Origin of the sequence: Sphaerotilus natans (assembly GCF_900156335.1) — a bacterium.
GTDB lineage: Bacteria > Pseudomonadota > Gammaproteobacteria > Burkholderiales > Burkholderiaceae_C > Sphaerotilus > Sphaerotilus natans.
Map to the genome: position 1 here is coordinate 1 of NZ_FTMZ01000016.1, position 56,546 is coordinate 56,546.

General features: G+C 70.5%; 54 protein-coding genes and 1 tRNA gene (1 of these 55 running past the window's edge). 31 read left to right on the forward strand and 24 right to left on the reverse strand.

Features of this window, described 5'->3' with window-relative positions; all coding sequences use genetic code 11:
* On the forward strand, positions 1–631 hold a 631-nt coding region (gene sucD / locus BW996_RS14040; protein WP_076458962.1), incomplete at its 5' end, for a succinate--CoA ligase subunit alpha.
* A 135-nt stretch (positions 632–766) separates the two neighbouring features.
* On the opposite strand, the gene BW996_RS14045 is transcribed toward sucD, so the two are convergent.
* Positions 767–1,729, reverse strand: a complete 963-nt coding sequence (locus tag BW996_RS14045; RefSeq protein WP_037481980.1) for a TerC family protein — start codon at positions 1,727–1,729, stop codon at positions 767–769.
* Between the two features lie 340 nt (positions 1,730–2,069).
* On the opposite strand from BW996_RS14045, the gene BW996_RS14050 reads away from it, so the two are divergent.
* Positions 2,070–2,429 (forward strand): phage holin family protein, encoded by a 360-nt coding sequence (locus tag BW996_RS14050; RefSeq protein ID WP_037481973.1) that lies wholly within the window; start codon positions 2,070–2,072, stop codon positions 2,427–2,429.
* Positions 2,430–2,450: 21 nt separating this feature from the next.
* Here BW996_RS14050 and BW996_RS14055 read toward each other — a convergent pair whose 3' ends face one another.
* Positions 2,451–4,028 carry a M48 family metalloprotease gene (locus BW996_RS14055; RefSeq protein ID WP_241461964.1) on the reverse strand — a complete coding sequence of 526 codons (1,578 nt, stop codon included), beginning with the start codon at positions 4,026–4,028 and terminating at the stop codon, positions 2,451–2,453.
* A 121-nt stretch (positions 4,029–4,149) separates the two neighbouring features.
* On the opposite strand from BW996_RS14055, the gene moaC reads away from it, so the two are divergent.
* Entirely contained in the window at positions 4,150–4,635 is a 486-nt protein-coding gene (moaC, locus tag BW996_RS14060) for a cyclic pyranopterin monophosphate synthase MoaC (RefSeq protein WP_037481968.1), read from the forward strand.
* Between the two features lie 128 nt (positions 4,636–4,763).
* Here moaC and BW996_RS14065 read toward each other — a convergent pair whose 3' ends face one another.
* The 5 genes from BW996_RS14065 to BW996_RS14085 all read right to left on the reverse strand — a co-directional run bounded on the left by BW996_RS14065 (position 4,764) and on the right by BW996_RS14085 (position 10,012).
* The gene (locus tag BW996_RS14065; RefSeq protein WP_051631922.1) at positions 4,764–6,536 is read right to left on the reverse strand and encodes a PglL family O-oligosaccharyltransferase; all 1,773 of its coding nucleotides are present in this window, start codon (positions 6,534–6,536) and stop codon (positions 4,764–4,766) included.
* Between the two features lie 53 nt (positions 6,537–6,589).
* Positions 6,590–6,994: a pilin gene (locus BW996_RS22275; protein WP_037481965.1), complete on the reverse strand. Its 405-nt coding sequence runs from the start codon at positions 6,992–6,994 to the stop codon at positions 6,590–6,592.
* 199 nt (positions 6,995–7,193) lie between these two features.
* Positions 7,194–7,676 (reverse strand): pilin, encoded by a 483-nt coding sequence (locus BW996_RS14075; RefSeq protein WP_037481963.1) that lies wholly within the window; start codon positions 7,674–7,676, stop codon positions 7,194–7,196.
* A gap of 330 nt (positions 7,677–8,006) precedes the next feature.
* A complete protein-coding gene (groL, locus tag BW996_RS14080; protein WP_037481960.1) occupies positions 8,007–9,653 on the reverse strand; it encodes a chaperonin GroEL in 1,647 nt (548 codons plus the stop codon).
* 68 nt (positions 9,654–9,721) lie between these two features.
* Positions 9,722–10,012 (reverse strand): co-chaperone GroES, encoded by a 291-nt coding sequence (locus BW996_RS14085; RefSeq protein WP_037481959.1) that lies wholly within the window; start codon positions 10,010–10,012, stop codon positions 9,722–9,724.
* A gap of 241 nt (positions 10,013–10,253) precedes the next feature.
* On the opposite strand from BW996_RS14085, the gene BW996_RS14090 reads away from it, so the two are divergent.
* Both BW996_RS14090 and BW996_RS14095 read left to right on the forward strand, forming a co-directional pair.
* Complete coding sequence (locus BW996_RS14090; RefSeq protein ID WP_051631920.1) at positions 10,254–11,600, forward strand: DUF3422 family protein; 1,347 nt, start codon at positions 10,254–10,256, stop codon at positions 11,598–11,600.
* 87 nt (positions 11,601–11,687) lie between these two features.
* Positions 11,688–12,962, forward strand: coding sequence for an O-acetylhomoserine aminocarboxypropyltransferase/cysteine synthase family protein (locus BW996_RS14095; RefSeq protein WP_037481976.1), 1,275 nt, complete (start codon positions 11,688–11,690; stop codon positions 12,960–12,962).
* A gap of 33 nt (positions 12,963–12,995) precedes the next feature.
* Here BW996_RS14095 and BW996_RS14100 read toward each other — a convergent pair whose 3' ends face one another.
* On the reverse strand, positions 12,996–13,484 hold the full coding sequence (locus tag BW996_RS14100; protein ID WP_037481956.1) for an outer membrane lipoprotein: 489 nt from the start codon (positions 13,482–13,484) through the stop codon (positions 12,996–12,998).
* Positions 13,485–13,510: 26 nt separating this feature from the next.
* Positions 13,511–14,077, reverse strand: coding sequence for an HNH endonuclease (locus BW996_RS14105; RefSeq protein ID WP_037481954.1), 567 nt, complete (start codon positions 14,075–14,077; stop codon positions 13,511–13,513).
* 229 nt (positions 14,078–14,306) lie between these two features.
* Between BW996_RS14105 and BW996_RS14110 the strand changes: the two genes are divergently transcribed.
* The 7 genes from BW996_RS14110 (at position 14,307) to BW996_RS14140 (ending at position 22,756) form a co-directional block, all read left to right on the forward strand.
* A complete protein-coding gene (locus BW996_RS14110; RefSeq protein WP_037481953.1) occupies positions 14,307–14,957 on the forward strand; it encodes a TetR/AcrR family transcriptional regulator in 651 nt (216 codons plus the stop codon).
* Between the two features lie 90 nt (positions 14,958–15,047).
* Positions 15,048–16,850 carry an acyl-CoA dehydrogenase C-terminal domain-containing protein gene (locus tag BW996_RS14115; RefSeq protein WP_037481950.1) on the forward strand — a complete coding sequence of 601 codons (1,803 nt, stop codon included), beginning with the start codon at positions 15,048–15,050 and terminating at the stop codon, positions 16,848–16,850.
* A 14-nt stretch (positions 16,851–16,864) separates the two neighbouring features.
* Complete coding sequence (locus tag BW996_RS14120) at positions 16,865–17,317, forward strand: DUF2147 domain-containing protein (RefSeq protein WP_076458963.1); 453 nt, start codon at positions 16,865–16,867, stop codon at positions 17,315–17,317.
* Positions 17,318–17,362: 45 nt separating this feature from the next.
* The gene (locus BW996_RS14125; protein WP_076458964.1) at positions 17,363–19,765 is read left to right on the forward strand and encodes a 3-hydroxyacyl-CoA dehydrogenase/enoyl-CoA hydratase family protein; all 2,403 of its coding nucleotides are present in this window, start codon (positions 17,363–17,365) and stop codon (positions 19,763–19,765) included.
* 23 nt (positions 19,766–19,788) lie between these two features.
* On the forward strand, positions 19,789–20,988 hold the full coding sequence (locus BW996_RS14130; RefSeq protein WP_076458965.1) for an acetyl-CoA C-acyltransferase: 1,200 nt from the start codon (positions 19,789–19,791) through the stop codon (positions 20,986–20,988).
* Between the two features lie 116 nt (positions 20,989–21,104).
* Complete coding sequence (locus tag BW996_RS14135) at positions 21,105–21,878, forward strand: enoyl-CoA hydratase (protein WP_037480536.1); 774 nt, start codon at positions 21,105–21,107, stop codon at positions 21,876–21,878.
* A gap of 14 nt (positions 21,879–21,892) precedes the next feature.
* A complete protein-coding gene (locus BW996_RS14140; protein ID WP_051631792.1) occupies positions 21,893–22,756 on the forward strand; it encodes an SGNH/GDSL hydrolase family protein in 864 nt (287 codons plus the stop codon).
* Here BW996_RS14140 and BW996_RS14145 read toward each other — a convergent pair.
* Positions 22,669–23,049, reverse strand: coding sequence for an acyl-CoA thioesterase (locus tag BW996_RS14145; RefSeq protein WP_241461925.1), 381 nt, complete (start codon positions 23,047–23,049; stop codon positions 22,669–22,671). The two genes, BW996_RS14140 and BW996_RS14145, sit on opposite strands and share 88 nt — an antisense overlap.
* A 159-nt stretch (positions 23,050–23,208) precedes the next feature.
* On the opposite strand from BW996_RS14145, the gene BW996_RS14150 reads away from it, so the two are divergent.
* From BW996_RS14150 to htpX, 4 genes are all read left to right on the forward strand, one after another.
* Positions 23,209–25,029, forward strand: a complete 1,821-nt coding sequence (locus tag BW996_RS14150) for an ABCB family ABC transporter ATP-binding protein/permease (protein ID WP_037480539.1) — start codon at positions 23,209–23,211, stop codon at positions 25,027–25,029.
* Positions 25,030–25,110: 81 nt separating this feature from the next.
* Positions 25,111–26,064, forward strand: a complete 954-nt coding sequence (locus BW996_RS14155) for a LysR substrate-binding domain-containing protein (protein WP_037480572.1) — start codon at positions 25,111–25,113, stop codon at positions 26,062–26,064.
* An 89-nt stretch (positions 26,065–26,153) separates the two neighbouring features.
* Positions 26,154–27,215, forward strand: coding sequence for a dihydroorotase (gene pyrC / locus BW996_RS14160; protein ID WP_051631793.1), 1,062 nt, complete (start codon positions 26,154–26,156; stop codon positions 27,213–27,215).
* 84 nt (positions 27,216–27,299) lie between these two features.
* Positions 27,300–28,184 (forward strand): protease HtpX, encoded by an 885-nt coding sequence (gene htpX / locus BW996_RS14165; protein ID WP_037480542.1) that lies wholly within the window; start codon positions 27,300–27,302, stop codon positions 28,182–28,184.
* Between the two features lie 19 nt (positions 28,185–28,203).
* Here the strand turns inward: htpX and clsB are convergent, their stop codons facing one another.
* The 11 genes from clsB to BW996_RS21930 all read right to left on the reverse strand — a co-directional run bounded on the left by clsB (position 28,204) and on the right by BW996_RS21930 (position 38,423).
* On the reverse strand, positions 28,204–29,484 hold the full coding sequence (gene clsB, locus BW996_RS14170; RefSeq protein WP_051631794.1) for a cardiolipin synthase ClsB: 1,281 nt from the start codon (positions 29,482–29,484) through the stop codon (positions 28,204–28,206).
* A gap of 2 nt (positions 29,485–29,486) precedes the next feature.
* Positions 29,487–30,299, reverse strand: coding sequence for an endonuclease/exonuclease/phosphatase family protein (locus BW996_RS14175; protein ID WP_051631795.1), 813 nt, complete (start codon positions 30,297–30,299; stop codon positions 29,487–29,489).
* Positions 30,299–30,805: a dihydroneopterin triphosphate diphosphatase gene (nudB, locus tag BW996_RS14180; RefSeq protein WP_241461924.1), complete on the reverse strand. Its 507-nt coding sequence runs from the start codon at positions 30,803–30,805 to the stop codon at positions 30,299–30,301. The genes BW996_RS14175 and nudB overlap by 1 nt, the downstream gene beginning before the upstream one ends.
* Positions 30,806–30,860: 55 nt before the next feature.
* On the reverse strand, positions 30,861–31,784 hold the full coding sequence (locus tag BW996_RS14185; protein ID WP_051631799.1) for a prenyltransferase: 924 nt from the start codon (positions 31,782–31,784) through the stop codon (positions 30,861–30,863).
* An 80-nt stretch (positions 31,785–31,864) separates the two neighbouring features.
* Complete coding sequence (locus BW996_RS14190) at positions 31,865–32,494, reverse strand: LPD3 domain-containing protein (protein WP_037480549.1); 630 nt, start codon at positions 32,492–32,494, stop codon at positions 31,865–31,867.
* 187 nt (positions 32,495–32,681) lie between these two features.
* A complete protein-coding gene (gene aspS, locus BW996_RS14195; RefSeq protein WP_037480554.1) occupies positions 32,682–34,484 on the reverse strand; it encodes an aspartate--tRNA ligase in 1,803 nt (600 codons plus the stop codon).
* A 35-nt stretch (positions 34,485–34,519) separates the two neighbouring features.
* A complete protein-coding gene (locus BW996_RS14200; protein ID WP_081838049.1) occupies positions 34,520–35,161 on the reverse strand; it encodes a DUF502 domain-containing protein in 642 nt (213 codons plus the stop codon).
* Positions 35,162–35,182: 21 nt separating this feature from the next.
* A complete protein-coding gene (locus BW996_RS14205) occupies positions 35,183–35,536 on the reverse strand; it encodes an FmdB family zinc ribbon protein (RefSeq protein ID WP_037480558.1) in 354 nt (117 codons plus the stop codon).
* An 88-nt stretch (positions 35,537–35,624) separates the two neighbouring features.
* Positions 35,625–37,199, reverse strand: coding sequence for a ubiquinone biosynthesis regulatory protein kinase UbiB (gene ubiB / locus BW996_RS14210; RefSeq protein ID WP_037480561.1), 1,575 nt, complete (start codon positions 37,197–37,199; stop codon positions 35,625–35,627).
* Between the two features lie 23 nt (positions 37,200–37,222).
* Complete coding sequence (locus BW996_RS14215) at positions 37,223–37,744, reverse strand: hypothetical protein (RefSeq protein ID WP_076458967.1); 522 nt, start codon at positions 37,742–37,744, stop codon at positions 37,223–37,225.
* A gap of 37 nt (positions 37,745–37,781) precedes the next feature.
* Positions 37,782–38,423, reverse strand: a complete 642-nt coding sequence (locus tag BW996_RS21930) for a class I SAM-dependent methyltransferase (RefSeq protein ID WP_051632328.1) — start codon at positions 38,421–38,423, stop codon at positions 37,782–37,784.
* A 239-nt stretch (positions 38,424–38,662) separates the two neighbouring features.
* Here BW996_RS21930 and galE point away from each other — a divergent pair, with 239 nt between their 5' ends.
* The 14 genes from galE (at position 38,663) to BW996_RS14290 (ending at position 53,499) form a co-directional block, all read left to right on the forward strand.
* A complete protein-coding gene (gene galE / locus BW996_RS14225) occupies positions 38,663–39,679 on the forward strand; it encodes a UDP-glucose 4-epimerase GalE (protein WP_037486090.1) in 1,017 nt (338 codons plus the stop codon).
* 77 nt (positions 39,680–39,756) lie between these two features.
* Positions 39,757–41,670: a pyruvate kinase gene (locus tag BW996_RS14230; RefSeq protein ID WP_051632329.1), complete on the forward strand. Its 1,914-nt coding sequence runs from the start codon at positions 39,757–39,759 to the stop codon at positions 41,668–41,670.
* A gap of 3 nt (positions 41,671–41,673) precedes the next feature.
* Positions 41,674–42,333, forward strand: a complete 660-nt coding sequence (locus BW996_RS14235) for a DsbA family oxidoreductase (protein ID WP_037486091.1) — start codon at positions 41,674–41,676, stop codon at positions 42,331–42,333.
* Positions 42,334–42,417: 84 nt separating this feature from the next.
* Entirely contained in the window at positions 42,418–43,671 is a 1,254-nt protein-coding gene (locus BW996_RS14240) for a glutamate-5-semialdehyde dehydrogenase (protein WP_375132256.1), read from the forward strand.
* Positions 43,668–44,393: a 7-cyano-7-deazaguanine synthase QueC gene (queC, locus tag BW996_RS14245; RefSeq protein ID WP_037486095.1), complete on the forward strand. Its 726-nt coding sequence runs from the start codon at positions 43,668–43,670 to the stop codon at positions 44,391–44,393. Before BW996_RS14240 ends, queC begins: the two co-directional genes overlap by 4 nt.
* A gap of 23 nt (positions 44,394–44,416) precedes the next feature.
* Entirely contained in the window at positions 44,417–45,016 is a 600-nt protein-coding gene (locus BW996_RS14250) for a LemA family protein (RefSeq protein WP_037486097.1), read from the forward strand.
* A 149-nt stretch (positions 45,017–45,165) separates the two neighbouring features.
* Positions 45,166–46,011 (forward strand): hypothetical protein, encoded by an 846-nt coding sequence (locus tag BW996_RS14255; protein WP_037486099.1) that lies wholly within the window; start codon positions 45,166–45,168, stop codon positions 46,009–46,011.
* A gap of 43 nt (positions 46,012–46,054) precedes the next feature.
* Positions 46,055–47,443: a 16S rRNA (cytosine(967)-C(5))-methyltransferase RsmB gene (gene rsmB, locus BW996_RS14260; RefSeq protein ID WP_245801918.1), complete on the forward strand. Its 1,389-nt coding sequence runs from the start codon at positions 46,055–46,057 to the stop codon at positions 47,441–47,443.
* 15 nt (positions 47,444–47,458) lie between these two features.
* The gene (locus BW996_RS14265) at positions 47,459–48,058 is read left to right on the forward strand and encodes a DUF4390 domain-containing protein (protein WP_051632292.1); all 600 of its coding nucleotides are present in this window, start codon (positions 47,459–47,461) and stop codon (positions 48,056–48,058) included.
* Complete coding sequence (locus BW996_RS14270; RefSeq protein WP_037485684.1) at positions 48,055–50,400, forward strand: sensor histidine kinase; 2,346 nt, start codon at positions 48,055–48,057, stop codon at positions 50,398–50,400. Before BW996_RS14265 ends, BW996_RS14270 begins: the two co-directional genes overlap by 4 nt.
* 6 nt (positions 50,401–50,406) lie before the next feature.
* Positions 50,407–51,174 carry a response regulator gene (locus tag BW996_RS14275; protein WP_037485681.1) on the forward strand — a complete coding sequence of 256 codons (768 nt, stop codon included), beginning with the start codon at positions 50,407–50,409 and terminating at the stop codon, positions 51,172–51,174.
* A gap of 73 nt (positions 51,175–51,247) precedes the next feature.
* A tRNA-Phe gene (locus BW996_RS14280) sits at positions 51,248–51,323 on the forward strand.
* Positions 51,324–51,405: 82 nt separating this feature from the next.
* Positions 51,406–51,834, forward strand: a complete 429-nt coding sequence (locus BW996_RS14285) for a YkgJ family cysteine cluster protein (protein WP_037485680.1) — start codon at positions 51,406–51,408, stop codon at positions 51,832–51,834.
* A gap of 126 nt (positions 51,835–51,960) precedes the next feature.
* Positions 51,961–53,499, forward strand: coding sequence for a methyl-accepting chemotaxis protein (locus BW996_RS14290; RefSeq protein WP_076458968.1), 1,539 nt, complete (start codon positions 51,961–51,963; stop codon positions 53,497–53,499).
* 17 nt (positions 53,500–53,516) lie between these two features.
* On the opposite strand, the gene BW996_RS14295 is transcribed toward BW996_RS14290, so the two are convergent.
* Together BW996_RS14295 and BW996_RS14300 are read right to left on the reverse strand one after the other, a co-directional pair.
* Positions 53,517–54,128: a class I SAM-dependent methyltransferase gene (locus BW996_RS14295; RefSeq protein ID WP_037481158.1), complete on the reverse strand. Its 612-nt coding sequence runs from the start codon at positions 54,126–54,128 to the stop codon at positions 53,517–53,519.
* Positions 54,125–54,574, reverse strand: a complete 450-nt coding sequence (locus BW996_RS14300) for a rhodanese-like domain-containing protein (protein ID WP_037481155.1) — start codon at positions 54,572–54,574, stop codon at positions 54,125–54,127. Before BW996_RS14300 ends, BW996_RS14295 begins: the two co-directional genes overlap by 4 nt.
* 96 nt (positions 54,575–54,670) lie before the next feature.
* On the opposite strand from BW996_RS14300, the gene BW996_RS14305 reads away from it, so the two are divergent.
* On the forward strand, positions 54,671–55,672 hold the full coding sequence (locus BW996_RS14305; RefSeq protein WP_037481153.1) for an SLAC1 anion channel family protein: 1,002 nt from the start codon (positions 54,671–54,673) through the stop codon (positions 55,670–55,672).
* On the opposite strand, the gene katG is transcribed toward BW996_RS14305, so the two are convergent.
* Positions 55,664–56,546, reverse strand: the 3' portion of a protein-coding gene (gene katG, locus BW996_RS14310) for a catalase/peroxidase HPI (RefSeq protein WP_051631856.1). Its footprint extends 1,367 nt past the window's final position; only the last 883 of its 2,250 coding nucleotides appear in the window; its start codon lies beyond the right edge, outside the window — the gene reads right to left on this strand; it ends in the stop codon at positions 55,664–55,666. The two genes, BW996_RS14305 and katG, sit on opposite strands and share 9 nt — an antisense overlap.

Sequence of the window (56,546 nt, forward strand, 5' to 3'; positions counted from 1 at the left end):
CGTCGAGGCCGACCTGGACCTGGCGATCTGCATCACCGAAGGCATCCCCGTGCGGGACATGCTGGAAGTGCGCAACAAGATGAAGGCCAAGGAAGCCGCCGGCGGCAAGAAGACGCTGCTGCTGGGCCCCAACTGCCCCGGCCTGATCACGCCCGACGAGATCAAGATCGGCATCATGCCCGGCCACATCCACCGCAAGGGCCGCGTCGGCGTCGTCTCGCGTTCGGGCACGCTGACCTATGAAGCCGTGGCGCAGCTGACCGAGCTGGGCATCGGCCAGTCGTCGGCCGTGGGCATCGGCGGCGATCCGATCAACGGCCTGAAGCACATCGACGTGATGCGCGCCTTCAACGACGATCCGGACACCGACGCCGTCATCATGATCGGCGAGATCGGCGGCCCGGACGAGGCCGAGGCCGCCCGCTGGGTCAAGGACCACATGAAGAAGCCGGTCGTCGGCTTCATCGCCGGCGTCACCGCGCCTGCGGGCAAGCGCATGGGCCACGCCGGCGCGCTGATCTCCGGCGGCGCCGACACCGCCGACGCCAAGCTCGCCATCATGGAAGAGTGCGGCTTCAAGGTCACCCGCAACCCGTCGGAAATGGGCCGCATCCTGAAGTCGCTGCTGTAATCAGCCGCCGCTTTCAGCGCATGCGAGAAGGCCGCCCCGAGGGGCGGCCTTTTTCATGGGGCTGGCGATTCTCGTGGGCACCCGCTTTCGCGGGTGTGACGAGGAGAGGCGGGGTGGCGGGAGATGACTCCGGCGTCAGCCTTGCTTGACCGGCAGCTTCGGTGCGGTGCGCACGCTCAGCCACATCGTGAAGGCCAGGATGCCGATCACCGCGCCGAGCGAGGCAAACACCGGGATCTTGACGATGTCGATCAGCAGCATCTTGGTGCCGATGAAGGCCAGGATCACGGCCAGACCGTAGCTCAGCAGGTGGAACTTCGAAGCCATGGCCGCCAGCAGGAAGTACATCGCACGCAGACCCAGGATCGCGAAGATGTTCGAGGTCAGCACGATGAACGGATCGCTGGTGATCGCGAAGATCGCCGGAATGGAGTCGACCGCGAAGATCACGTCGGTGATGCCCACCAGCGCGATGACTAGCAGCAGCGGCGTGGCGATGCGCTTGCCGTTCTCGACGGTGAAGAACTTCTCGCCGTCGAAGTTCTTGCTGACCGGCATCACACGGCGCAGCAGCTTCAGCGCCGGGTTGCTCTCCAGGTCAGGCTCCTGGCCGGCCGCCCACCACATCTTGATGCCGGTGATCAGCAGGAAGGCACCGAAGACATACAGGATCCAGTGGAACTTGGCGATCAGCCAGGCCCCCACCAGGATCAGCACCGTGCGCAGCACCATCGCGCCGATGATGCCGATCATCAGCACCCGCTTCTGGTACGACGGCGGCACCGCGAAGTAGGTGAAGATCATCAGGAAGACGAAGATGTTGTCGACGGCCAGCGACTTCTCGATCAGGTAGCCGGTCAGGAATTCGAGCGCGCGCGTGTTGGCGATCTCGGTACCATGCTCGCGCCAGGTCGCCCACCACAGCAGGCCGTTGAAGGCCAGACTGAGGGCCACCCAGACGATCGACCAGTTCAACGCCTCCTTGACGCCGACTTCATGCGCGCCCTGCTTGCGCAGAACGACAAAGTCCACGAACAGGGCCAGCAGCACCACCGCCACGAAGAAAAGCCAGAGCCAGTCTGGCGCCATCGAGTTCATCAGCATGAAGAGCACTCCACAGGTTGCGATCCAAGTATCAGTGAAGACATGACTCGGAGCGGCCTTCGGCACGGTCTGCGCAGCCCTGAAGGGCGCTCCGTACCGAAAGGTCTTGCGACGCACCGCACGGCAGTTGCCGAGCAACGGTTCGTCCGCGAACCCGGGTGGTCGGCTGTCGGGCCGATCACCGTACTGACGGGATGTCGCGAGGGTCGGGCGACCCTCTGCTACTCCCCTTTCGATGCCGCGGATTCTGCATGAACTCTTCTTTTCCCTCGACATCACAGGGTTGAACAGTCGGGTACCAAGACCGCCCGATGCGTGTATCCTTTCACGCATCATGCTGAAGCTGTTCGCTCGCTGGTTCCTGCTTGCTGCCGCGCTGCTGCTGGTGGCGACCCTCTATCCCGGTCTCGAGGTGCGGGGCTTCGGCGCCGCGCTGATGGCGGCGCTGATGCTCGGCCTGCTCAATGCGGTCGTGCGCCCGCTGCTGGTGGTGCTGACGCTGCCGGTCACCGTGGTGACGCTGGGACTGTTCCTGTTCGTCATCAATGCCGCGGTGTTCCAGTTCGCGGCCTGGATGCTCGACGGGCTGCAGGTGGCTGGGTTCGGCGCGGCCCTGATCACCTCGCTGCTGTACAGCCTGTGCGGCATGGTGATCGACAGCGCGCTGCAGCGGCTGTTCCGGGAAGAAGACTGACGAGCCGCGCCACGGCGCGCGTCAGTCCTCCTCGCCGCGGCGCTCGCGCTCCAGCTCGGCGCGGCGCTGCTGCTCGAGCGCCTTCAGCCGCGACTCGATGACCACACCCTCCATCGACTCGACCGCACCGCTGCTGCGCGAGAGCCGCTGACCGGCGCGCAACCGGTCGACCGCGCCGGCCAGATCGCCCTGAGCGGCCTGCGCCTCGGCTTGGGCGCGCAATGCAGCCAGCGGCTGACCGAGCCGCTCCATCACCCGTGCCAGCGCCTGCCACGCGCCGACATCGCCAGGCCGCACGGTGACCCAGGTCTGCAGATCCTCGCGGACCCGACTGGCCTGCGCCGCATCGGCCTGCGGCAGCGCAGCCAGCCGGGCCGACAGCATCAGACCGGCGCGGCTGCCGTCGAGCAGACCGCCCGAGAGAAGCCGCGCCGCCTCGGTCGCCTGACCGCGGTCGAGCATCGACTCGATCTGGATGACCTGCACGGCCCGCTGCACCGGTGCGCCCTGCCCCGCTGCCAGCGTGCGTGCGCGGGCCAGCGCAGCATCGGCCGCACGCCAGTCCTTCAGGCGTGTGGCGGCCAGCGCGGCGGCACAGGCGGTCGACAGCGCCTCCGGCGTGCTGGCCACCGCTGCAACACCGGGTACGCCACCACCGGCCAGCCGGCTGAGCGTCTCGCCGCGTCCGTCCATCAGCGCGCGGGCGCGGCCCTGCATCGCCGCATGCAGCCAGCGTGCCGCGTCCGGCGCCGCGCTCGACCCGCCCGGATTCACGCCCAGACGCGAGCGCGCCTCGGCGATGCGCTCGCCGGTCAGCGGGTGCGAGCGCAGGTAGGGGAACTGGCCGCTGTCGTTGAGCCGCGAGGCGCTCTGCAGCCGATCGAACATGCCGGCCATGCCCTCGGGCGCGAAGCCCGCCGCCTCCAGCACGCCGAAGCCGATGCGGTCGGCCTCGCGCTCCATGTCGCGCGAGAAGTTGAGCTGGCCCTGCGCGGCGACCGCCTGTCCGCCGACGATCATCGCGTTGGCCGCGTCTCCGCTGCGCGAGGCAGCTAGGATGCCGGCGATCATCGTCGCCGCACCGATCAGCGACTGGCGCCGGCTGGTCGCGATCGAGCGCGCGATGTGGCGCTGCGTCACATGCGAGAGCTCGTGCGCCAGCACCGCGGCCAGCTCGTCGCGGGTGGAGGTGATCGCGATCAGGCCCAGATGCACGCCGACATGGCCGCCCGGCAGCGCGAAGGCGTTGACGCTGCGGTCGCGCACCAGGAAGGTCGCCCAGGCGAACTGCTCGCGCTGCTCGTCGGGCAGATCGCCGCGGGCACGGGCGGCGGCCAGCAGCGGCTGCCATAGCGCGTCGACATAGTCCTGCAGCAGCGGATCGTCGAGCAGGTCCGGATCGCGGCGCAGCTCCTTCATGATGCGCTCGCCCAGCCGGCGCTCGGCGCCGATGCCCAGCTCGTCGGCACCGGCGTCACCCAGCGCAGGCAGCGTCGGCGCGTTGGCGGGCGTGGCCGCCTGCGCCGGTGAGGCCGGTGCCAGGGCCAGCGGCATCGTCAGGCCCAGCAATGCGGCCAGCAGCAGCGGAGTGGTCTTCATCATCTTCCTGGAACGAGGCTGCGTATCATGCCGCCACCCTGGCGCCGGCGTGTATCTCCCTGCTGAGGCCCGGATGCCAGCCTTGCGCCCTCCCGCTCCAACCGACTGCCGCCCTCCTGCGATGAACTCACCGCTGACCCATTTCGATGCCCACGGCCAGGCCCACATGGTCGACGTGTCCGGCAAGACGCCGACGCACCGCGTGGCCACCGCCACCGGCACGATCCGCATGCAACCGGAAACCCTGGCGCTGATCGCCCGCGGCGAGGCGAAGAAGGGCGACGTGATCGGCATCGCGCGCATCGCAGCGATCCAGGGCGCCAAGCGCACCGCCGATCTGGTGCCGCTGTGCCATCCGCTGCCGATCACCCGGGTGGCGGTCGACTTCCACCTCGACGAGGCCGCCTCGTCGGTGCACTGCGAGGCCACCGTCGAGACGCTGGGCCGCACCGGCGTCGAGATGGAGGCGCTGACCGCCGTCCAGGTCGGCCTGCTGACCATCTACGACATGTGCAAGGCGGCCGAGAAGGGCATGGTCATGACCGACATCCGCCTGCTCGAGAAGCGCGGCGGCAAGTCCGGCGACTGGCTCGCTCAGGACCAATAATCCGTCCTGCCCCGTCCCGTCACCGTCATCCTCGCGAAGGCGAGGACCCACCCCCACCACAGAAGCAAGCCCATCGTGGCCGCCCACCTTCGCGGGCATGACGGGGACGTTCGGGCGCAGGCTCCGGCTCAGGGCCGCATCAGCGCGGCCGGCAGCTCCGGATCAGGCAGACACTGGAAGGGCGTGGGCCGGCGGTCCGAGCCCGGCGCATCGCAGACCGAGAAGAATTCGGCCGAGGCCGGATTGCGGAACTCGCGCAGTCGCGCCGCCACATGCGCGGCGCGGGCCGTCTCGCCGCGGCCCTCGAGCGCCCGGGCGTAGGCGATCATCAGCCGGGTGTCGGCCAGATGGTGCAGCGGCCGGTCGAAGGCGTCGAAGACCTCCTCGGGCGCCTTGGCCATCGTCGCGCGGGCATAGTCGGCATGATGCCCCCACAGCACGCTGCGCCGGCCGCGCTCGATGCGCGCCGACAGCGGCTCGGCCTCGCCGAAGGACAGCTCAGGCTCGAAGATCACCGACACCGTCCAGTACTCGACCGTCGACCAGACCGAGGCGACCAGCGCCAGGGCGCCGGTCACGCTCCACAGCCACGGCCCCAGGCGCAGGCGCCAGCCCGGCGCGGCCGCCGGCGGCCGTGCCGGCTCGACCGAGGCCGGCACGCTGCCGGTCAGCCACCCGGCCAGCATCATCGCCGGCAGCAGGAAGTAGACGTACCACAGCGGATACTCGAGCAGGCTGTGCACGCCGACCATCACCAGCATGAACAGCGCGGTCCGGGCGTCGCGCGCGCGGTCCTCGTCGGCATCGACCAGCGCCCGGCGCGCACGCCAGCCGGCCCAGGCCACGCCGGCCAGCACCGCGCCGGCCAGCGGCAGGCCGGACTCCACCGCCAGCTGCAGCGGCAGGTTGTGGCTGTGATCGAAGAAGGCGACCGGCCGGCCGGGAAACGGCGTCATCGACCAGACGAAGTTGAAGGCGCCGACGCCGACGCCCGTCCACGGATGCGCCTGCACCAGCGCCCAGGTGTTGGCCCAGATGCGCCCGCGCGAGCTGCTGGCGTCGCCATGCAGCGTCTTCTTGAGCTGGTCGTCGCCATAGAACATCACGCCGTGCGAGGCCAGCCACTGCTCCAGCCCGACCCAGCACAGCGCATAGAACGGCACCATCGCCAGCAGCAGGCCGCGCACCGGTGCCGGCAGGCGGCGGTCCAGCAGCCCCCACAGCGCCAGCAGCACCACGCCGACCAGGCCGGTGCGCGAGGCGGTCATCGCCACGCCGAAGACCAGTGCGGCCAGCACCAGCGCCAGCTGCACGATCGAGCGACGCTCGCGCAGCGACAGCCAGACCGCGGCAGCCGCCGCCCACAGCAGCAGCGTCGAGAGCTGGTTGGGCTGGCGCATGTTGCCGATGGCGCGCCCGGGTGTGGTCGCGAAGGCGACCCAGCGGCCGTCGGCCAGCTCGGGCGCGAAGACCTGCACCGCGCCGATCACCACGCTGAGCAGCCCGGCCGTCAGCAGCGCGCACATCAGCGGCAAGGTCCAGTCGCTGCCCCGTCCGTCGCGGCAGCTGCGCGCCACCGCATGCATCAGCGCGCCGCCCAGCAGCAGGCAGCCCAGCGGCGCCAGCCTCTGCCCCCAGGGCGCGGAGGACAACGCGGTGGCCAGCAACAGCAGCACGCCCACGCCAAGCAGCCAGCGGGTCGCTGCGGAGGATCCGGCCGTACCGGGTCGGGTGCCCAGCGCCCAGACCATCAGCCACAGGCCGCAGCCACCGAAGGCCAGCGCCTGGTTGAAATAGGTCGAGGTCGGCGGCGCGCTGCCGGCAATCAGGAAAGGCAGCGCGACGGCCAGCAGGGCCAGCGGCAGGAAGGCGTTGCGGTCAGCGGAAAGCGGCGGCGTCATGCGCGCCGATCATAGCGAGCCGAGCCGCTCGCCCCGGACAAGCGCCAGCGGCTTCAGCTGCCGCGGCACTCCGCCGGCACATGGCGCGGCGACAGCCCGCCGCTGGAAGGAATGCGGCAGGACCAGCGGATGCTGCCCGAGGCGGCCTCGGGCTGCAGCAGCAGGCTGCCGTCCTGCACGCGCGAATTGAAGCGGATGGTGATGATGCCGGCGCTGCCCACGGTGACCGAGCTGACGCTGTTGCCGGCGATCTTCTCAGGCTCCACCAGGCCGACAGCCTCGTTACTGTCTGGCCAGCGCGAGTTGGTGCCGTAGAACTCGGTCACCATGTCGCGGGCTTCCATGCTCAGGCGCAGCCCCTCGGAGACGCGGGCGCGCAGCGCATAGTCCTGGTAGGCGGGCAGCGCGATGGCCGCCAGCACGCCGACGATCGCGACAACGATCATCAGCTCGATCAACGTGAATCCGGGCGAGGGCCTGACTGCTCTCCCCCCCGGGACGACAGCGGCGGTGTGGCACATGGCGTGGCATTCCTGCGGAAAACTGCTGCCGTTGTAGAGAGTCCGCCACCATTCACCAAGGAACAAATTCGTTTTAGGGCGTCAGAAACGCAAGATGCGCCCGCAGGCGCATCTTTACCCCTCAAACAAGGGGGTGTCAGCTACGGCATTCGGCCGGGACGTACTTGCCCTTGATCGAGCCTGCGTTACCCGACTTGCCAGAGCCAGTCGAGCCAGCAGACAGGCAATTCCAGGTGATCGAACCTTGCTTCGGCACAGTCCCGCTCACCAGCGCATCGCCGGCAATGCCGCCATCACGCGGAGACAGCACCAGCGTGGCACCACTGTCGATTGCAGTGGTAAAGGTGATGGTGATTTCACCGTTGGTCGGGCTGATGGCAACACTGGCGACATTCTTGGTCGCAGCTGGCTGCTGGAAACCGGAATCGAATGCCGCACCGTTGGCCGCATTTTCAGCCACCGTCGCCTTGGCACCGGCCGCCAGCGCCAAGCCTTCCGAAACCTTCGCACGGACCGTGTAGTCCTGATAGGCCGGCAGCGCCACCGCGGCCAGGATGCCGATGATCGCCACGACGATCATCAGTTCGATAAGGGTAAAACCTTGTTGCACGCGCTTCATGGAAGGATCCTCCGTCAGGTGAGTAGACGGCAAGGAATGTGCAGACTTCGTGCCAGCCCTCAAAGCCCCAACAGCCCGGGCGGAGCGGCGCTGATGCGGCTCAGGAAGTGACATTTCTTGGCCGACAAGGTCGACGGCGACGACAAGAAATGTCAGATCCTCACGCGGACGGCCAAGATTTGTCACCCGGATGCGGGGGATGAATCGGCCCGGCGTGCCTGACTTCACACGCAATTGCTTGCAGAAATGAAAAAAGGGTGGCTTGACAGCCACCCTTTCCTTTCGACGCCGCAGCGTCGTGTCGTCGAGCTCAGGTCAGGCTCGGCAGGATCACATGTCCATGCCCATGCCGCCCATGCCGCCCATGCCGCCCGGCATGCCACCGGCCGGAGCGTCGTCCTTCGGGGCTTCGGCGACCATGCACTCGGTGGTCAGCATCAGCGAGGCGACGGACGCGGCGTTCTGCAGCGCGGTGCGGGTGACCTTGGTCGGGTCCAGGATGCCCATGTCGATCATGTCGCCATAGGTGTCGTTGGCGGCGTTGAAGCCGTAGTTGCCCGAACCGGCCAGGATGGCGTTGACCACCACGCTCGGCTCGCCACCGGCGTTGGCGACGATCTCGCGCAGCGGGGCTTCGATCGCCTTCAGGACCAGCTTGATGCCGGCGTCCTGGTCGGCGTTGTCACCCTTGATCTCGCCAGCGGCCTGACGGGCACGCAGCAGGGCGACGCCACCACCGGCGACGATGCCTTCTTCCACCGCAGCGCGGGTGGCGTGCAGCGCGTCTTCCACGCGAGCCTTCTTCTCCTTCATCTCGACTTCGGTGGCCGCACCGACCTTGATGACGGCGACACCGCCAGCCAGCTTGGCCACGCGCTCTTGCAGCTTCTCGCGGTCGTAGTCGCTGGTGGCTTCCTCGATCTGGATGCGGATCTGCTTGACGCGCGCCTCGATGATGTCGGCGGTGCCGGCGCCGTCGATGATGGTGGTGTTTTCCTTGCCCACTTCGACGCGCTTGGCCTGGCCCAGGTCAGCCAGCGTGACCTTCTCCAGCGACATGCCGACTTCCTCGGCGATGACCTTGCCGCCGGTCAGGATGGCGATGTCTTCCAGCATGGCCTTGCGGCGGTCGCCGAAGCCCGGCGCCTTGACGGCGACGACCTTCAGGATGCCGCGGATGGTGTTGACCACCAGGGTGGCCAGCGCCTCGCCGTCGACGTCTTCGGCGATGATCAGCAGCGGACGGCCGGCCTTGGCGACCTGCTCCAGCGTCGGCAGCAGGTCACGGATGTTCGACACCTTCTTGTCGTACAGCAGCACGAACGGGTTGTCGAGCAGGGCGGCCTGCTTTTCCGGGTTGTTGATGAAGTACGGCGACAGGTAGCCGCGGTCGAACTGCATGCCTTCGACGACATCCAGCTCGTTGTTCAGGCTCTTGCCGTCCTCGACGGTGATGACGCCTTCCTTGCCGACCTTGTCCATCGCCTCGGCGATGATGCCGCCGACGTCCGCGTCGGAGTTGGCCGAGATCGTGCCGACCTGGGCGATTTCCTTCGAGGTGGTGGTGGCCTTCGAGGCGGCCTTCAGCTGCACGACCAGCGCGGTGACCGCCTTGTCGATGCCGCGCTTCAGGTCCATCGGGTTCATGCCGGCGGCCACGTACTTCATGCCTTCGCGCACGATGGCCTGGGCCAGCACGGTGGCGGTGGTGGTGCCGTCACCGGCGTTGTCCGAGGTCTTGGAAGCGACTTCCTTGACCATCTGGGCGCCCATGTTCTGCAGCTTGTCCTTCAGCTCGATTTCCTTGGCGACCGAGACACCGTCCTTGGTCACGGTCGGGGCGCCGAACGAGCGCTCCAGCACCACGTTGCGACCCTTGGGGCCCAGGGTGACCTTGACCGCGTTGGCCAGGATGTTCACGCCTTCGACCATGCGGTGACGGGCGTCTGCACCAAAAATGACGTCTTTTGCAGCCATGTTCTAGCTCCGAATACTTGAAATCTGGGAATGGGGGAGGTGTGCGGGAGAAGGCGCCGGACGGCGGCTTACTTCTCGACCACGGCGAAGAGGTCTTCTTCGCGCATCACCAGCAGCTCGTTGCCGTCGACCTTGACGGTCTGGCCGCTGTACTTGCCGAACAGCACGCGGTCGCCAACCTGGACGTTCAGCGCGACGAAGTCACCCTTGTCGTTGCGCTTGCCCGGGCCGACGGCCAGCACTTCACCCTGGTCCGGCTTCTCGGCCGCGTTGTCCGGGATGATGATGCCCAGGGCGGTCTTGGTCTCGTTTTCCAGACGCTTGACGATCACGCGGTCGTGCAGGGGACGAAGATTCATGGCGACTCCTAGAAACAGAGCTTGGATCGGACAGAAAAGGTGGGATGCAACAGGGCAGGACGCTGCCCCTCGCGATCACTAGCACTCACCACCAGCGAGTGCTAACGGAACTGATTATAGGAACGCGATCGCGGCTTTCAAGAGGGGGAGGCCCGAGAAACCCCACGGAAAGCCGTTACGCTCGAGGGGCAGTACGCGCCCGACCGTCCACTTCTGCCGACTTCGCCCCTCCGATCCCGCGATGACCGACGCTCTTCCGCCCTCGCCTTCCCCCACGCGCAGCGCGCTGCCGCCCGACGACCAGCAGCGCGCGCTGCTGCACAACGAGGTCCACGCCCGGCCGACCGCGCGCATCCGCCTGCCCGCGCTGGTCGTCTATGTCGCGGTGCTCAACGAGGGCATCAGCCGCGAGCAGGAGCTGGCGCACCTGCGCCTGCTGCCGGGCCAGCAGGATCTGCCGCCGGAGGTGCTGCACGACCATTTCGTGCGCCTGCGCCTGGGCCCGTGCACGCTGAAGTGGGAGCGCCACAGCGAGTACACCCGCTACTCGATCGTGCAGTCGCTGCCCGAGGGCGCCGGCCTGGAGGCCGAGAATCCGCCGCTGGACGCGCTGGCGATCGACCCGGCCTGGCTGGCGGCCATTCCTGGCAAGACCATCACCGCGATCAAGCTGGCGATGGTCATCGGCGACATCGCCAACGCGCCGGAGGCGGCCAAGCGTGGCCAGCGCTGGCTGGGCGGGCGCAGCGTGGTGGCCTCGATCATGGGCACCTACGGCCACTCGATCGCGGTCACCTCGTTCCGGCTGCGCGACGACGGCTTCGAGCACATGCTGGTGATCGCGCCGGAGCGCACCACCGAGACGCGCGCGGGCCGCATCTCGCAGCGCCTGCTCGAGCTGGAGACCTACCGGATGATGGCGCTGCGCGGGCTGCCCGCGGCCAAGGCGCTGTCGCCGATGCTGGCCGAGGCCGAGTCGCGTCTGGCCGAGATCACCGCGCGGCTCGAGAACAAGGCCGCCACCGACCAGGAGCTGCTCGACACGCTGGTGGCGCTGGCCGCGCGGGTCGAGCGCGCCACCGCCGAGAACCAGTACCGATTCGCCGCGACCCAGGCCTATGACGCCATCGTCAGCCAGCGCATCCAGGAGCTGCGCGAGAAGCCGATCTCGGGCACGCAGACCATCAGCGAGTTCATGCAGCGACGCCTGTCGCCGGCGATCCAGACGGTGGCGGCCACCGCGCAGCGCCTGAGCGGCCTGTCGCAGCGCATCGAGCGCACCAGCGCGCTGCTGCGCACCCGCGTCGACATCGCCACCGAATCGCAGAACCAGCAGCTGCTGGCGCAGCTCACCCGCGGCCAAGACCTGCAGCTGCGCATGCAGATGACGGTGGAGGGTCTGTCGATCGCGGCGATCTCGTACTACGTGATGAGCCTGATCTACTACGGCGCCAAGGCGGTCAAGGTCGCCGGCGCCCCGATCAGCCCGGAGCTGGTCGCCGGTGCGCTGATTCCGGCGGTGCTGTGGGGCGTCTGGCGCACCAACCGGCGCATCCACGAGAAGCTTCACGCCGAGCAAGGTCACTGAAAAGGCCAACGCGCAGAATCGGCTCAGGCTCGCCGGTCCGGGCGGGCCGGTCCACCCACGACACGAGGAGACTCGCCGATGAAGCCGATGAAGCTCGAGACCCTGGCCGTTCACGCCGGCTACCAGCCCGACCCGACCACCAAGGCGGTGGCGGTGCCGGTCTACCAGACCGTCGCCTATGCCTTCGACAGCGCCCAGCACGGCGCCGACCTGTTCGACCTGAAGGTGCAGGGCAACATCTACACCCGGATCATGAATCCGACCCAGTCGATCCTCGAGGCGCGGGTGGCCGCGCTCGAGGGCGGCATCGGCGCGCTGGCGCTGGCCTCCGGCATGGCGGCGATCACCTACGCGATCCAGACGATCGCCGAGGCCGGCGACAACATCGTCTCGGCCAGCACGCTGTACGGCGGCACCTACAACCTGTTCGCGCACACCTTCCCGCAGATGGGCATCACGGTGCGCTTCGCCGACCCGCGCGATCCGGCCTCCTTCGCCGCACTGATCGACGAGCGCACCAAGGCGGTCTTCTGCGAGTCGGTCGGCAATCCGCTGGGCAACGTCACCGACCTGCGCGCGCTGGCCGACGTGGCGCACGCCGCCGGCGTGCCGCTGATCGTCGACAACACCGTGCCCTCGCCGGCGCTGTGCCGCCCGATCGAGCATGGCGCCGACATCGTCGTGCACTCGCTGACCAAGTACATGGGCGGCCACGGCAACAGCGTCGCCGGCGCGATCGTCGACTCGGGCAAATTCCCCTGGGCCGAGCACAAGGCGCGCTTCCGGCGCCTGAACGAGCCCGACGTCAGCTACCACGGCGTGGTCTACACCGAGGCGCTGGGCGCGGCCGCCTACATCGCCCGCGCCCGGGTGGTGCCGCTGCGCAACACCGGCGCGGCGATCTCGCCGATGAACGCCTTCCTGATCCTGCAGGGCATCGAGACGCTGGCGCTGCGCATGGACCGCATCTGCGACAACGCGCTGGCGGTGGCACGCTTCCTCGACGATCACCCGAAGGTGGCCTGGGTCAACTACGCCGGCCTGCCCGAGCACCCCGACCACGCGCTGGTGCAGTCGCAGATGGGCGGGCGCGCCTCGGGCATTCTCAGCTTCGGGCTGAAGGAAGGCGGCCGCGAGGCGGGCGCGCGCGTGCTCGACGCCTTCCAGCTCTTCACCCGGCTGGTCAACATCGGCGACGCCAAGTCGCTGGCCACCCACCCGGCCTCGACGACGCACCGCCAGCTCGACGCGGCCGAGCTGAAGAAGGCCGGCGTCAGCGAGGACATGCTGCGCCTGTCGGTCGGCATCGAGCACATCGACGACCTGATCGCCGACCTGGCGCAGGCGCTCGACGCGGCCTGAACCGCCTGAGCTGCCCGAAGGCGCGCCGCCGGCTCAGCGCGCCGGCTGGGCGGCGGTCGCGGCGGTCGGCGCCTTCATCACCCGGGTGCGGCCGCCGGTGGTGACCAGCACCACCGCCTCGCCCGGCGCGAAGCTCTCCTGCGCCTTGGCCTGCACCAGCGCCCGGCGCTCGCCGCTGGGCAGCTGCAGCAGGATCTCGACCGCCTCCTCGCGGGTGCCGAAGCGCTCGACGGTGTTGCCGATCACCGCACCGGCCACTGCGCCGAGCACGCCGACTGCCGCCGCCTCGCGCCGACCGCCCACCGAGCCGCCGGCAATGCCGCCGATCACCGCGCCGGAAACGCCGCCGACGCCGCTCTGCTGGCCCTCGACGACCACCGGCCGCACATTGAGCACCACCGCGTCCTGCACCGTCGACAGCCGCTGCGCGTCGCCGGGCCGGATCACGTCCGGGCTGGTGGTGCTGCAGGCGCCCAGCAGCAGGGAAGCGGCGACGGCCGCCGCGAGGAAAGCGGTTTTCATGATGCGGATCCCGGGAATCTCGGTGCTCAGCCGTGCAGCCGGCTGTGTCGCGGCACGCTCGCCAGCAGGAATTCCATCTGGTCCGCCAGGATGCGCCGCCCCTTGAGGATCATGTCCTCGTGCAGATTGGGAATGTAGGGCAGGTAAAGGAGTTCCATGCCGGCCTCGTGCAGCAGCCGGTTGCCCTTGCGGCCGTTGCAGCTGCGGCAGGCGGTGATGCAGTTCATCCAGCTGTGGGTGCCGCCGCGCGAGGTCGGAACGATGTGCTCGCGGGTCAGGTGCTCGCGGGGCTCGCGCAGGAAGCGCTGGCCGCAGTAGGCGCAGGTGTGGCGGTCGCGGGCGAACAGCTTCGGGTTGGCGATCGCCGGCACCTCGCGCCAGGCCCGGCTGGGCACCGCGCCGCGCACCGCGATGATCGAATGCAGCTCGACACGCGACTGCAGGCCGCTGGCGCGCTGGATGCCTCCGCGCATCACCAGGCAGGGTTCACCGATCGTCCAGGCGACTTCGCCGGCGACATAGAGCGTCACGGCGTCCTTCGGCGAAATCCAGGCCTGAGGGCGCCCCGAGACATCGAGCTGCAGCACATCCATGGCAAGGTCCTTGCGTGAAGCAAGCTTAGACCAGAGCGGCCTCCGGCTTCAATCTCGGGCCCTTGACGAGTCAGATCCTGCCAGGCGTGCAGGTCGCGGCGTGCCCGGACGTGACGCGCGACCGCCTGCCACCGACTAGAGTTTCAACTCTAGGACTTTCAGGGCGCACCCGACTTGCCCTGGACGGGACTTCGATCAGAATAGAACGATCGTTCGTTTTACAGCCACCGTGACCCCTCATCCTCTCGAACCTCGGCCGACCCGCAGCGGCTCCCGCGCGGCCCACAAGGGCCAGCAGACCCGCGCGTCCATTCTCGATGCCGCCCTGAACCTGGCATCGCAGAAGGGGCTCGAGGGCCTGTCGATCGGCCTGCTGGCCGAGACGACCGGCATGAGCAAGTCGGGCGTGTTCGCGCATTTCGGCTCCCGCGAGGAGCTGCAGATCTCGGTGATCCGCGAGTACCACGCCCGCTTCGAGGAAGAGGTCTTCTACCCCTCGCTGCGCGAGCCGCGCGGCCTGCCACGGCTGGAGGCGATGTACCGGCGCTGGCTCAAGCGCGTCAGCGTCGAGATCGACTCCGGCTGCATCTACATCAGCGGCGCGGTCGAGTTCGACGACCGCCCCGGCCCGGTGCGCGATGCGCTCGCCGACATGGTCCGCACCTGGCACACCGGCCTGGTGCGCTCGATCACGATGGCGCGCGAGGAAGGCCACCTGCAGGCCGACACCGACGCCCGGCAGATGCTGTTCGAGCTGCACGGGCTGGTGCTGGCGCTGCACCACGACGCGCGCTTCCTGCGCACGCCCGGCGCGGTGCAGCGCGCCGAGCAGGGTTTCCTGAACGTGCTCGATCGCTACCGCGCCGCACCGAGCGGCTGAAGCCCGGCGCAGCCCCTCCCGATATCCCGGCTGCGCCCCTCCCTGTTCCGTCGACCGATTCCGACTGTTCTCGATCTGAAGGAGACACAGATGCCCCGCTACGTCCCTCCGCTGCGTGACATGCAGTTCGTCCTGCATGAGCTGGTCCAGGTCACCGAGACCTTCAAGGAGATCCCGGCCCATGCCGAGGTCGATGTCGACACCGTCAACGCGGTGCTCGAGGAAGGCGGCAAGTTCGCCGCGCAGGTGGTCTTCCCGCTCAACCGCAGCGGCGACGAGGAAGGCTGCACCCACGACAAGACCACCCGCGAGGTGCGCACGCCCGCTGGCTACCCCGAGGCCTACGCGAAGTATGTCGAGGGCGGCTGGCCCTCGCTGAGCTGCGACCCCGCCTACGGCGGCCAGGGCCTGCCGCATGTGGTCAACCAGTGCTTCTACGAGATGCTCAACAGCGCCAACCAGGCCTGGACGATGTATCCGGGCCTGTCGCACGGCGCCTATGAAGCCCTGCACGCGCACGGCACGCCCGAGCAGAAGGCCACCTATCTGCCGAAGCTCACCAGCGGCGAGTGGACCGGCACGATGTGCCTGACCGAGCCGCACTGCGGCACCGACCTGGGCCTGCTGCGCACCAAGGCCGAGCCGCTGGCCGACGGCACCTACAGGATCAACGGCGCGAAGATCTTCATCTCCGCCGGCGAGCACGACATGGCCGCCAACATCGTGCACCTGGTGCTGGCGCGTCTGCCGGACGCACCGGCCGGCTCCAAGGGCATCTCGCTGTTCGTCGTGCCGAAGTTCCATGTCGCGGCCGACGGCAGCCTGGGCGCGCGCAACGGCATCTTCTGCGCCGGCCTTGAGCACAAGATGGGCATCCACAGCAACGCCACCGCGCAGCTGGTGCTCGAGGACGCGATCGGCACGCTGGTGGGCGAACCCCACAAGGGCCTGCAGGCGATGTTCGTGATGATGAACGCCGCGCGCCTGGGCGTCGGGATGCAGTCGCTCGGCCTGACCGAAGTGGCCTACCAGAACGCGGTCGACTACGCGAAGGACCGGCTGCAGATGCGCGCGCTGACCGGACCGAAGGCGAAGGACAAGCCGGCCGATCCGATCATCGTGCACCCCGACGTGCGCAAGATGCTGCTGACCGCACGCGCCTACGCCGAGGCCGGCCGCGCGCTGTGCGTGCACACCGCGCTGATGCTCGACAAGGAGCTGAGCCACCCGGACGCGGACGTGCGCCGCGAGGCCGCCGACGAGGTCGCGCTGCTGACCCCGATCGTCAAGGCCTTCCTGACCGACAACGGCTGGATCGCCACCTCGGCCTGCATGCAGGTCTTCGGCGGCCACGGCTACGTGCGCGAATGGGGCATGGAGCAGTACGTGCGCGACGCGCGCATCAACATGATCTACGAGGGCACCAACACCATCCAGTCGCTCGATCTGCTCGGGCGCAAGGTGCTGGCCGACAACGGCAAGAAGCTCAAGGCCTTCGGCCGCAGGATCGCCGAGTTCGCCGAGGACGCCGGCGTGCGCGAGGACATGCAGGAGTTCATCAACCCGCTGGCCGACCTGGGCGACAAGGTCACCAAGCTGACGACCGAGCTGGGCATGAAGGCCTTCGGCAACGCCGACGAGGTGGGCGCGGCGGCGGTGGACTATCTGCGCGTGGTCGGCCATCTGGTCTTCGCCTACTTCTGGGCGCGCATGGCGCAGGTGGCGCTCGACCGCATCCAGGCCGACGGCGACGCGGTCGATCCGTTCTACCGCGCCAAGCTGCACACCGCGCGCTTCTACTTCGCCAAGCTGCTGCCGGAGACGGCCAGCCTGATCCGCACCGCGCGCTCCGGCCCGGCCTCGCTGATGGCGATGGACGAATCCCTGTTCTGAGCGGAGGCCGCGCGATGCAACGCTCCCTGATCGCGCTGGCGCTGGCCGGCGCCGCGCTCGCCCTGCCGGCGGGCGCGCTGGCCCAGGCCACGCCCGCCGGCCTGTGGAAGACCATCGACGACGACGGCAAGACCGAGAAGTCGCTGGTGCGCATCACCGAGGCCGGCGGCGTCTTTTCGGCCAAGGTCGAGAAGGTCTTCGACCCGGCCAAGCAGGACGCCCGCTGCGAGAAATGCAGCGACGAGCGCAAGGACCAGCCGGTCGTCGGCCTGAGCATCGTGCGCGGCGTCAAGGCCAGCGCCTCCGACCCGACGCTGTGGGACGGCGGCGAGATCCTCGACCCGAACAACGGCAAGACCTACAAGGTCCGCATGAAGCCGGTCGACGGCGGCCGGCGGCTGGAGGTGCGCGGCTACATCGGCGCGCCGCTGCTGGGCCGCACGCAGACCTGGGTCCGCGTCGACTGACGCCGGGCCCCGCGACGACATTTCCCCGGAGACAAGGAAGCACTCATGAGTCGATTCAATGTCCGCCAGGTCGCCGTGCTCGGCGCCGGCGTGATGGGCGCGCAGATCGCCGCCCATCTGGTCAACGTGAGCGTGCCGGTCGTGCTGTTCGACCTGCCCGCACCGGCAGGCCAGCCCGGCCCGAAGAGCGCCATCGCGCTGAAGGCGATCGAGAACCTGAAGAAGCTCAAGCCCGCGCCGCTGGGGCTGGCCGCCGAGGCCGCGCGCATCCGCGCCGCCAACTACGAGGACGATCTGGCGCTGCTGGCCGAGTGCGACCTGGTGATCGAGGCCATCGCCGAGCGCCTGGACTGGAAGCACGCGCTCTACGCGAAGATCGCGCCGCACATCGCGCCGCACGCGATCCTGGCGTCGAACACCTCGGGCCTGTCGATCACCGCGCTGTCGGAGCCGCTGCCCGAGAGCCTGAAGCCGCGCTTCTGCGGCATCCACTTCTTCAACCCGCCGCGCTACATGCAGCTGGTCGAGCTGATCCCGACGCCGACCACCGCAGCGCCGTATCTCGACCAGCTCGAGACCTTCGCCACCACCACGCTCGGCAAGGGCGTGGTGCGCGCCAAGGACACGCCGAACTTCATCGCCAACCGCGTCGGCATCGCCGGCATGCTCTCGACCATGATCGAGGCCGAGCGTTACGCCCTGCCCTACGACCTCGTCGACGACCTGACCGGCAAGAAGCTCGGCCGCGCCAGCTCGGGCACCTTCCGCACCGCGGACGTGGTGGGTCTCGACACGATGGCCCACGTCATCCGCACGATGCAGGACCAGCTCGGCCCGGACCGCGGCAACGACCCCTTCCACCCGAGCTACGCCACGCCCGCCGTGCTGGCCACGCTGATCGCGCAGGGCGCGCTGGGCCAGAAGGCCGGCGCGGGCTTCTACAAGAAGGTCGGCCGGGACATCCAGCGCCTGGATCCCGCCAAGGGCGACTACGTCGCGTCGGGCGCCAAGGCCGAGCCGATCATCGACCGCATCCTCAAGAAAGCCCCGGCCGAGCGGCTCAAGCTGCTGCGCGAGTCGAGCAATCCGCAGGCGCAGTTCCTGTGGGCGATCCTGCGCAACGCCTTCCACTATGCGGCGGTGCACCTGGGCGCGATCGCCGACTCGGCGCGCGAGGTCGATCTGGCGATGCGCTGGGGCTTCGGCATGCAGCAGGGCCCGTTCGAGCTGTGGCAGGCCGCCGGCTGGCAGCAGGTCGCCGGCTGGGTGAAGGCGGACATCGACGCCGGCAAGACGCTGTCGAGCGCGCCGCTGCCCGACTGGGTCTTCGACGGCCGCACCGGCGTGCACACGCCCGAGGGCTCGTGGTCGGCGGCGCAGGGCACGTACCTGCCTCGCCCGGCGCTTCCGGTCTACCAGCGCCAGCATTTCCCCGAGACCGTCGTCGGCGAGAACGCCGTGCCGGCGCTCAAGAGCGGCACCGAGGTCTTCCGCAACGAGGAGGTGCGCGTCTGGACGCTCGACGGCGAGGTGCTGATCGCCAGCATCGACTGCAAGCTGCACCTGATCAGCCCGACCGTCACCGCCGGCCTGCTCAAAGCGGTGGAGCTGGCCGAGGCGAGCTATCAGGGCCTGGTGATCTGGTCGCCGGACGACGTGTTCTCGGCCGGCGCCAACCTCGAAGCCCTGATGCCGGTCTTCATGAAGGCCGGCGCCAAGGGCATCGCGCCCGAGGAGAAGAAGCTGCAGGACCTGATGCTGCGCATCCGCTACGCCGGCGTGCCGGTGGTGGCGGCGATGCGCGGGCTGGCGCTGGGCGGCGGCTGTGAGCTGGCCGTGCACTGCGCGCGCCGGGTCGCGGCGATGGAGAGCTATGTCGGGCTGGTCGAGGTCGGCGTCGGGCTGATTCCGGGCGGCGGCGGGCTGACCTCCATCGCGCGCCGCGCCGCCGAGAAGGCCGCAGCCGCGCCGGGCACCGACCTGCTGCCCTTCCTGAAGGACGGCTTCCAGGCGGCGGCGATGGCCACCGTCGGCACCAGCGCGCTGGAATCGCGCCAGCTCGGCTACCTGCAGGACGCCGACGTGATCGTCGCGCACAAGGACGAGCTGCTGCACGTCGCGCTCGGCCAGGCGAAGGCGCTGGCCGACGCCGGCTACCGCCCGCCGCAGAAGTCGCTGATCCCGGTGGCCGGGCGCAGCGCCATCGCCACCATCCGCGCCAGCCTGGTGGGCATGCGCGACGGCGGCTTCATCAGCGCGCATGACTTCCACATCGCCGGCCTGATCGCCGAGGTGGTCTGCGGCGGCGAGGTCGACGCCGGCACGGTCGTGACCGAGGAATACCTGATGGCGCTGGAGCGCCAGCGCTTCTGCGCGCTGCTCGAACACCCCAAGACCCAGGAACGCATCATGGGCATGCTGCAGACCGGCAAGCCGGTGCGCAACTGACGCGGCGACACGGAGAACCCCACATGAGCAAGCAACTGCAGGACGCCTACATCGTCGCCGCCACCCGCACGCCGATCGGCAAGTCGCACCGCGGCTTCTTCCGCCACACCCGCCCCGACGACCTGCTGGTCGCGGCGCTGCGCGGCGCGCTGGCCCAGGTGCCGACGCTCGATCCGGCCGCGATCGAGGACGCCATCATCGGCTGCGCGATGCCCGAGGGCGCGCAAGGGCTGAACATGGCGCGCATCGGCGCGCTGCTGGCCGGGCTGCCGAACACGGTCGGCGGCATCACCGTCAACCGCTTCTGCGCCTCGGGCCTGTCGGCCATCCAGATGGCTGCCGACCGCATCCGCGTCGGCGAGGCCGACGTGATGATCGCCGGCGGCGCCGAGAGCATGAGCCTGGTGCCGATGAGCGGCTTCAGCCCGAGCTTCAACCCCTCGATCTTCGAGCGTGACGAGAACGTCGGCATCGCCTACGGCATGGGCCTGACCGCCGAGAAGGTCGCGCAGCAGTGGAAGGTCAGCCGCGAGCGCCAGGACGCCTTCGCGCTGGCCTCGCACCAGAAGGCGCTGGCGGCCCAGGCGGCCGGCGAGTTCGACGCCGAGACCACGCCGGTCGAGGTCACCGAGCGCACGCCCGATCTGGTCAGCGGCGAGCTGCACATCAGCACCCGCACGGTCAGCCGCGACGAGGGCGCGCGGCCCGACACCTCGCTCGAAGGCCTGGGCAAGCTCAGGCCCGTCTTCGCCGCCAAGGGCAGCGTGACGGCCGGCAACAGCTCGCAGACCAGCGACGGCGCCGGCGCCCTGATCCTGGCCAGCGAGCGTGCGGTGCGCGAGCATGGCCTGACGCCGCTGGCGCGCTTCGTCAGCTTCGCCAGCCGCGGCGTGCCGCCCGAAATCATGGGCATCGGCCCCATCGCGGCGATTCCGGCGGCGCTGAAGTCGGCCGGGCTGCAGCTCTCGGACATCGACTGGATCGAGCTGAACGAGGCCTTCGCGGCGCAGGCGCTGGCGGTGATCGACACCGTCGGGCTCGATCCGGCCAAGGTCAATCCGATGGGCGGCGCCATCGCGCTGGGCCACCCGCTCGGCGCCACCGGCGCGATCCGCGCCGCCACCGTGGTGCATGCGCTGCGTCGTCGCCAGATGAAGTACGGCATGCTGACGATGTGCGTCGGCACCGGCCAGGGCGCGGCCGGCCTGTTCGAGCGCGTCTGATCCTTTCGCCGGCTGTGGCCGGCCCGTGCTGGCCGCCGCCTCCGAGGGATCGGATGCGGCGGCCGCGTCTTTTCCAGCCCGGGAGCTTAAGATTCCCGATTGCCCAGGAGACTTCGATGAGCATCCCCACCATTCGCACCGCGACGCTGAACGGCGTGGCCACGATCGAGATTGCACGCCCCGAGAAGAAGAACGCGCTGACGCTGGCGATGTACGAGGCGATGGCCGAGGCGCTGCGCGCCGCGCAGGCCGAGCCGTCGGTGCGTGCGGTGCTGATCTGCGGCCAGCCCGGCATCTTCACCTCCGGCAACGACCTCGAGGACTTCATGCAGCGCCCGCCGCAGGGCATGGACTCGCCGGTCTTCCGCTTCATGGAGGCGCTGCTCGACTGCGACAAGCCGGTGGTGGCGGCCGTCACCGGCGCGGCCATCGGCATCGGCATGACGATGCTGCTGCACTGCGACTTCGTCTACGTCAGCGACGAGGCCCGGCTGGCGATGCCCTTCGTCGGCCTGGGCCTGGTGCCGGAGTTCGGCGCCAGCCTGCTGGTGCCGCAGCGCCTGGGCCCGATGCGCGCGGCCGAGAAGCTGCTGCTCGGTGACCCCTTCACCGGCTCGGAAGCCGCCGAGCTGGGTCTGGCCAACGCGGTGCTGCCCGCCAGCGAGGTGGTCAACCAGGCCCGGCGCGTGGCCGAGCGCTTCAACCAGCTGCCGCCGGGCGCGGTGCGCGAGAGCAAGCGCCTGATGCGCGCGCCGCAGCGCGAGCAGCTGCGCGCGGTCATCGCCACCGAGGCCGAGCTGTTCGCCACCCGGCTGCGCAGCCCCGAGGCGCAGGAGGCCTTCCAGGCCTTCTTCCAGAAGCGCCAGCCGGACTTCTCCCGCTTCGCCTGAGGCCCGCCGCCCCGATGCCGATGCTGGCACTCGCCCGGATCCTGCTCGCGCCGCTGCTGCTCTGGCAGGGGCGGCAGGTGCGGCGCCAGGTGCCGAAGCTGCCGGAAGCCAGCGGGGCGCGACTGGGGCTGATCGGCTCGGACCATGCCGGCCATGCGGTGCCCCGGCTACGGCTGCTGATCGTCGGCGATTCCTCCGGGGCCGGCGTGGGCGCGGCCACCCAGGACGAGGCGCTGGCCGGTCAGCTCGCCCGGACCCTGGCGCGCCGGCTGCAGGCGCCGGTGGCCTGGCAGCTGGTCGCCCAGACCGGCTGGACCACGCCCGAAGCCACCGCAGCGCTGCGCGCGCTGGCCGCGCAGGGGCGGCTGCCGCCGGCCGACGTGATGGTGACCGCACTGGGCGTCAACGACACGATCGCCGGCACCTCGCCCGCGCGCTGGATGCGCCAGATGAGCGCGCTCGAGGCCTGCGCGCGCGATCTCGCCGGCGTGCAGCTCAGCGTGGTGTCGGCCGTGCCGCCGATGGCGCGCTTTCCCGCCCTGCCCCAGCCGCTGCGCCGCGTGCTGGGCGCCTCGTCGCAGCGGCTGGACCGGGCGCTGCAGCGCTGGGCGGCCGATTCGGGCGCGCGGCTGCATGTCGAGATGCCGGTCGCGGTGCGGCGGGAGTCGCCGCAGGCCCTGATGGCCGCCGATGGCTTCCATCCCGGCCCGGCGCTGTACCGCGTCTGGGCCGAGGCGCTGGCGACGCAGATCGTCGCGGACTGGCCCTCGAGCCCGGTGCTGCCGGGCGCTCAGCCGCCGCTGGCCGGGGCTGCGGGAGGCGCAGGCACCGCCACGGGCAGCGGCCTGGGCCGGCCCTCGCGGTCGATCGCGACATAGGTCAGACTCGCCTCGGTCACCTTGACCACCCGGGGCTCGGCCGGATTGCGCTCGGCGTAGACCTCGACCTGGACCGTCACCGACGTGGTGCCGATGCGGGTCACGGTGGCGTAGAAGCTCAGCAGGTCGGCCACCGAGACGGCGTTCTTGAAGACGAACTGGTTGACCGCCACCGTGGTGATGCGCCCGCGCGCGATGCGCGCCGGCAGCACCGCGCCGGCGATGTCGACCTGCGCCATGATCCAGCCGCCGAAGATGTCGCCGTTGCCGTTGGCGTCCGACGGCATCGGCATCACCCGCAGCACCAGCTCGCGCTGATGCGAGCCGGGGGCGCCCCCCAGGCCAGGCGGCTCGCCCGCACCGGCCGGGCCGGCGGCGTCAGGGCAGGAAGTCCTCGTTTCAGTCACACTCATTCATTTCACCTCGCCGGTATTGTCCCGGATCGAACCCCGATGCGCCGCGGCACCCTCGACCCCTCCCCCGCAGAGTCCTCCGCCTCCTCCGCCCCGCCCCGCAGCGACTGGACCACGCTGCGCCGGCTGGTGCCCTATCTGTGGGACTACCGCGCGCGCATGGCGCTGGCGCTGATCTTCCTGGTCGCGGCGAAAGCGGCCAATGTCGGCGTGCCGCTGCTGCTGAAGGAACTGGTGGACCAGCTCGCGCTGCCGGCGGGCGACCCGCGCGCGCTGGTGGTCGTGCCGCTGGGCCTGCTGCTGGGCTACGCGGGCCTGCGCTTCTCGACCACCGTCTTCACCGAGCTGCGCGAGCTGGTCTTCGCCAAGGCGACCCACGGCGCGGCGCGGCGCATCGCGCTGGAGGCCTTCGAGCACCTGCACGCGCTGAGCCTGCGCTTCCACCTCGATCGCCAGACCGGCGGCATGAGCCGCGACATCGAGCGCGGCACCCGCGCGCTGCAGTCGCTGGTGAGCTACTCGCTCTACACCATCGTGCCGACGCTGGTCGAGCTCGGCCTGGTGCTGACGCTGCTGGGCACGCGCTTCGACCTGGGCTTCGTCTGGATCACGCTGTCGGCGCTGCTGGTGTACGGCGCCTTCACCATCGGCGTGACCGAGTGGCGCACACGCTTTCGCCGCGAGATGAACGAGCTCGACTCGAAGGCCAATGCCCGCGCGGTCGATGCGCTGCTGAACTACGAGACGGTCAAGTACTTCAACAACGAGGCCTTCGAGGCGCGCCGCTACGACGAGGGCCTGGACGCCTACCGCCGCGCGCAGATCAAGTCGCAGGGCACGCTGTCGCTGCTCAACGCCGGCCAGCAGCTGGTCATCGCCGCCAGCCTGGTGGCGATGCTGTGGCGCGCCACCGGCGGCGTGGTGGCCAAGGAGCTGACGCTGGGCGACCTGGTGATGGTCAACGCGCTGCTGATCCAGCTCTACATCCCGCTGAACTTCCTGGGCGTGCTCTACCGCGAGATCAAGCAGAGCCTGACCGACCTGGGCCGGATGTTCGGCCTGCTCGAGCGCGAGCGCGAGGTCGCCGACCGGCCGGGGGCGCCAGCGCTGGCCGTCACGCAGGGCACGGTGCGCTTCGAGCAGGTCGGCTTCGCCTATCACCCGGAGCGGCCGATCCTGCATGGCGTCTGCCTGGAGATTCCCGGCGGCAAGACGGTGGCGGTCGTGGGCCCGTCAGGCTCGGGCAAGAGCACGCTGGCGCGCCTGCTCTACCGCTTCTACGACCTGCCGCAGGGCCGCATCACCATCGACGGCCAGGACATCCGCGAGGTCACGCAGGACAGCCTGCGCCGCGCCATCGGCATCGTGCCGCAGGACACGGTGCTGTTCAACGACACCATCGGCTACAACATCGCCTACGGCCGCCCCGGCGCCAGCCCGGCCGAGGTCGAGGCCGCCGCCCGCGCCGCGCACATCCACGACTTCATCGCCGCGCAGCCCAAGGGCTACGGGACGGCGGTGGGCGAGCGCGGCCTGAAGCTCTCCGGCGGCGAGAAGCAGCGCGTGGCGATTGCGCGCACGCTGCTGAAGAACCCGCCGATCCTGATCTTCGACGAGGCGACCTCGGCGCTGGACTCGGCCAACGAGCGCGCGATCCAGGCCGAGCTGGCCAGCGCCGCACGCGGCAAGACCGCGCTGGTGATCGCGCACCGCCTGAGCACGGTGGTGGACGCGCACCGCATCGTCGTGCTGCAGCACGGCCGCATCGCCGAGCAAGGCACGCACGCCGAGCTGCTGGCGCAGGACGGCGTCTACGCCCGGATGTGGCGACTGCAGCAGCAGGGCAAAGGCAGCGACTGAGCTGCGGGCGGCTGTCCCCGCAAGACCTTGCCTGCGCAGGGCACGCAGCAGTCCAGCGAGACACCCCGCTACACTGCCGCGGTGGAGACCAAATGGCTTGAAGACTTCGTCAGCCTGGCCGAGACGCGCAGCTTCTCGCGCTCGGCCCAGCTGCGGCATGTGACCCAGCCGGCGTTCTCGCGCCGGATCCAGGCGCTGGAGGCCTGGGCGGGCATCGACCTGGTCGACCGCTCGTCCTATCCGACCCGCCTGACCTCGGCCGGCCAGACGCTGCTGCCGCAGGCGCTGGAGATCCTGGGCAGCCTGCAGGCCGCGCGCAACCTGATGCGCGGCCACCAGACCTCGAGCCAGGACATGATCGAGTTCGCGGTGCCGCACTCGCTGGCCTTCACCTTCTTCCCGCATTGGGTGATGGAACTGCGCCAGCGCTTCGGCGCGTTCAAGAGCCGGCTGGTCGGCATGAACGTGCATGACGCGGTCATGCAGCTCACCGAAGGATCCTGCGACCTGCTGCTGGCCTATCACCATGCCTCGCAGCCGCTGCAGCTCAACCCGCAGCGCTACGAGCACCTGAGCCTGGGCACCGAGACGCTGGCGCCCTACGCCCGCGCCGGCAGTGACGGCGAGCCGCTGTTCCGGCTGCCCGGCCGCCAGAACGACCGCGTGCCCTATCTCGGCTATGCCTCCGGCGCCTACCTGGGCCGCATGGTCGACCTGCTGCTGAAGCAGTCCAGCGATGCGCTCTACCTCGAGCCGATCTACGAGACCGACATGGCCGAGGGCCTGAAGGCGATGGCGCTGGAAGGCCACGGTCTGGCCTTCCTGCCGGCCAGCTCGGTGCGCAAGGAAGTCAGCGTGCGCCGCCTGGTGCCCGCCGGGCCGCGCCAGGCACAGCAGGCCTTCGAGGTCACCATCGAGGTGTGGCTCTACCGCGAGCGCCCGGAGGTGTCGCGCCACAACAAGCCCGCCGCGCAGGCGCTGTGGGACTTCCTGAAGCTGGATCTGCAGCGCCGCCAGGCCTCGCCCAACAGCTGACAACGCCCGGAACAGCGCCCGGCGATAGCCCTTCAATCCCGACTCCCGTCGAGCACGCGCGCGCCGGCCTTGGGCGAGAATCCGGGGTGATGAACACGACCGCCCTCCCCCCGACCGCCGCCGCGTCGCTGACGCTCACCCGCCCTGACGACTGGCACCTGCATGTGCGCGACGGCGCCGCGATGGCTGCGGTCGTGCCGCACACCGCGCGCCAGTTCGGCCGCGCGATCATCATGCCCAACCTGAGGCCGCCGGTGACCACCGCGGCGCAGGCCGTGGCCTACCGCGACCGCATTCGCGCCTGCGTGCCCGCCGGGGTCGACTTCGAGCCGCTGATGACGCTCTACCTGACCGACAACACGCCGCCCGACGAGATCCGCCGCGCCCGCGAGGCCGGCGTCGTCGCGCTCAAGCTCTATCCGGCCGGCGCCACCACCAACAGCGACGCGGGCGTCACTGACATCCGCAAGACCCACGCGACGCTGGAGATGATGCAGCGCGAGGGCCTGCTGCTGCTGGTGCACGGCGAGGTGACCGATCCGTCCGTCGATGTCTTCGACCGCGAGGCGCGCTTCATCGAGCAGGTGATGGAGCCGCTGCGCGACGCCTTCCCCGAGCTGAAGATCGTCTTCGAGCACATCACCACCCGCGAGGCGGCGCAGTACGTCGCCGAGGCCGGCCCGAACATGGCCGCCACCCTCACCGCGCACCATCTGCTCTACAACCGCAACGCGATCTTCACCGGCGGCCTGCGCCCGCACTACTACTGCCTGCCGGTGCTCAAGCGCGAGGAGCACCGCCGCGCGCTGGTGGCCTCGGCCACCTCGGGCAGCCCGAAGTTCTTCCTGGGCACCGACAGCGCGCCGCACGCCGCGCACCTGAAGGAGCACGCCGCGGCCTGCGCCGGCTGCTACACCGCGCTGTCGGCCATCGAGCTCTATGCCGAGGCCTTCGAGCGCGCCGGCGCGCTCGACCGCCTGGAGGGCTTCGCCAGCCTGCACGGCCCGGCCTTCTACGGCCTGCCGGTCAACACCGGCACGATCACCCTGAAGCGCGAGCCCTGGCAGCTGCCCGAGACCCTGCCCTACGGCGATGCCGAGCTCAAGCCGATGGGCGGCGGCGAGACGCTGAACTGGCGCCTGGTGGACTGAGCGTCGCCTGAAAGGCATCCACCCGCCCCTTGACAGCGCGAGGGCACGGCCGCAGATGATGTTCCAGACCCCGAGGAGTCCCGAGTGAAACGCATCGTCCTGTTCCTGCTCACCAACCTGGCCGTGATGCTGGTGCTCGGCATCGCCTCGAGCGTGCTGGGCATCAACCGCTATCTCGACGCGCAGGGGCTGAACATCGGCATGCTGCTGGTGTTCTCGCTGTTCATGGGCTTTTCCGGCGCGATCGTCTCGCTGCTGATGAGCAAGCCGATGGCGAAGTGGAGCACCGGCGCGCAGGTCATCAACGACTCGAACGATCCGATGCACCGCTGGATCGTCGGCACGGTGGCGCGCTTCGCGCAGAAGGCCGGCATCGGCATGCCCGAGGTCGCGATCTACGACGGCGAGCCCAACGCCTTCGCCACCGGCGCCTTTCGCGACGCGTCTCTGGTGGCGGTCTCCACCGGGCTGCTGCAGAGCATGACCCGCGAGGAGGTCGAGGCGGTCATCGGCCATGAGGTCGCCCACGTCGCCAACGGCGACATGGTGACGCTGACGCTGATCCAGGGCGTGGTCAACACCTTCGTGGTCTTCATCTCGCGCATCGTCGGCTATGTGGTCGACCGGCTGATCCTGAAGAACGAGAAGGACGCGCCCGGCATCGGCTACATCGCCACCACGATCGTGATGGACCTGGTGCTGGGCGTGCTGGCCTCGATGATCGTCGCCTGGTTCTCACGCCAGCGCGAGTTCCGCGCGGATGCCGGCGCCGCCAGCCTGATGGGCGACCGCCGCCCGATGATGCATGCGCTGGCCCGCCTGGGCGGCCTCGATCCGGGCGAGATGCCCAGGAGCCTGGCGGCGATGGGCATTTCCGGCCGGCCGAGCGGCTTCATGGCGCTGTTCTCCAGCCACCCGCCGATCGAGGAGCGCATCGCCGCGCTGCAGCAGATGAAGGCGCGCCGCTGAGACATCCGCCCCGGCCGCCTCAGTAGCGGCCGGTCACCCCGGCCACGCGCAGATAGACATGCGCGATCCAGGCCACCAGCGCGCGCTGCATCATCACCAGCCAGCGCCCGGAGCGCAGCCGCTGCGGCGTGACCGGCTCCGCGACCGCGATGGCGCGGCCGATCTCGCGCGCCAGCTCGGCGCCAAACGCCTCGTCGCGCACGATCAGATTGGCCTCGAGATTGAGCAGCAGCGAGATCGGATCGATGTTGGACGAGCCCACCGTGGCCCAGTGCTCGTCGACCAGCATCACCTTGGCATGCAGGAAGGCTGGCGTGTACTCGTGGATCTCGACGCCGCAGGCCATCAGCTCGTCGTAGAGCACCCGCGCGGCCATCGCGGCGATGCGGTAGTCGGGCTTGCCCTGCATCAGCAGGCGCACCTGCACCCCGCGGCGCGCAGCCCGGCACAGCGCGCGCCGGAACTCCTGCCCGGGGTAGAAGTAGGGCGAGATCAGCCAGATGCGCTCGCGCGCCTGGCGGATCGCGTCGATGTAGGCGCGCTCGATGGTGCGGCGCTGGCGGATGTTGTCGCGCACCACGAAGGCGGCCTGCACCGGCGCGAGCGTCTGCTCGAGCAGCGGCAGCTGGTGCTGGCTGCGGCGGGTCAGCCGCATCTGCCGGAGCAGCGCACGCGCCCGGCGCACCGGATGGCCGGCGAGCAGCAGCGAGCGCAGCTCCTGCTGCCAGTCGCGGCCGAACCAGGCGCGCGACCACATCGCCCGGGTCGCATGCGCCATCGCCTCGGCCAGCGGGCCGCGCAGCTGCACCGCGAAGTCCAGGCGCGGCAGTTCGGTGCGGCCGTGATGCAGGTCGATGCGATCGTCGATCAGGTTGATGCCGCCGACGAATCCGGTCTCGCCGTCGACCACGCACAGCTTCATGTGCAGCCGGCGCAGCTGCCCGGGCTGCAGCCAGTGCGTCCAGCGCGACAGCGGCCGGAACACCGCCACCGCGACGCCGGCCGCGCGCAGGCGCGGCTCGATCGGGTCCAGGCTGTCATGCGAGCCGAAGCCGTCGATCACCACGCGCACCCGCACGCCGCGCCGCGCCGCCTGCACCAGCGCCCGCTCGACCGCCCGCGTGGCCACGTCATCGTGAAAGATGTAGGTGGCCAGCCAGACCTCGTGGCGCGCGCGCTCGATCGCGCGGATCATCGCGGGAAAGAGCTGGTCGCCGCCACGCAGCAGCTCGACCTGGTGGCCGCCGCGAAACAGCGGCCGGGGCACCAGGTACCAGGACAGCGCCTCCGACAGGCCCATCGTCAGGCCGGCTCCAGCTCGACCAGCAGCGGCAGATGGTCGGACATGCGCACCCAGGCCGGCCCGCGCGGCACCGTGACGGTGCGGCAGCGCAGCCCGCGGGTGTAGACCCGGTCAAGCGAGAACAGCGGCATGCGCGACGGAAAGGTGCGCATCGCCCGCACCGAGCCCTCCGGCGCACAGGAGCGCGCCAGGCCGGCCTGACCGAACAGCGGATCAAGCCGCTCGCCCCAGTCGTTGAAGTCGCCGGCGACGATGACCGGCGCGCCGGCCGGAATGCGCTCGTTCACATACTGGCCGAGGCGCTGCGCCTGGCGCACCCGGCTGGCATGGATCAGACCGAAATGCGCGACGATCGCATGCAGCTCGGTGCCCTGCCAGCGCACCCGCACATGCAACAGGCCGCGCTGCTCGAAGCGGTGGTCGGACACGTCGGCATGCTCGACATCGCCCACCGGCCAGCGCGACAGCAGCGCGTTGCCATGCTCGCCGTCCCGGGTGACCGCATTGGTGCGGTAGGCGGCCTCGTAGCCCTCCGGCGCGAGAAACTCGGCCTGCCCCTGCTCCGGCCAGCCGAACCAGGTGTGGTCGAAGCGGCGCGCGTCGCCATGATGGAAGAGCCGCACTTCCTGCAGGAAGACCAGGTCCGCGTCCAGCGCGGCCACGCCGGCGCCGAGGTTGTGGATCTCCAGCCGGCGCCCCGGCCCCAGGCCGCGCACGCCCTTGTGGATGTTGTAGGTGGCCACCCGCAGCGTGCCGGCGCGCTCGGGCAGCACCGACTGGCGCCACGGCCCGCCTGACAGCGACCGGGTCATCACCGCATCCTCCCGAGACGCTGCGGCAGCTGCAGGATGGCCTCGGCATTGCTCGGCGAGAAGCAGCGGTCGGCCGCCTCGCGCCAGGGCAGCCAGACATGGGCCAGATGCTCGCGCGGCGCGAGCTGCACCGGCGTGCCCGCCGGCACCGTCAGGCCGAAGACATGCTCGGTGTTGTGCGTCACGCCGGGGGCGTAGCGGTGGCGCCAGACCGGATAGATCTCGTAGACATTGCGCAGGTCCCAGTCGTGCAGCGCCTCGACCGGCACGCCGGGCGCGCCGAGCAGGATGCCGGTCTCCTCATGCACTTCCCGCGCGGCCGTCGCGTGCGGCGGCTCCTCGGGAAAGTCCTTCGAGCCGGTGACGCTCTGCCAGAAGCCGGGGCGGTCGGCCCGCTCGATCAGCAGCACGTCGAGGGCCGGCGTGTGGATCACGACCAGCACCGATTCGGGAATCTTCGGCGGCCGGGGCTGCGTCTGCGCCGTCGCCTGGGTCATCGTCGTCATGCGGACAAGCATAGCGGCAAGCCAGGGACACGACTTCGTACCGGACTCTTCGGTGTCACCGCAGCATCAGCACCTGCAGGAAGGCGCCTGCCAGCAGCAGGCCGTGCGCGATCGCGCAGACCAGCGTCAGCACGATGGCCGGGCGCAGCCGCTCGGGCTCGCGCGCATGGCGCAGCAGCAGCGCGGCCGCGGCCAGCCCCGGCGCCAGCGACAGCAGCGCCTGCACCGCCGTGCCCGGCAGCCACAGCCGCCACCACCAGAACAGCAGCCAGCCGTGCGCGGCCAGCATCAGCAGCAGAAAGCCCCAGGCCGCGGCGACCGGGCCCAGACGCACGACCAGCGTGCGCTTGCCGACCGCGGCATCGGCGCGTGCATCGGGAAACTCGGCGATCCACAGCACCGCCGCGATCAGCAGCGCCGGGCTGACGCCGGCGATCATCGCGATCTCGCCGAAGGCGCGCCGCTGCACGAAGTCGGCGCCGACCACCACCAGCCACCAGCCCGCGGCCACCGCCAGCTCACCCCAGCCGCGCGACATCAGCGCCAGCCGCGGCTGCGAGTAGGCCCAGCCCAGCAGCAGCCCGGCCAGGCCGATGAGCAGCAGCCCGGGGCCGGAGCGGGCCGCCAGCAGCAGCCCGCCGCCCGTCACCACGATCGCCAGCATCTGCACCGCGGTCTTGAGCTGCTCGGGCGTGAACACGCCGTCCTGCACCACCCGCGAGCCGCCGGTGAACGGCCCGATGCGGCCGGTGTTGAGCGCATCCGAGCCGATCAGCGCGTCGCCCCAGTCGTTGTGCAGATTGACCGCGGCATGCGTCAGCAGCGCCAGCACGACGGTGGCCAGCGCCTCGGGCCAGCGCGGCGTCGCCCCGCAGGCCAGCGCCGAGCCGATGCCCACCAGCGTGGCCACCAGCGTGACGACCAGGAATCCGGGACGGCTGGCGGCGAGCCAGCGCAGGGCGAGCGAGGGGGAGGACATGAAGCGCAGCGTGCCGGGCACAGGGTGCACCTGCCTTGCGAAGCATCAAACCTGACAGCGGAACAGCAGAGCAGCAAGCATCAGCCGAAGGGGCTTCCATCATGCCGTTGCGCCCCGGCCAGCAGCTCTCTTACACTGATGCTTCGCCCCGTGGTTGGTTGAGCTTGCGGCTTTGGCACCCTTGGTGCTTCATGCGCAGGCAAGGTTCCCAGCGGGGCGTTTTCTATTTCGACGGCCTGAAGTGCATGCAGGGTTTCGCCCTGGGCGACAACGGCCGCAAACGACTTGACCGTCCACTTGATCCTGTAAAGCGCACCGCGGATCTCGAGGGCCGCGTAAAGCCGATGGATGGCCAGCACCTGCGGATTGCGATGCTCGACATCCCCATGGGTTTCCGCCAGCACGGCCTGCTCGACCAACCTCTCGATACCCGCAATCGCCCGCGACTCGACCGGCGTGAGCTGCGGGTTATCACCCATCTTCGATCGGCCAGCCTTGTTGATCCGCAGCGTCCAGCCTGTGTCGGCATTGAACAGCCCAGCCGACTGCTGCAGGCCGCGCAGCTTGTGATCTGCCGCCTTCGCCAGCGCCTTGCGTGACAGGTCAGAGCCGAACTCATCACCATGCAGCATGCAGATGGGACGAGAAGGCAGATCGAACAGCCCCGCGCGCTGGCCAAATTCCCACACGAGGCGAGGACTGCTCGTCATGCCCGGCAACGCTGCAGCTCTTCAAGAAGCAAGCGCTGGAAAGCCTGGTTGCCAGGCTGCAGGACGCACCCCTTGAACAGCTCGATCACGATGTCCCTGCGATCAGGAGCAATGTGCCGGACAAGTTGGGCGGCCGCAGCCGCTCCCGGATCGGGTGCACGGGGCCGCCACAGCGGCCCCTCGCCGCTCAGCCTTGCTGCGCCTGCGCCGCCTGCGCGTTGCGCAGACGGATGTGCAGCTCGCGCAGCTGCTTCTCGTCGACCATCGACGGCGCGCCCGTCAGCAGGCACTGCGCGCGCTGGGTCTTCGGGAAGGCGATGACGTCGCGGATCGACTCGGCCTTGGTCATCAGCGTGATCAGGCGGTCCAGACCGAAGGCCAGGCCACCGTGCGGCGGCGCGCCATACTGCAGCGCGTCCAGCAGGAAGCCGAACTTGATGCGCTGGTCTTCCGCGCTGATGTTCAGCGCCGAGAACACCTTGGCCTGCACCTCGGCACGGTGGATCCGCACCGAGCCGCCGCCCAGCTCCCAGCCGTTCAGGACCATGTCGTAGGCCTTGGCCACGCAGGCGCCCGGATCGGTGTCCATCAGGTCCTCATGGCCGTCCTTCGGGCTGGTGAACGGGTGGTGGCAGGCGTTCCAGCGGTTCTCGTCCTCGTCGTGCTCGAACATGGGGAAGTCGACCACCCACAGCGGCGCCCAGCGGTCCTCGAAGAGGCCGCTCTTCTTGCCGAACTCGCTGTGGCCGATCTTCAGGCGCAGCGCGCCGATGGCGTCGTTGACCACCTTGGCCTTGTCGGCGCCGAAGAACAGCAGGTCGCCGCTCTGCGCGCCGGTGCGGCTCAGGATGTCGCTGAGCGCCTGGTCGTGCAGGTTCTTGACGATCGGCGACTGCAGGCCCTCGCGGCCCTTGGCGATGTCGTTGACCTTGATCCAGGCCAGGCCCTTGGCGCCGTAGATCTTGACGAACTCGGTGTAGCCGTCGATCTCGCCGCGGCTCATCGCGCCGCCGCCGGGCACGCGCAGCGCGACCACGCGGCCGCCCTTGGTGGTGGCCGGGGTCGAGAAGACCTTGAAGTCCACCGTGCCCATCACGTCGGTCAGCTCGGTGAACTCGAGCTTGACGCGCAGGTCGGGCTTGTCCGAGCCGAAGCGGAACATCGCCTCGCTGTAGGGCATGACGGGGTAGTCGCCCAGCTCGACGTTCATCGTCTTGCGGAAGACGTGGCGGATCATGCCCTCGAACATCGAGCGGATTTCCTCCTCGCCCAGGAAGGAGGTCTCGATGTCGATCTGCGTGAACTCGGGCTGGCGGTCGGCGCGCAGGTCCTCGTCACGGAAGCACTTGGTGATCTGGTAGTAGCGGTCGAAGCCGGCGACCATCAGCAGCTGCTTGAACAGCTGGGGCGACTGCGGCAGCGCGAAGAAGTGGCCGTCGTGCACGCGACTGGGCACGAGGTAGTCGCGCGCGCCTTCCGGGGTCGACTTGGTCAGCATCGGCGTCTCGACATCGATGAAGCCGTTCTCGTCGAGGAACTTGCGCACCTCCATCGCCACCTTGTAGCGCAGCATGAGGTTCTTCTGCATCGCCGGGCGGCGCAGGTCCAGCACGCGGTGCGTGAGCCGCGTGGTCTCCGACAGGTTGTCGTCGTCGAGCTGGAACGGCGGCGTGACCGACGGGTTCAGCACCTCGAGCGTGTGGCACAGCACCTCGACCTTGCCGCTGACCAGGTTGGCGTTCTCGGTGCCGGCCGGACGCGCGCGCACCAGGCCGGTGATCTTCAGGCAGAACTCGTTGCGCACGCCCTCGGCGGTCTTGAACATCTCCGGGCGGTCCGGATCGCAGACCACCTGCACCAGACCTTCGCGGTCACGCAGGTCGACGAAGATCACGCCGCCGTGATCGCGACGACGGTGGGCCCAGCCCATGAGGGTGACGGTCTGGCCGGTCAGTGCTTCGCTGACCTGGCCTGCGTAGCAGGTGCGCATGGTGGTGACTTTCTGGAGCCTTGTGAGCTCGGGACTCAGTGGGGGGTGCTCGGCGGGGCGACAACCCCCATCGAGATGATGTATTTGAGCGCCTCGTCGACGCTCATGCCCAGCGGACGCACGTCGGCGCGCGGCGCCATCAGGAAGAAGCCCGATGTCGGGTTCGGTGTGGTCGGCACATAGAGGCTGACGAACTCATGCTGTGGACCGACCGCCTCGCCCAGGCGGAGCGCGACCTCGCCCGAGGGCCGCCCGGTGACGAAGGCGATGGTCCAGCTGTCGCGGCGCGGGTACTCGACCAGCACCGCCTCGCGGAAGGCCTGGCCACTGCTGGAGAACAGCGTGTCCGAGACCTGCTTGACCGAGGTGTAGATCGACTTGACGATCGGAATGTTCGACAGGATGCGGTCCCATTGCCGCAGCCACCACTGGCCGACGATGTTGGCGACGAACACGCCGGTCAGCAGCATCATCGTCAGCAGCGTCAGCACGCCCAGCCCGGGAACGGCCGAGAGCCGGTCCAGCAGGGCATGCGCGCTGGCCGGCAGCACCGCGGTGGCGGCGCCCAGCAGGGTCTGGAACACGCTGTCCATCAGCCCCAGGATCCACAGCAGGACCCAGATGGTGATGGCCAGCGGCAGCCAGACCAGCAGGCCGGCGATGATGTATTTCTTCACGACGATCCGTTCGGTCCGTGTTCAGTGGCAGGCACAGGAGCCGCCGCAGGGCGTCGACGACGCCGAGGACGCGCTGGAGCCGCTGTCGGCCGACGAGGTCGATGCCCCGCTGTCGGCGGCGGCAGCGGCAGGTGCGGCCGCCGCGGCGGTGGCGGCCGTCGCGCCCCCGGTCGCACCGGTGGCGGCGCCGGAGCCACCACGGAAATCGGTCACGTACCAGCCCGAACCCTTGAGCTGGAAACCGGCGGCGGTCACCTGCTTGGAAAAGCTCTCGGCCCCGCAGGCCGGGCAGGTGGTGAGCACCGGATCGGACATCTTCTGCAGCACGTCTTTCGCGTGCCCGCAGGAGGAACAACGATAGGCGTAGATCGGCATCGCTAAACCCTTGATTCGAAACAGGAATTATAGAGCGCAGACAAGCAGGTCGCGTGCCCGGTCTTGCGGCAGGTCTTGCAGCGCGTCTTCAGAGCATCATCCAGCGCACCAGAAGCGCGGCGGAAACCACGCCCAGAAGGAAGCCGGTGACCAGCCAGCCCGCGGTCTGCAGCATCCGGTTGGTGCGGCGCTGCTCGGCCAGCAGCGCCTGCAGCAGCTCGCGGCTGGCCGGATCGGCGCTGCCGCTGCCGGCCGCCTGCGCCTTGAGCGCATCATGCAGCAGCCGCGGCAGCGCCGGCAGGTACTGCGCGTAGCGCGGCGCCTCCTGGCGCAGCTGATGGGCCAGCGCGCGCCAGCCGATCTGCTCGTTCATCCAGCGCTCGAGGAAGGGCTTGGCGGTGCTCCACAGGTCGAGCTCGGGGTCGAGCTGGCGGCCCAGGCCCTCGACGTTGAGCAGCGTCTTCTGCAGCAGCACCAGCTGCGGCTGGATCTCGACGTTGAAGCGGCGCGAGGTCTGGAACAGCCGCATCAGCACCTGGCCGAGCGAGATGTCCTTGAGCGGGCGGTCGAAATGCGGCTCGCAGACGGCGCGGATCGCGCCTTCCAGTTCATCGGCGCGGGTGGTGGGTGGCACCCAGCCGGACTCGATGTGCAGCTCGGCCACGCGGCGGTAGTCGCGCTGGAAGAAGGCGAGGAAGTTCTGCGCCAGGTATTCCTTGTCGCGCGCGTCGAGCGTGCCGACGATGCCGAAGTCCAGCGCGATGTAGCGCTGGAAGGTCGCCGGCGCCAGCGACACCATGATGTTGCCCGGGTGCATGTCGGCGTGGAAGAAGCCGTCGCGGAACACCTGGGTGAAGAAGATAGTCACACCGTCACGCGCCAGCTTCGGGATGTCGACGCCGGCCTCGCGCAGCCGCTCGACCTGGCTGATCGGCACGCCGAACATGCGCTCCATCACCAGCACCTCGGCCGAGCTGAGGTCCCAGATCATCTCGGGCACCATCAGCAGGTCCAGGCCGTCCATGTTGCGGCGCAGCTGCGCGGCGTTGGCGGCCTCGCGGCCGAGGTCAAGCTCGTCGTGCAGGTACTTGTCGAACTCGGCGACCACCTCGCGCGGGCGCAGGCGCCGGCCGTCGGCCGACAGGCGCTCGAGCCAGCGCGCACCGGTGCGCAGCAGCCCCAGGTCGGCGTCGATCACCTCGAGCACGTCGGGGCGCAGCACCTTGACCGCCACCTGGCGGCCGTCGTGCAGCACGCCGAAATGCACCTGCGCGATCGAGGCGCTGGCCACCGGATCGGCGTCGAACTGCGCGAACACCGCCTCGATCGGCCGACCGAGCGACTTCTCGATCAGCTGGCGCGCCAGCGCGCTGGAAAACGGCGGCACGCGGTCCTGCAGCTTCGCCAGCTCGTCGGCGATGTCGGGCGGCATCAGGTCGCGCCGGGTGGACAGCACCTGACCGAACTTGACGAAGATCGGCCCGAGCCGCTCGAAGGCCAGGCGCAGGCGCACGCCGCGCGGCGCATCGAGCCGCCGGCCGACCGACAGCACGCGCGCGAGCAGGCGCAGCAGCGGGTGGCTGAACTGCGTCAGCACCAGCTGGTCCATGCCGTGACGCAGCATCACCCACGCGATCAGCGCGAGCCGGGGCCAGTTCCTCATGATGGATGCGGCAGCAAATCGGATCAGGCCGGGCGGCGCACGCGCTGCACGAAGGCGCCGACCGTCTGCGCCAGACCACCGCCCAGGCGGCCGAGCAGGCGCGCCGGGCCGTCGCCGATCACGCGGGCCAGATCGTCCTCGAGGTCCCAGCGCAGGTTCTCGGCCAGCCAGGCGACCTCGGCGGCGAAGGCGGCGTCGCCGCGAATGTCCATCGGCGGGCGCCCCGCCATGCCGGCCAGGCCCCAGCGCAGCATCTCGCTGCCGTCGAGCGTGACCACCAGCGTCTCCTCCTCGCCGACGCCGACGGGCACCAGCAGCAGGTCTTCATCCAGTTCGAGCAGGCCGGCCGGCGTCACGCACCAGACCGCGCGCGGCGGCGCCGGCAGCAGGGCCGGCCACTGGCGCCACTGCACGCCAATCGAGCGCCCGACATGGCCGAGCAGACGGCGGGTGGCCTCCGGCTCGGCGGCCAGCACATGGTTGAGCAGCAGCGTGACGCGGCCGAGGGCCTCGCGACCGAGGGGTTCGAGCAGGGCTTGCAACATGGCGGCGATTGTAGGCGGGGCGGTCTGCGCCCCGGCGTCAGGCCGGGACATCGCGGGTCAGACGCCAGGCATTGACCCGCCCGTCCAGCAGCGCATCGCGCCGCAGCGTCCAGCCCGGCACCTGCAGGTCCTCGGCACGGATCGCCCGCTCGGGCCGGCGGGTGCGCGCCCACAGCGACAGCACCCAGGCGCCGCGCCCCAGCGCCGGCCCGAGGCGGGCCCGCAGCGCCGCGGCGGCCTGCGGCGTCATCGACGCGTCGGGCTCGACCAGCAGCAGCGTGCCGCCCTCGGCGACCCGCGCCAGCAGCCGCCGCAGACCGGCCGCCCGGTCATCCAGCACCACCAGCAGCGACGCGGCCGAGACCACCTCGAAGCGCGGCCCCGCGCCGCCGCCGGGCGGATCGGCCAGCAGGTCGGCAGCCTCGAAGGTGGCGGCGGAGCCCGCACGGCGGGCCTGGCGGCGCGCCTGCGCGACCATCGCCGGATCGAGATCGGTGCCCAGCACGCGGTAGCCGCGCTCGGCCGCCAGCCGCGCGACCAGTCCGGGGCCGCAGCCGACATCGAGCCAGCGCGCGCCCGGTGACGGCGCGGGCAGCAGCGCCACCGCCTCGCGGTGCAGCGCGCGGTAGAAGTCCGCCGCCTGCACCTGGGCGAAGAACCAGGCCGAGAACGCACTCATCGGCGGCCCCGGCAGCGCGGCGACACGAACAGGACAGCAAAGGTCGGCATGGGCATCCTCATCGCCGGCAGGACAGGCCGGTGATTTTGCGCATCCTGCCGGATCGATGCGCACCGGCGCTCAGAGCCAGATCATCGCCCCGCCATGCGGGTTTGCCACAATCGGCGCTGTCGGGACCGGGCTGGCGAGCGGCACGGGAGGAGCCCGACGCCAACGCCACTGCGAGCTGAACACATCCCATGACGACCATCCTGCTGACCGGAGCCACCGGCTACATCGCCTCCCACACCTGGATCGCACTGAAGGAGGCCGGCTTCCGTGTCCTCGGCGTCGACAACTTCGCCAACAGCTCGCCCGTCGTGCTGAAGCGCCTGGAAGCCCTGCTGGGCGAGAAGCCGGTCTTCGAGGAGGCCGACGTCAACGACACCGACCGCATGGCCGACATCATCGCGCGCCACGGCGTGCAGGGCGTGGTGCACTTCGCCGCGCACAAGTCGGTGGGCGAGTCGGTGGCCAAGCCGCTGGAATACTTCCGCAACAACCTCGGCGGCCTGGTGAGCGTGTCCACCGCGATGGAGCGCTGCGGCGTCAAGACGCTGGTCTTCAGCTCCTCGGCCACCGTCTACGGCCAGCCCGAGCGCCTGCCCATCACCGAGGACTGCGCGCTCTCCAGCACCAACCCCTACGGCATGACCAAGCTGCTGGGCGAGCAGATGCTGCGCGAGCTCGAGCGCTGCACGCCGGGCTGGGCGATCGCCTACCTGCGCTACTTCAACCCGGTGGGCGCACACGCCAGCGGCACCATCGGCGAGGACCCGCGCGGCATCCCGAACAACCTGATGCCCTACGTCACCCAGGTCGCGGTGGGCAAGCGCGAGTTCCTGCAGGTCTTCGGCGGCGACTACGACACGCCCGACGGCACCGGCGTGCGCGACTACATCCACGTCTGCGACCTGGCCCAGGGCCATGTCGCGGCGCTGCGCCACCTGATCGAGGCGAAGACCTCGGTCACCGTCAACCTCGGCACCGGCCAAGGCTACAGCGTCATCGACGTGGTGAAGTCCTTCGAGAAGGCCAGCGGCCGCCCGGTGCCCTACCGCATCGTCGACCGCCGCCCCGGCGATGTCGCCTCCTGCTACGCCGACCCGGCCGCGGCCGAGAACATCCTCGGCTGGAAGGCGCAGTTCGGCATCGACCGCATGTGCGAGGACAGCTGGCGCTGGCAGTCGACCAATCCGGACGGCTTCAAGGACTGAGCGCGCCGGCGCCGCCACGTCACGCCGCTGACATCGCCCCCGCGCAGACTGGGGGCATTTGACGCGAGCGGCACATCATGACGGCGCCACACCTCCCTGCGACCTCGGTCTCTCCCGCGATCGATCCCGGCTGGGATCCGGCGGTCTGCGAGCCGCTGATCGAGCGGCTGTGGGCGCTGCGGCGCCAGATGACCGCGCTGGCCGACCGCCATGCCGACCGACTGGCGGCCATCGACCCGGCCCACCAGGCCGGCGCGCGCAACCTGCTGCACTACCTGGCGCTGCGCTCCGGTGACCTGAGGCCGCTGCAGCTCGAGCTCTCCCGGCTCGGGCTGTCCTCGCTGGGCCGCGCCGAGCCGCATGTGCTGGCCTCGATCGACAAGGTGCTCGGCCTGCTGCACCGGCTGAGCGGTCGCGACTGGACGCCGCGCGACCCGGACGCGCCCATCGACAGCCGCGCCAGCACCCAGGCCCTGCAGCGGCATGCGGTGGCGCTGCTGGGCCGCACGCCGCCGGGACGCGACGTGCGCATCATGGTGACGCTGCCGGGCGAGGCCGCCGCCGATCCGGGCCGGATCGACGCGATGGTGCAGGCCGGCATGGACATCGCGCGCATCAACTGCGCGCACGACACCCCGGCGCAATGGCAGGCGATGGTCGAGGCGGTGCGGCTGGCTGCGCGCCGCGCCGGCCGCGAGGTGCGGGTGCTGATGGACCTGGGCGGCCCGAAGCTGCGCACCGGCCCGATCGAGAGCGGCCCGGAGGTGGTGCGGCTGCGCCCGCGCCGCGACGAGCTGGGCCGGGTGATCGCGCCGGCACGGCTGGCGCTGCGCCCGGCCGGCTCGACCCGCCCGGTCGGCGCCGAGGCCGATGCGGTGCTGGGCGTCGACCCCGACTGGCTCGCGCCGCTGAAGGTGGGCGATCTGATCTCGCTGAAGGACGCCCGGCGCGCGCAGCGCCAGCTCGAGATCGTCGAGCGCCATGCCGACGGCGTGATCGCGGCCCTGAGCCGCAGCGCCTACCTGACCGCCGACGTGGTGCTGCGCCACGAGCCGCACCGCGATCGCCGCAGCGCGCTGCATGACCTGCCCGCAGCGCAGGGCCTGCTGCATCTGCGCCGCGGCGACCGGCTGCAGCTGCTGCCCGAGGGCCTCGGCCACGAGGCCCGCCCGGTCGGGCGCGGCCGGCGAGCGCAGCCGGCCAGCGTCTCCTGCACCTTGCCCGAAGCGCTGGCGGCGGTGCGGCGCGGCGACCGCATCTGGTTCGACGACGGTCGCATCGGCGGCGTGGTGCGCAAGCGCCTGGACGGCGGCGGCGTGCTGGTCGAGATCGGCTCGGCCCGCGAGGGCGGCGAGAAGCTGGCCGCCGACAAGGGCATCAACCTGCCCGACACCGCGCTCGACCTGCCGGCGCTGACCGCGCAGGACCTGCAGGACCTCGACACCGTCGTCGCCACCGCCGACCTGGTCGGCCTGTCCTTCTGCCAGTCGGCCGACGATGTGCGCCGGCTGCGCGCCGAGCTGGCCGCGCGCGGCGCCAGCACGCTGGGCCTGATGCTGAAGATCGAGACGCAGCGCGGCTTTGCCGCCCTGCCCTCGATCCTGCTGGCGGCGATGGAGGGGCCGACCGCCGGGGTGATGATCGCGCGCGGCGACCTGGCGGTCGAATGCGGCTACGAGCGGCTGGCCGAGGTGCAGGAGGAAATGCTCTGGGCCTGCGAGGCCGCGCACCTGCCGGTGGTCTGGGCGACACAGGTGCTCGAGACGCTGGCGCGCACCGGCCGGCCCTCGCGCGCCGAGATCACCGACGCGGCGATGGGCGAGCGCGCCGAATGCGTGATGCTCAACAAGGGCCCGCACATCATGGACGCGATCCGCATGCTCGACGACATCCTGCGCCGCATGCAGGAGCACCAGTCGAAGAAGCGCCCGCTGCTGCGCGCGCTGCGCGCCTGGCGCGGCGCGCTGGATGGACAGGGAGCCCCGGGCTGAGCGATGCTCGCGGGCATGAAGATCGACTTCGTCTCCGATGTTTCCTGCCCCTGGTGCGCGATCGGCCTGCATGCGCTGGAGCAGGCCCTGGACCGGGTCCGTGCCGACGGCATCAGCGCCACGCTGCATCCGCAGCCCTTCGAGCTGAATCCGGCGATGCCGCCGGAGGGCGAGGAGATCGTCGGCCACCTGACGCGCAAGTACGGCATCACGCCCGAGCAGGTCGCGGCCAACACCGAGGCCATCCGCCAGCGCGGCGCCAGCGTCGGCTTCACCTTCGGGCTGGGCAAGCGCAGCCGGATCTGGAACACCTTCGACGCGCATCGGCTGCTGCATCACGCCGGGCTGATCTCGCCCGAGGCGCAGCGCCGGCTCAAGCACGCGCTGCTGCGCGCCTACTTCACGCTGGGCCAGAACCCGGGCGCCCGCGACGTGCTGTGGCAGGCCGCGGCCGAGGCCGGGCTGGAAGCCGCCGAGGTCGACGCGGTGCTCTCGAGCGACCGCCATGCCGACGCGGTGCGCGAGCGCGAGCTGTTCTACCAGCAGCACGGCATCCGCTCGGTGCCGGCGATCATACTGAACGAACGCCACCTGATCTCCGGCGGCCAGCCGGTCGAGGTCTTCGAGCGGGCGCTGCGGCAGGTGGCGGCGCTGGAGGGCTGAGGCCCGCACACCCGGCCACCCTCTGCCACAATTCCACGCATGGACACGCCCGACACGCTCGCCCCCCAGGACATCACCGCCTACATGAACCGGGTCGGCGCTGCCGCCCGCAGCGCCGCCACCGCGATGGCCGCCGCCTCCACCGCCGCGAAGAACCGCACGCTGCTGGCGCTGGCGCGGCTGCTGCGCGAGAGCGGCCCGGCGCTCGACGCCGCGAACGCCCGTGATCTGGACGCGGCCGCGGCCGCCGGCCTCTCCGGCCCGATGCTCGACCGCCTGAAGCTCGGCGCGAAGGTCATCGCCACCGTGGCCGAGGGCTGCGAGCAGCTCGCCGCGATGCCGGACCCGATCGGCGAGATCACCGGCGTCAAGCGCCGCCCCACCGGCATCAGTGTCGGGCAGATGCGCGTGCCGCTGGGCGTGTTCGGCATGATCTACGAGAGCCGCCCGAACGTGACGATCGAGGCCGCCTCGCTGGCGATCAAGAGCGGCAACGCCTGCATCCTGCGCGGCGGCTCCGAGGCCATCCATTCCAACCTGGCGCTGTGGCGTCTGGTGCAGGCGGCGCTGGTCGAGGCCAGCCTGCCGGCCAGCGCGGTGCAGCTCGTCGAGACCACCGATCGCGCGGCGGTGGGCCGGCTGATCGCCATGCCCGAGTTCGTCGACGTCATCATCCCGCGCGGCGGCAAGGGCCTGATCGAGCGCATCTCGGCCGAGGCGCGCGTTCCCGTCATCAAGCACCTCGACGGCAACTGCCACACCTACATCGACGCGCAGGTCGACGTCGCGCAGGCGCTGGTGGTCACCGACAACGCCAAGACGCAGAAGTACAGCCCCTGCAACGCCACCGAGTCGCTGCTGGTGCATGCCGACCAGGCGGCGATCTTCCTGCCGCGGATCGGCGCGATCTTCGCCGCCAAGGGCGTGGAGATGCGCGGCTGCCCGCGCGCCAAGGCCATCCTGGCCGACGTGCCCGGCGCGACGGTGGTCGACGCGGTCGAGAGCGACTGGGCCGAGGAATACCTGGCGCCGGTGATCAGCGTGAAGGTGGTCGATTCGCTCGACGAGGCCATCGCCCACATCAACCGCTTCGGCAGCCACCACACCGACGCGATCCTGACCACCAACCACCCGAACGCGATGCGCTTCCTGCGCGAGGTCGATTCGGCCAGCGTGATGGTCAACGCCAGCACGCGCTTCGCCGACGGCTTCGAGTACGGCCTGGGCGCCGAGATCGGCATCTCCACCGACAAGTTCCACGCCCGCGGCCCGGTCGGCCTGGAGGGGCTGACCTCGATGAAGTGGGTGGTGCTCGGCCAGGGCGAGATCCGCCAATGAGCGCGCTGACGAACGCCGCGCGCGACCCGCGCACCGCGCTGGTGCTGTTCTCCGGCGGCCAGGACTCGACCACCTGCCTGGCCTGGGCGCTGGAGCGCTTCCAGCGGGTCGAGACGCTGGGCTTCGACTACGGCCAGCGCCATCACATCGAGATGGACTGCCGCCTGACGGTGCGCGAGGAGCTGCGTGCGGCCTTCCCGCACTGGGCCGCGCGCCTGGGCGAGGACCATGTGCTCGACCTGAGCCTGATCGGCCAGATCTCCGACACCGCGCTCACCACCGAGCGCGAGATCGAGCTGCAGGCCAACGGCCTGCCCAACACCTTCGTGCCCGGCCGCAACCTGCTGTTCCTCGGCTTCGCGGCGACGCTGGCCTACCGGCGCGGCGCCTCGGTGCTGGTGGGCGGCATGTGCGAGACCGACTACTCCGGCTACCCGGACTGCCGCGACAACACGATGAAGGCGCTGCAGGTGGCACTCTCGCTCGGGCTGGACACGGCCATGACGCTGGAGACGCCGCTGATGTTCCTGACCAAGGCCCAGACCTGGGACCTGGCCGAGCAGCTCGGCGGCCAGACGCTGGTCGAGCTGATCGTCGAGCACACCCACACCTGCTACCTGGGCGAGCGCGGCGCGCGTCACCCCTGGGGCCACGGCTGCGGCCACTGCCCGGCCTGCGAGCTGCGCCGCAGCGGCCACGCCGCCTGGCTGGCCGACGCCTGAGCGCGACCGGCCCGAGCCCGACCATGTCGATCCCCGTCCTGATCGTCGCCGCGCTGCTGTTCTTCTGGATCATCGGCGCGGCCCAGCGCCTGAAGCGCCTGCGCAGCGCCGCCACGACCCTGTTCGCGCCGCTGTCGAGCGACCTGAGACAGCGCCACGCCATCGCGCTGGCGCTGGCGCATGCCTCGCGGCCAATGCTCGGCGACGAGCATGCGCTGATCGTGCGACTGGTCGAGACCGCGCAGGCGGCCGGACACACGCTGGACGCCGCGCAGGCGCGCAGCATGCGCGGCACCGCGCTGCAGGCCATCGGCGAGGCGGAAGTCGCGCTGCTGCAGGCCCTGGACGCGCTGGCGCTGCATCTGCAGGACCTGACCTCCGGCAGCGGCCCGGTGGCCGCCATCACCGAGCTGCTGCGCCAGCGCGACACGCTGCAGGAGCAGCTCGCCGCCGACCGCCATCTCTACAACCATGCCGCGCAGACCTACAACGACGCGCTGCACCTCTTCCCGACCACGCTGGTGGCGACGCTGCTACGCCTGCGCGACGCTCCGCTGCTGGCCAGCGGCGCCGCGCCCTCCCGCGGTGGCGTGCTTGTCAGCCGCCCGACGCCGATGATCTGAGCTGCGATGCCGCAGCGCGGGAGTGATACCGCCGCGTGCCGTTGCGGTGCGGAAACGCACCTCTGAAAAAAACAATTCCCGGCTGGACAATCCCGTGTTCAAGGGGGCAAAGTGAGAAAAATTGCTGAATATGCAAGTTTTGTCTCACGATGCAGCACACCCTGACACGCGTTCAGCCTGAACTGGATGCCGACGGCCTGGCGGTCTGGCAGCAGCTCGGGCGCCTGTCCGGACCGGGCGAGCGCCAGGCTGCGGCGCTGGCGCTGCTGCTGTGGCCCGGCAACGATGCCGAGCGCCGCGCCTGGGACGAAACGGTGCGCGGCGTGCAGGGCGCCGCCTCGCTGCGCGATCGCATCGGCCGCCTGCCGCCTGCCGCCCGGCTGCCTGCGCTGGAGCGGCTGCTGCTGCGGATCACGCTGGAGCAGCCGCTGGAGGACCGCCAGATGCTGCTGCAGTCGGCGCGGCGGGTGATGTGCGCCGACGGTAGCGTCAGCGCGCTCGACCGACTGGCCTGGCTGGCGATGCGCCATCTGCTGGGCGGGCCGGTGCGGCTGCACCGCGGCGGACTGCGCGAGGACAACGAGCTGTCGCAGCTGCCGCTGGCGATGCGACAGGCCATCGCCAGCCTGAGCGCCTACCTGGCGCGCATGGTGCCCGAGCCGCCGCGGCGCGAGCGGGTCGATGCGGCCGGCGCCGCCTGGCATGACCGGGTGGTGCATGAGGTCTGGGGCTCGGCCTCCGTGCCGCCGCCCTGCCAGGTGCCCGATGTCGACCAGCTCGGCCGCGCGCTGCAGACGCTCGCCGGCTTGGGCTGGGTGCACCGGCCGCTGCTGGCGCGGGCCTGGGTCGATGCCGCCAACACCCGCCCCGGTCTGCGGACCCGGCTCGACGAGCCGCTGCCGGTCGCCGCCGAGGCGCTGCGCCTGGCCTGCGTGCTGATCGACACGCCGCTGCCACCGGTGCTGGCGGCGCACTTCATCCGCGAGCCGGCCTGAGACAGACTGCGGCGGACTGCGGCAGCCGCGTAGACTGCCGACCGTGAGACACGATTCCCCCTCCCCTGCCGGCGCGGCCTCGCCGGCCTCGCTGCCGCTGTCGCAGCTGCTGCACCACACTGCCGACACGGTGGCGGCCGTGCGCGCCGGCCGCTCGCTGTCCGATCTGCTGGCCGCCTGCCCGCCCCAGGCCCGCCCCGGCACCCAGGCGCTGAGCTTCCATGTGATGCGCTGGATGGGCGGTGCCCAGGCCGCTCGCGAGCGGCTCGCGCCGCGCCGGCCCGCCCCGGCGGTCGACGCGCTGCTGATCACCGCGCTGGCGCTGCTGTGGCCCGAGGCCGAGCCGCCCTATGCCGAGCACACGCTGGTCGACCAGGCGGTGGCCTGCGCGCGCCGGCGCACTCCGGCCAGCGCCGGCTTCGTCAACGCGGTGCTGCGCCGTTTCCTGCGCGAGCGCGAGGCGCTGGTGCCGGCGCTGCGGCAGGAGGTGCCGGCGGCAAGGCACCAGCATCCGCGCTGGTGGATCGATCAGGTCCGGCGCGACTGGCCCGACCGCTGGGAGGCGCTGCTGGACGCCGCCAACCAGCCCGGCCCGATGATGCTGCGGGTCCACGCCCGCCACGGCAGCGCGGAGAGCTATGTCGCCGCGCTGGCCGAGGCCGGGCTGCAGGCCCATGCCGTCGGCGCCCGCACGCCGCAGGCGGTGCTGCTGGAAACGCCGGCGCCCGTGCAGGCGCTGCCCGGCTTCGCCGACGGGCGGGTGTCGGTGCAGGATCTCTCGGCGCAGCTGGCCGCGCCGCTGCTGCTCGGCGGCCTGCCCGGCAGCGAGCTGCCGGCGCTGCCGGCCGGCGCCCGGGTGCTCGACGCCTGTGCCGCGCCCGGCGGCAAGACCGCCCATCTGCTCGAGCTGGCCGACCTGGACGTGCTGGCCCTCGACGCCGACGCCAGCCGCCTGAAGCGGGTCGACGAGACCCTGGCGCGGCTGGGCCTGCAAGGCCGCACGCTCGCCGCCGATGCGCGCGACACCGCCGCCTGGTGGGACGGCCAGCCCTTCGACGCCATCCTGCTCGATGCGCCATGCAGCGCCTCGGGCATCGTGCGTCGCCACCCCGACGTGCGCTGGCTGCGCCGCGCCAGCGATATCACCGAGCTGGCACGCACCCAGACCGGCCTGCTCGAGGCGCTGTGGCCGCTGCTCAAGCCGGGCGGCCGGCTGCTCTACGCCACCTGCTCGATCTTCCGGGCCGAAGGCGCCGGGCAGATTTCATCATTTCTGCAACGCCATCCAGAGGCGCGTGCGCTGCGCGCGCCCGGCCATCTGCTGCCGCTGCCCGACAATCGGGCCGAAGCAGCCGGCGCGACATCGTCGCCGGCTGCCGGGTCGGGCGACGGATTCTTCTACGCCCTCCTGCACAAGTCACCCGCGTCCTGATCGACCTGACGGCCCGTGCCGAGACCGCCTGAACTTCGACTGCACCGCCGCCGGCTGCTGGCGCTGGCGGCCGCCGCGCTGCTGGCCGGGCATCTGCCGGCCCGGTCGGCGGCGCTCGACCTGGTGCGGCTCGATGCGCTGCGCAGCGACCAGGGCGTGCTGCTGAACTTCGAGACCCGATTCGAGCTGCCGCCGGCGGTGGAAGATGCGCTCAGCCGCGGCATCGCGCTGCATTTCTCGGCCGAGGCGGTGCTGATGCAGGCGCGCTGGTACTGGCGCGACAAGGAGCTGGCCCGGGTCAGCCGCACCTGGCGGCTGGCCTACCAGCCGCTGACGCTGAGCTACAAGGTCAGCCAGGGCGGGCTGTCGCAGAACTACCGCTCGCTTGGCGAGGCGCTGCGCGCGATGCAGCGCCTCACCCACTGGCGCATCGCCGATGCACAGACCGCCGACGAGGACCGCATGCGCCTCGAGTTCACCTACCGGCTCGACACCGAGCAGCTGCCGCGCACGATGCAGATCGGCATCGGCAGCCAGCCCGACTGGAACCTGCGTGCCAGCCGTTCGGTGCCGGTGTTCGATCTGCCACCCTCGGGCGGCGGAGCGCGACCTTGAGCCGCAGCTCGCTGCGCTGGACCGTCCTGATCGCGCTGCTGGCGATCGGGGGCACCGTGCTGGTGCTGGCCTTCCTGCTGTCGATCGCCACCAACAACCGGGTGCTCTACGAGCGCCACTACGAGTGGCTGCTGTGGGTCAACATCGGCGTGGCAGCCTCGCTGGGCCTGGTCATCGTCGCGGCGCTGGCGCAGCTGGTGCGGCGCATGCGCCACGGCAAGTTCGGCAGCCGGCTGCTGGTCAAGCTCGCGGCGATCTTCGCCTTCGTCGGGGTGGTGCCGGGCATGCTGATCTACGGCGTGTCCTACCAGTTCGTCTCTCGCTCGATCGAGAGCTGGTTCGATGTCGAGGTCGAGGGTGCGCTGGAGTCGGGCCTGAATCTCGGCCGTACCACGCTGCAGCTGCTGGTCAACGATGTGGCCGCCAAGACGCGACAGGCCGCCGAGACCAGCGCCGAGAGCGGCGCCGACCCGGGCAGCCGGGTGCAGCTGCTGATGCTCGAGCGGCTGCGCGAGCAGCTCGCCGCGCAGAGCGTGGCGGTGCTCTCGGGCAGCGGCCAGGTGCTGGCCAGCGCGGGCGGCGCCGTCGGCGCGGCGATGCTGCCGGATCGGCCCAGCCCCTCGCTGCTGCGCCAGGCGCGCAGCCAGCGGGTCTTCGCGCAGCTCGAGGGCCTGGACGCCGACACGCCGATCGACGGTGCGATCACCTCGGGCGGCCCGGTGCGGGTGCGGGCCATCGCCTGGATGCCTTCCACCTCGCTGAGCCTGGACAGTGCCGACCGCTATCTGCAGATCACCCAGACGGTGCCGCAGGAGCTGGTCGGCAACGCGCTGCGGGTGCAGCAGGCCTACAGCGAATACCAGGAACGCGCGCTCGGGCGCGAGGGCCTGAAGCGCATGTACATCGGCACGCTGACGCTCACGCTCATCCTGGGCATCTTCAGCGCGCTGCTGATGGCCGCCGGCCTGGGCCACCAGATCGGCCGACCGCTGGTGATGCTGGCCGAAGGCGTGCGCCAGGTCGCGCGCGGCGACCTGCGCCCGACCGCCGTCTTCGCCTCGCGCGACGAGCTCGGCGGCCTGACCCGCTCCTTCGCCGACATGACGCAGCAGCTCGCCGACGCGCGCGGCCTGGTGCAGCGCAGCCTCGCCGAGGCCGAGAGCGCCAAGGCGCACCTGCAGACCATCCTGGACAACCTCAGCTCCGGCGTGATCGTCTTCGAGGCCGACGGCCGCATCGACACCGTCAACCCCGGCGCCGCGCGCATTCTCAGCCTCGACCCCTCGGCCTGGACCCGGCATCCGATCGACCGCCTGCCCGGCCTGGAGACCTTCTCCGCCGCGGTGCTGGCGCGCTTCGAGGCGCATCTGCGCGACCTCGAGGACACCGGCGACGAGCCGGCCGGCGACGCGCACTGGCAGGAATCGCTCGAACTCGGCAGCACCGAGGCGCCGCAGACGCTGCTGGTGCGCGGCGCGCTGCTGCCCGAAGGCGCGCGGCTGCTGGTCTTCGACGACATCTCCGACGTGGTGGTCGCGCAGCGCAGCGTCGCCTGGGCCGAGGTGGCACGCCGGCTGGCCCACGAGATCAAGAATCCGCTCACGCCCATCCAGCTCTCGGCCGAGCGGCTGCAGCACAAGCTCGAGGCCAAGCTGACCGGCACCGACCAGCAGATGCTGGTGCGCTCGGTGGGCACCATCGTCACCCAGGTGCAGGCGATGAAGACGCTGGTCAACGAGTTCCGCGACTACGCGCGGCTGCCCTCGGCCCGACTGGAGCCGCTGGACCTCAACGCGCTGGTCGTCGAGGTCCTGGGCCTGTACGCGGCGCAGCAGGAAAGCGGCCGGCTGCGCGCCGAGCTCGCGCCTGAGCTGCCGCTTCTGGCCGGTGACGCCAGCCAGCTGCGCCAGGTCATCCACAACCTGGTGCAGAACGCGCTCGACGCGGTGGCCGATCTTCCGGACGGTCTGGCCATCGTCTCGACCGAGTGCACCCGACCGGATGACGGCCAGACGCGTGCCATTCGCCTCAAGGTGATGGACAATGGCCCCGGTTTCTCGGAAAAAGTTCTCAAGCGTGCATTCGAACCCTATGTCACCACGAAGGCCCGCGGCACCGGCCTGGGGCTGGCCGTGGTGAAGAAGATCGTCGAGGAACACGGTGCGCGCATCCGCCTGGGCAACCTCGCCGACGAGGCGCAGGACCCGGCCGCGGGACCGGCGCGGACCGGCGCCCAAGTTTCGATATCATTTTCGCGATGGGCCCGAGGCGGGGGAACGCCTGCGGGCAACGAGCCCGGACGCCACCGAATCCCACCCTCCCCCGACGTCAGCGCGTCCTGATCACTCATGGCCAACATACTTGTCGTCGACGACGAAATGGGCATCAGAGCCCTGCTGCAAGAGATCCTGACCGACGAAGGTCACTCCGTCGAGCTGGCGGAGAACGCCGCGCAGGCGCGCATGCTGCGCGAGCGCCAGCGTCCGGATCTTGTCCTTCTTGACATCTGGATGCCCGACGTCGACGGCATCACGCTGCTGAAGGAGTGGAACAGCGGCGCGCAGCTGACGATGCCGGTCATCATGATGTCCGGCCACGGCACCATCGACACCGCGGTCGAGGCAACCAAATACGGCGCGATGGCCTTCCTGGAGAAGCCGATCACGCTGCAGAAACTGCTGCGCGCGGTCGAGCAGGGGCTGGCCAAGCCGCAGCCGGCCCGCACCGGACCCGGAGAAGTCACCGCCAGCCTGGCGCCCCAGCGCCTGGACCGTATCGACCTCCCTGGCAGCGAGCCGGTGGCGGTCAGTGCTGCACCGGCTCACGGCGGCTATGTGCCAACGATCCAGAGCCTGAACAGCCACGCGCATCAGGCCGTCTCTGCCGGCATCACGATGGCCAGCGGCCCACAGGCCGATCAGAGCTTCAACCTCGACCGCCCGCTGCGCGAGGCGCGCGACGCCTTCGAGAAGGCCTACTTCGAGTTCCACCTGGTCCGCGAGAACGGCAGCATGACCCGCGTGGCCGAGCGCACCGGCCTGGAGCGCACCCACCTCTACCGCAAGCTCAAGCAGCTCGGCGTCGACCTCAGCCGCAACAAGCGCGGCGCAGGCTGAACACGGTCAGAAAAAAATCTCGCCGAAACGCTTGCAACCTCGGAAGAATACGTGCCATAATTCCCTTCTCGACGGCCAAGTAGCTCAGTTGGTAGAGCAGCGGATTGAAAATCCGCGTGTCGGTGGTTCGATTCCGCCCTTGGCCACCAGAACAAGAGAAGCCCGCTTGATTTCAAGCGGGCTTCTTGCTTTTCCGGTTCGATTGTTCGATTCGCCTGTGCCTGTGCCCGCATGAGATCCCCGATCCACATCGTCGACGTCGATCGCCTCGAGACCTGGACGCGCTGGCGCGCCGGCCTGTGCGACCGCTGCGCGGCCAACTGCTGCACGATGCCGGTCGAGGTGCGGCTGCCCGATCTGGTGCGCCTCGGTCTGGTCGACCCGTTCGAGGCCGAGCACGAGGAGCCCCGCCTGATCGCCCGCCGGCTGGTCAAGGCCCGCCAGGTCGAGCGCTACAACCAGAAGAACGGCATCTTCACGATGGCGCGCCGCGCCAACGGCGACTGCCAGTTCCTCGACACGAACACCCGCCGCTGCACTGTCTACGAGAACCGCCCGAACACCTGCCGCAAGCACCCGCAGGTCGGACCGAAGCCGGGGCACTGTCCCTACGGTGCGCGCCGGACCGAGAGCAAGGACAGCCATTTCCGAAAATCCTGACCGGCTCCGCGCTCTTCATGCCGGCTTGAGCACGAATCGCACCTTCGCTACCGCGCTTTTCGGCTGCTGGAGTGCGCCGACGCTCGCCAAGATGCGCACCTGACTCATCACGCACGGGATTCAACGATGAAGATGCGCTCCCAGATCATCGCGCTCGGCTTGGCCGGCGTGGCGGCGGCCGCGGCGACCGGAGGCATCGGCCTGCTGTCCGGGCGTCACATGAGCGGCACGCTCAGCGACGTGATCGGCACCAGCCAGGCCCTGCAGCACAGCCAGGCGGCCGACATGATGCATGACGCCGTGCGCGGCGATGCCCAACTGGCGGCGCTGGGCGCGCTGCAGAACGACCCGGCGCGCATCGACGAGGCCCAGAAGGATCTGCGCGAGCACGGCCAGAACTTCGATCAGCGGCTCAAGGCGCTGCGCGCGCTGCCGCTGAATGCGGCGACGCTGGCTGCGCTCGACGCGGTCGAGCCTAAGGTGCGGGTCTATCTGGACACCGCCAGCCGGGTGGTGACCGGCGCGCGCAGCAATCCGGCGGGCATGCAGCAGGATCTGCAGGCGCTGGAGACCAGCTTTGAGGCGCTGGAAGATGCCATGGAAAAGCTCTCCGACAGCATCAACAGCAGCCATCATGCGCAGAACGAGGCCGCCGGCGCTGCCGTGGCCCGGACGCAATGGCTGATCGCCGCCACGCTGCTGGTGACTGGCGCGCTGCTGGCCGGCGCGGCCGTCTGGCTCAGCGGCCAGATGACCCGGCCGATGCGCTCGGCGGTCGAGGCGGCCGATGCGCTCGCCGCGGGCGACCTCAGCCGCCGCATCGAACCCGAAGGCAACGACGAGACCCGCCAGCTGCTCGACGCGATGGCGCGCATGCGCGACAGCCTGCGCGACATCGTCCAGCATGTGAAGTCCAACGCCGACGAGGTGGCCAACGCCAGCCTGCAGATCGCGCAGGGCAACCAGGACCTGAGCCGCCGCACCGAGGAGCAGGCTTTCGGCCTGCAGCAGACCGCCTCGACGATGGACCAGCTCAACTCGACCGTCAGCCACAACGCCGGCAACGCGCAGAAGGCCAATGCGCTGGCCAGCAGCGCCGCCTCGATCGCCGTGCAGGGCGGCCGGGTGGTCGACGAGGTGGTCGAGACGATGCGCGGCATCAACGGCAGCTCGAAGAAGATCGCCGACATCATCGGCGTGATCGACGGCATCGCCTTCCAGACCAACATCCTGGCGCTGAACGCGGCGGTGGAAGCCGCACGCGCCGGCGAGCAGGGCCGGGGCTTCGCGGTGGTCGCCACCGAGGTGCGCAACCACGCGCAGCGCTCGGCCGCGGCCGCCCGCGAGATCAAGACGCTGATCACCGGCAGCGTCACGCAGGTCGAGCAGGGCACGCACCTGGTCGATCAGGCCGGCCGGACCATGCAGGAGATCGTCAGCTCGATCGAGCAGGTCAGCCAGATCGTCGCGCAGATCAGCCACGCCAGCGCCGAGCAGAGCGTCGGCGTCAGCCACATCGGCGAGGCGGTGACGAAGATGGACCAGGCCACGCAGCAGAACGCCGCGCTGGTCGAGCAGTCAGCCGCCGCGGCCGACGGCCTGAAGCGTCAGGCGCAGGACCTAGTGGGCGCGGTCGCCGCCTTCAGGCTCGACCACCACGCCTGATCGGCCCGGGCGCGGCCTCAGCCGCGCCGGCGCGCGCTCCAGCGCGTCACCCGTGCCGCGCCCTGGTGGCCCGGGCCCTCATCGAGCATCACCTCGCCCTGCCAGCCCGACATCTCCTCGCAGAGCCCGCCGAAGTCGGCGCGCAGATCCTCCAGCGTGCAGAGCATGTCGAGGTCGCGCGGCCCGCCGCTATCGCGGCCGAGCTGCGTGGGATGAAAGGCCTCGACGATCACCCGCCCGCCCGGGCGCAGCCCCTGCGCCAGCCGGCGATGCACCTGGGTGCGCCAGGCCGAGGGCAGATGCACGTAGATCAGCACCAGCGCGTCCCAGGCGCCCGGCACCGGCGCCCAGACCTCCAGATCGCCCAGCTCGACATCGAGGTCGACACCGCGCTGGCGCGCCAGCAGCAAGGCCTTGTCGAGCCCGACCGGCGAAGCATCGACCGAGCAGACACGGTGCCCCTGCTGGGCCAGCCACACGCCATTGCGCCCTTCGCCGTCGCCGGGCACCAGCACGCGCGAGCCCGGCGCCAGCCGCGTCGCCTCGGCGCGCAGGAAGGCGTTGGGCTCCAGGCCGTACTTGAAGGTCTCGCCCGCGAAGCGCTGATCCCAGAACTGGCGTGCGCTCATGAGCCGCTCCCGGCCTGGCCAGCCGGCGCAGGCGCCACCATCGGCCAGCCCCGCCCGGCCCAGCCGCTCATGCCAGAACTGACATGGCGCACATTCGTGTAGCCGCGCTCGTGCAGCAGCGTCGCCACCCGGGCGGAACGGTTCTGGGTATTGCAGATCAGCAGCACCGGCTGGGCGGGATCACGCGGGATCTCGGCCAGCCGCGCCTCGAGCTGGCTCATCGGCAGCAGCCGCATGCCGGCGGCGACCCCGGTGGCATGCTCGTGCGGCTCGCGAATGTCGAACACCAGCGCACGACCGGCATCGAGCTCGGCGCGGGCAGTCTCGAGCGAGACCGGGGCATCGGGGCCACCGGCCGGCGAACAGGCCGTCAGCCAGGACAGCGGCAGCGCGGCAGCCAGCAGGCCCAGCGCCCGCCGGCGGGATCGGATCGGAAGATTCGGCATGAGCGGCGTTATACCCGGGCCGCTGCGCGCCGGACGTGCGCAGGATCATGCCCTGCCCGCCTCGCCCGAGCGGGCGACTCGCTACAGTGCGGCCTCATGGCTGCCGCACCCGCACTGAAATTCCTCTCCCCCGCCTGGTTCTCGATCGTCATGGGCCTGTCCGGGCTGGCGCTGGCCTGGCGGCGCGCGGTGCCGCTGATGGGCGAGCCGGCGCTGGCGCTGTCGATCGCGCTGGGCGGGCTGGCGGCGGCGGTCTTCCTGGTGCTGGCCGGCCTGAGCGTGCTGCGGCTGCAGCGCCACCCCGAGGCCTGGGCGGAGGACCTGCGCCATCCGGTGCGCCATGTCTTCCTCGCGACGCTGCCGGTGTCGCTGATCCTGCTGGCGACGCTGGGCGTGGCGCTGGACGGGCCCGGCGCGCTGGCCTCGGCCGTCTGGTGGACGGGCAGCCTCGGCCAGCTCGCGGTGACCGTCTGGGTGCTGTCGCGCTGGTGGGCCGGCAACCGCGCCGGCGGCCTGCAGTGGGCGACGGTCACGCCGGTGCTGATCATCGCGGTGGTCGGCAACGTGCTGGTGCCGCTGGCCGGCGTCGAGCTCGGTCATGCCGAGTGGGCGGCGGCGCAGTTCGGCATCGGGCTGCTGTTCTGGCCGCTGGTGATGGCGCTGCTGCTGGTGCGCATCGCCTCGCAGGGCCTGTGGCCGGAGCGGCTGATGCCCGCCAACTTCATCCTGGTGGCGCCGCCGGCGGTGATCGGCCTGTCGGCGCTGGCGCTGGGCGCGCCGGCGCTGGTCGGCTGGATGGCCTGGGGCGTGGCGCTGGCCTGCTTCCTGTGGGTGGCGACGCAGGGCCAGCGCATCGTCTCGCAGGCCTTCTCCGTCGGGCACTGGGCGGTGTCCTTCCCGCTGGCGGCCTTTGCCGGGCTGACGCTGGAGCTGGGCCGCCACGGCAGCGGCGGCCCCATGCCGGTGCTGGGCCCGCTGCTGCTGGCCTTCGCGTCGGTGATCGTGCTCGGGCTGTCGATGGGCACGGTGCGCGGCCTGCGCCAGCGCACCCTGCTCGCGCCGGAGCCGGTCGCGACGATCACGCCGATCTCAGGCTGAGGCGCGCCGATCCGCCCAGGCCGCGCCGGGCACGTCGAAGCGGTCGGCGTTCATCACCTTGACCCAGGCGGCGACGAAGTCGCGCACGAACTTCTCGCGGCTGTCGTCCTGGGCATAGAGCTCGGCATAGGCGCGCAGCACCGAGTTCGAGCCGAAGACCAGATCGACCCGGCTCGCCGTCCAGCGCACCGTACCGGTGGCACGATCGCGCAGCTCGTAGCGGTTGCGGCCCACCGGCGTCCAGGCGAGGCCCATGTCGGTCAGCTGGACGAAGAAGTCGTTCGACAGCACGCCGACCCGGTCGGTGAACACGCCGTCACGGCTGCCGCCGTGATTGACGCCCAGCACGCGCAGGCCGCCGACCAGCACCGTCATCTCGCAGGCGCTCAGCCCCATCAGCTGCGCGCGGTCGAGCAGCAGCTCCTCGGGCATGACCGCGAAGTCCTGCCGCATCGCGTTGCGGAAGCCATCGGCCAGCGGCTCCAGCACCGCGAAGGAGGCCGCATCGGTCATCGCGTCGGTGGCGTCGCCGCGGCCGGGCAGGAAGGGCACGGCGATGTCCACGCCCGCCGCCTGCGCCGCCTCCTCAACGCCCAGGCTGCCGGCCAGCACGATCACGTCGGCCACGCTGGCGCCGGTGTCGGCGGCGATGCGCTCGTACACCGCCAGCACCCGCGCCAGGCGCTCAGGCTCGTTGCCGGCCCAGTCCTTCTGCGGCGCCAGGCGGATGCGCGCGCCGTTGGCGCCGCCGCGCTTGTCCGAGCCGCGGAAGGTGCGCGCGCTGTCCCAGGCGGTGGCGATGCGATCGGCCCGGCTCAGGCCGCTGGCGCGGATCTGCGCCCGCACCGCGTCCAGGTCGATGTCGCTGCGGCCC

Coding starts and splice junctions, on each gene's coding strand:
- BW996_RS14045 (WP_037481980.1), bottom strand. CDS start 1,729: ATGAACTCGATGGCGCCAGACTGGCTCTGGCTTTTCTTCGTGGCGGTG.
- BW996_RS14050 (WP_037481973.1), top strand. CDS start 2,070: ATGCTGAAGCTGTTCGCTCGCTGGTTCCTGCTTGCTGCCGCGCTGCTG.
- BW996_RS14055 (WP_241461964.1), bottom strand. CDS start 4,028: ATGAAGACCACTCCGCTGCTGCTGGCCGCATTGCTGGGCCTGACGATG.
- moaC (WP_037481968.1), top strand. CDS start 4,150: ATGAACTCACCGCTGACCCATTTCGATGCCCACGGCCAGGCCCACATG.
- BW996_RS14065 (WP_051631922.1), bottom strand. CDS start 6,536: ATGACGCCGCCGCTTTCCGCTGACCGCAACGCCTTCCTGCCGCTGGCC.
- BW996_RS14075 (WP_037481963.1), bottom strand. CDS start 7,676: ATGAAGCGCGTGCAACAAGGTTTTACCCTTATCGAACTGATGATCGTC.
- groL (WP_037481960.1), bottom strand. CDS start 9,653: ATGGCTGCAAAAGACGTCATTTTTGGTGCAGACGCCCGTCACCGCATG.
- BW996_RS14085 (WP_037481959.1), bottom strand. CDS start 10,012: ATGAATCTTCGTCCCCTGCACGACCGCGTGATCGTCAAGCGTCTGGAA.
- BW996_RS14090 (WP_051631920.1), top strand. CDS start 10,254: ATGACCGACGCTCTTCCGCCCTCGCCTTCCCCCACGCGCAGCGCGCTG.
- BW996_RS14095 (WP_037481976.1), top strand. CDS start 11,688: ATGAAGCTCGAGACCCTGGCCGTTCACGCCGGCTACCAGCCCGACCCG.
- BW996_RS14100 (WP_037481956.1), bottom strand. CDS start 13,484: ATGAAAACCGCTTTCCTCGCGGCGGCCGTCGCCGCTTCCCTGCTGCTG.
- BW996_RS14105 (WP_037481954.1), bottom strand. CDS start 14,077: ATGGATGTGCTGCAGCTCGATGTCTCGGGGCGCCCTCAGGCCTGGATT.
- BW996_RS14115 (WP_037481950.1), top strand. CDS start 15,048: ATGCCCCGCTACGTCCCTCCGCTGCGTGACATGCAGTTCGTCCTGCAT.
- BW996_RS14120 (WP_076458963.1), top strand. CDS start 16,865: ATGCAACGCTCCCTGATCGCGCTGGCGCTGGCCGGCGCCGCGCTCGCC.
- BW996_RS14125 (WP_076458964.1), top strand. CDS start 17,363: ATGAGTCGATTCAATGTCCGCCAGGTCGCCGTGCTCGGCGCCGGCGTG.
- BW996_RS14130 (WP_076458965.1), top strand. CDS start 19,789: ATGAGCAAGCAACTGCAGGACGCCTACATCGTCGCCGCCACCCGCACG.
- BW996_RS14135 (WP_037480536.1), top strand. CDS start 21,105: ATGAGCATCCCCACCATTCGCACCGCGACGCTGAACGGCGTGGCCACG.
- BW996_RS14140 (WP_051631792.1), top strand. CDS start 21,893: ATGCCGATGCTGGCACTCGCCCGGATCCTGCTCGCGCCGCTGCTGCTC.
- BW996_RS14145 (WP_241461925.1), bottom strand. CDS start 23,049: ATGCCGATGCCGTCGGACGCCAACGGCAACGGCGACATCTTCGGCGGC.
- BW996_RS14150 (WP_037480539.1), top strand. CDS start 23,209: ATGCGCCGCGGCACCCTCGACCCCTCCCCCGCAGAGTCCTCCGCCTCC.
- pyrC (WP_051631793.1), top strand. CDS start 26,154: ATGAACACGACCGCCCTCCCCCCGACCGCCGCCGCGTCGCTGACGCTC.
- clsB (WP_051631794.1), bottom strand. CDS start 29,484: ATGGGCCTGTCGGAGGCGCTGTCCTGGTACCTGGTGCCCCGGCCGCTG.
- BW996_RS14175 (WP_051631795.1), bottom strand. CDS start 30,299: ATGACCCGGTCGCTGTCAGGCGGGCCGTGGCGCCAGTCGGTGCTGCCC.
- nudB (WP_241461924.1), bottom strand. CDS start 30,805: ATGACGACGATGACCCAGGCGACGGCGCAGACGCAGCCCCGGCCGCCG.
- BW996_RS14185 (WP_051631799.1), bottom strand. CDS start 31,784: ATGTCCTCCCCCTCGCTCGCCCTGCGCTGGCTCGCCGCCAGCCGTCCC.
- BW996_RS14190 (WP_037480549.1), bottom strand. CDS start 32,494: ATGACGAGCAGTCCTCGCCTCGTGTGGGAATTTGGCCAGCGCGCGGGG.
- aspS (WP_037480554.1), bottom strand. CDS start 34,484: ATGCGCACCTGCTACGCAGGCCAGGTCAGCGAAGCACTGACCGGCCAG.
- BW996_RS14205 (WP_037480558.1), bottom strand. CDS start 35,536: ATGCCGATCTACGCCTATCGTTGTTCCTCCTGCGGGCACGCGAAAGAC.
- ubiB (WP_037480561.1), bottom strand. CDS start 37,199: ATGAGGAACTGGCCCCGGCTCGCGCTGATCGCGTGGGTGATGCTGCGT.
- BW996_RS14215 (WP_076458967.1), bottom strand. CDS start 37,744: ATGTTGCAAGCCCTGCTCGAACCCCTCGGTCGCGAGGCCCTCGGCCGC.
- BW996_RS21930 (WP_051632328.1), bottom strand. CDS start 38,423: ATGAGTGCGTTCTCGGCCTGGTTCTTCGCCCAGGTGCAGGCGGCGGAC.
- galE (WP_037486090.1), top strand. CDS start 38,663: ATGACGACCATCCTGCTGACCGGAGCCACCGGCTACATCGCCTCCCAC.
- BW996_RS14230 (WP_051632329.1), top strand. CDS start 39,757: ATGACGGCGCCACACCTCCCTGCGACCTCGGTCTCTCCCGCGATCGAT.
- BW996_RS14235 (WP_037486091.1), top strand. CDS start 41,674: ATGCTCGCGGGCATGAAGATCGACTTCGTCTCCGATGTTTCCTGCCCC.
- BW996_RS14240 (WP_375132256.1), top strand. CDS start 42,418: ATGAACCGGGTCGGCGCTGCCGCCCGCAGCGCCGCCACCGCGATGGCC.
- queC (WP_037486095.1), top strand. CDS start 43,668: ATGAGCGCGCTGACGAACGCCGCGCGCGACCCGCGCACCGCGCTGGTG.
- BW996_RS14250 (WP_037486097.1), top strand. CDS start 44,417: ATGTCGATCCCCGTCCTGATCGTCGCCGCGCTGCTGTTCTTCTGGATC.
- BW996_RS14255 (WP_037486099.1), top strand. CDS start 45,166: ATGCAGCACACCCTGACACGCGTTCAGCCTGAACTGGATGCCGACGGC.
- BW996_RS14275 (WP_037485681.1), top strand. CDS start 50,407: ATGGCCAACATACTTGTCGTCGACGACGAAATGGGCATCAGAGCCCTG.
- BW996_RS14285 (WP_037485680.1), top strand. CDS start 51,406: ATGAGATCCCCGATCCACATCGTCGACGTCGATCGCCTCGAGACCTGG.
- BW996_RS14290 (WP_076458968.1), top strand. CDS start 51,961: ATGAAGATGCGCTCCCAGATCATCGCGCTCGGCTTGGCCGGCGTGGCG.
- BW996_RS14295 (WP_037481158.1), bottom strand. CDS start 54,128: ATGAGCGCACGCCAGTTCTGGGATCAGCGCTTCGCGGGCGAGACCTTC.
- BW996_RS14300 (WP_037481155.1), bottom strand. CDS start 54,574: ATGCCGAATCTTCCGATCCGATCCCGCCGGCGGGCGCTGGGCCTGCTG.
- BW996_RS14305 (WP_037481153.1), top strand. CDS start 54,671: ATGGCTGCCGCACCCGCACTGAAATTCCTCTCCCCCGCCTGGTTCTCG.